Raw genomic sequence first — 49,033 nt, forward strand, 5'->3', positions numbered from 1 at the left:
ACGAGACGATGCAGATCGTCGCGGTCACGGATCCGGCCAACGTCGGGCTCGGCCGTCAGGCGATGGTCGGGATCAAGGTCCAAGGCGATCCGCGGGCGGTCTCCGACCAGCTCTCCGGAATGCCGGACATCCATTACGTCGTCCTCACCGCGGGAGGCTACGACCTGCTCGCCGAGGTCGCCTGCCGGGACGACGAACACCTCTTGAGTGTGCTGAACGACGACATCCGGCCCATCCCGGGTGTCGTCAGCACGGAGACCTTGGTCTACCTGAAACTCGCGAAACAGACCTACGCCTGGGGGAACCTGACCCGATGACAGCACGTCCCGCGCCATGAAAGGTCCCTTCCTTGCGAATTTCGCAAGGAAGGGACCTTTCATGGCACTCGCGGGAGGATCACACGCAGCGCAGGAACGCGTCGGGAGTCCGCCGCCCGGAATCGAGACCGCGGAGGACTTTCGGCAGCGTCCCGCCGTACAGGACCCCGAGCCGCTGCGTCGCCCGCGTCAGCGCGACGTACAGTTCCGCCTCACCGCTCGGTCCTTCCGCGAGGATCCGCTCCGGCTCCACCACCAGGACGGCGTCGTACTCCAGGCCTTTGGCCGCGGAGGGCGCGATCGCACCGGGCACTCCCGACGGCCCGATGACGACCGACGTCCCCTCGCGACCCGATTCCGCGCGGGTGAACTCGGCGACGGCGCCTTCGACGTCCATTTCGGACACTCGGCGCGCCCACGGGCGCACGCCGCACGAACGCACCGAGTGCGGCGGGACGGCGCCTCCCGCGAAACTCGCCAGCAGTGACGCCGCCACCGCCATGATCTCCGAGGGCGTCCGGTAGTTGACGGTCAGCTTCCGGTACACCCATCGATCGGCGACGTACCGGGAGAGCATCGAGTCCCACGACCGCGTGCCCGACGGCGACCGCCGTTGCGCGAGATCGCCGACGACGGTGAACGACCGGCTGGGACAGCGCCGCATCAGCACGCGCCAGTCCATTTCGGACAGTTCCTGTGCTTCGTCGACGACGACGTGGCCGTAGGTCCATTCCCGATCGGCGGCGGCGCGTTCGGCCAGATCCCGCTCGTCGCGCTCGGCGAACCGGTCCGCCAGCTCCTCGGCCATCAGCACGTCCGTCGGCCGCAGCGCGAACTCGTAGTCGTCGTGGTCCTCTTCCACCTCGACGATTTCCAGCACCCGCTCGGCGTATTCCTTCCGTGCCAGGCGCCGCCGTTCCTCCGCCCGGCGCTCGGCGGTGCGGTCGACGCCGAGCAGTTCGACGGCTTCGTCCAGCAACGGCACGTCGGACACCGTCCACGCGTCCGCGTCCTCGCGGAACAGCGCCGGATCCGCCCCGGCAGCACGCAACCGCTCCGGCGAGGCGTAGAGGTCGGCGAGCAGCCGCTGCGGCGTCAGCGACGGCCAGAGCCGATCGAGCACCGCGCGGAGCTCCTCGCTGGCTTCGAGGTCGCGCCGGGCGTTCTTCAGCATCTCCGGACGCGTGTGCTCGTCGTCGGACGGCAACCAGCCCGCGCCGAGCCGGTCGACCGCGCGCGTGGCGAGCTCCGCGACCACCTCCCGTTCGAAGACGGCCTTCGCCTCGTTGTGCAGAAGGCCGCTTTCCCTGGCGGCCTCGCGCGCGGCGGCCGCGAACTCGGCGTCCAGCGACACGGTGACGTCGTCGAGTTCGATGGGCTCCGCCGCGACGGGGAGTTCTTGCCGGTCCGCCACCGCCGCCGCGAGCACGTCCAGGATCGCCAGCGAGCCCTTCAGCCGCTGCACCACCGGCGGATCCTCGCGTTCGGTGCGCAGCCCGGCGACGAGGTCACCAGGCGTCGCGAAGACGACGCTGGTCTCGCCGAGCGACGGCAGGACACGGCCGATGTGGTCGAGAAAACCGCTGCTGGGCCCGACCACGAGTACCCCGCGCCGTTCCATGCGCTCCCGTTTCGTGTACAGCAGGTACGCCACCCGATGCAGCGCCACCGCCGTCTTCCCCGTGCCAGGGCCGCCTTCCACGACGACGACACCCGGGTGATCCAGCCGGATGATCTCGTCCTGCTCGGCCTGGATCGTCGCGACGATGTCCCGCATCCCTTCGCCGCGTGGCGCGTTGACCGCGGCCAGCAGCGCGGCGTCGCCGCGTTCCCCCGCCGATTCCGGACGGCCGAAGACCTCGTCGGTGAAGTCGATGACGTCCCGGCCGAGGGTGCGGAATTGACGGCGCCGCGCCATTCCTTCCGGGGACGCCCCCGTCGCGCAGTAAAACGCGCTGGACGCCGGCGCCCGCCAATCGAGCACCAAGGGTTCGTAGTCGTTCTCTTCGTCGAAAAGGCCGATCCGGCCGACGTACGAACGTTCTCCCGAAAGGGCGTCCAACCGGCCGAAACAAAGACCTTCGTCGGCGATCTTCAGCCTGGCCATCTCGCGCGCCTTGGCGCCGGCCGAGACCTCACGGTCGGAAAGCGCGAAGCCTTCTCCTCGTAGCGCACCGGCATACGCCTCCTTGACCCGCGCGCGTTCGGCGTCCAGCCGCCGGTAGAGCGACGCGACGTACTGCCGTTCGGATCGCAATTCCTCGTCGTACCCCTGATTTGACAAGTTCCCCTCACAGCGGTTAGACTGACAACATATTCGGCGCACTGATCAGATTTCTTGATTGGGCGCCGATTTTTTATTGTCCACCGCTTGTCAAGAGGGACCCGGCATTCCCCCGGAATCGATCGTGCGCGATAATAGGGACGAACATCCGCCATTACCGCGCACGATCCGGCTCAGCCGAGCATGAACTCGCGGGGGTCCAGCGCCCGCCCCACCACCCGGACGTCACCGAGCCAGCCGTGGAACGCCTGCTCGACGATCGAGTCGTAGGCGTAGGCGCCGATCAACCACGAGCCGCCGGGGTTCGCGATCCCTGCGGCCGGCGTCTTCGGATTCCGCAGCACCGGGCAGCCGTCGACGTAGAGCGTCGTCCGCCTGCCGTCGTTGACGGCCGCGACGTGGATCCATTCCTCCAGCGTCAGTTCGTGCCCCCAGCAGGTCGAGATCCCGTTCTGGTTCACCGGGAACACCGCCCACTGGAACGCGGCACCGTCCGAAAGGGACAGTGTCGCCGACGGCTCGCCGGGATCGTCGCCGGTCTTGCCCGCCTTGCCGCCGGAGCCCTGCCTGCCGAAGATCGCGGCCCAGGCGTGCTTTCCGTCCTTGAAATCCGCGGGCAGTTTGACGAACGCCTCGACGGTGTAGCCGCGCGCGAACGTCTCCGCGTTCATCGGCGCGGAGTCCGCCGTGCGCAGATATCCGCCGCGAGCCGGTTTCTTGCCGCCCTCGAACCGCAGGCTCGACCTCGACGGCTGCCGTCCGGAGAACTCACCGGAGAACCGCAGTGACTCGGGCGCGCTGCCGGGCAGGGTCACCCGGACCAGGTCGTTGCCGCGACCCGAAAGGTCTCGAACCCCGTCCACGGGCGCGCCCTCGCGGCCCTCGAACCGCCAATAGGCCACGGTCCCGCGGATCAGCTGCCGTTCGGCTGGCCGCGCGGGCGGGACCGGGACCGGCGCGAACCCGGCGAACCTCGACTCGAAGTCGATCTCCAGGCTGAAGTAGTCCGCCGGGCCGGTGCGTTCGATCTCCTGCCGTTGCAGCTCGTTCAGCCGCGGCGCCTGGTCCGCCAGCCACGGCGAGACGGTGCGGACGTCGATCACGTTGCGCGCGAGGTCGAAGCGGTAGAGCCGGATCATCGCGCTGCCGCCGTAGTAGCGGTCCTGGTAGTTCGTGATGTGCAGGTGGACGTCGTGGCCCGCCTTGTTCTGCTTCACCGTGCGGCCCGGCGGCCAGTAGTGCCCGTTGAGCGTCAGGAAGATCTGGTCGTTCCCGGCGATCAGCTCGTCCCAGACCTTCTGCCCGAACTCCGAGAACCGCGCCTGCCCGGCCTCGTCGGCCCATACCAATTCATGGATGGTCAGAATGGCCGGGAGCCGCGGATTCCGCGCGAGCACCGAGCGTGCCCACTCCAGCCCGCCCGCCGACGGCCGCCAGTCGAGCGCGAGCAGCAGCCACTCGCGTCCGCCCGCGCGGAAGACGTGGTGGCTGTTGTAGCCGTCCGGGCTCGCGCCGCGGAAGGTCCGCGAACCCCGCTGCCGGTGCGGCCCGAACGCGTCCAGGTACGGCGTACGGCCGCGCTGGTCGTCGGTCGAGGACTTGATGTCGTGGTTGCCCGCCAGCGTGCTGTACGGGAACCGGCGCCGGTCCAGGTGCTGGAACGAACGGCTGATCTGCTCGAACTCGCCGGGCTGCCCGTTTTCGGTGAGGTCGCCGAGATGCGCCAGGAAGACGATGTTCTCGTCGCCGCCGGTGACGTACCGCAGGGTGGCGTCCAACGGCGCGGGGTCACCGCGGTCGGCGTCGAAGAGGTACTGGGTGTCGGGCAGCACCGCGAGGGTGAAGCGGCCGTCTTCGAGGTCCGGGCCGTGATGGCCGAAGGTCGCCGAAGCGGTGGGAGCACCTAGCGCGGGTAACGCGGAGACCGCCGCACCGGCGCCGAGCAGGCCCGCGCCGCGCAGGAAGGTCCGTCTGGATGAGTCGTTCACGGCCGCAACCTACGGTCGCGGAGGCAACGCGTCCCGAACCGCGGGTGAACACTTGCCCCGCTCGGTAGCTTCGTCCCATGGGGAACGTCAAACGCTGGCCCGTGCTCGCCGGGGTCGGTGTGGTGGTGGCCGCGGCAGGCTGGTGGATCGTGGACGAGATGCCGTCGGTGGACGCCGCCGTCGCGCGGGACGCGCTGCCCGGAATCGACGAGCATCTGCGCGCGCTCGCCGGTTCCAGGGACGCGGGAATCCGCTGGGTGTGCACGCAGAAGGTGATCGAGACCAGGCCGGACGGCGACGTCGTCAAGATCGGCCTGGTAGCGAGCTGTGACGAGGTCACGAAAGAGGGTGACGGACTCGTCACGCACGGCGGATTCCGGCGGCAGCCGATGGTCTACCGCGTGGAGCGGACGCCCGGCGGGTACCGCGTGCTCGACCGGCGGGTCGCGGAGGACGGGGCGGGCTACTCGCCTTCGGTCAAGGAGATGTTCTCGTGGGTCGGCGCCCGCCGGGTGCTCGGCGGCGCGAGCCCGGAAGACCCGAAGTCCGTGTCCGCCGCCGCGTTCGGCCTGCCCGTAAGCACCCCGGTGCGGACCGGCCGCTGATCAGTCGCCGTTGCGGTCGATCTTCTTCGGCACCACGAGCCACATGACGACGAACAGCACCGCCGTCACCACGCCGAGGATCGTCATCGCGATCGGGCCGAAGACGACCTTGGCGATGAGCGCGACGGTCGTGGTGATGGCGGCCGCCAGACAGCCGAGCCCGACCAGGACCGAACGGTTGCCGACGGTGAGGATCCGCTCACGGTTCCCGGTGCGGAACAGCAGCCGGTGCCACGCGGCGGGCGCCGTCAGCAGCACCGTCGAACAGACCGTGAGCAGGACCGCCGTCAGGTGGACGGATTTCTCGAACCCGCTCGCACCGTGGAACTCGTCGGTGAACACCACCGTGAGCAGGAAACCGAAGAGGATCTGGACACCGGCCTGCGCGACCCGCAGCTCCTGAAGGAGCTCACTGACGTTGCGGGTCAGGCGTTCGTTCTTCGTTTCGCCGGTGTGCTCGACCATTCAGCGGCTCCAGGACCATCGGTTGACGCCTGACCTTTTCGTGCCAGCCGAGCGACGTCACTGACACGACCACCACGGCGAGGCCCAGCCACTGAGTACCCGACAAATCGGCGTTCAAGCACAATACGCCGATGACGGCGGCGGTGACGGGGAACGCCAGCTCGGCCAGCGTCGCCCTGGCCGCGGGCGTCGACCGCAGGCCCACGTAGTACAGGCTCAGCGCCAGCAGGCCGGGGACCAGCGCGAGCAGGGCGAGCCCGAGCGCGTTGTCCCAGCCGACCGCGAACTGGCCGCCCTGGTACGCCACGATTCCCGCCGAGACCGGGAGCCCGACGGTGAAGCGCAGCGTGGTGACCTCCTTCGGCGCGAGTTCGGTGGACAGCATTCGGCCGAGCACCGTGCCCGCCGCCCACAACGCGGCCGCCCCGACCGCCAGCAACGCCGCCTTCGCCGCGGAGACCTGGATGTTCAGCGGATCTTTGAAGGCCAGCAGCCAGGCGCCGAGCAGCGCCGGGATCGCGAACAGGGCGTACCCGGGGCGGACCCGCTCACGGAGCACGAAATACGCCGCCAGCACGGCGAACACCGGCTGGAGCTTCTGCAGCACCAACGGCGTCACGGGGTCGCCCAGTTTGAAGGCCGCGGTGAACATCGCCGTCGCGAGCGCGGAAGACCCGCCGCCGATGGCGAGCACGGCCAGCCATTCCCGCGGGCCGGTCCGGCGCAGCGCCCGGATGGCGCCGGGGATCAACGGGCTCAGCACGAGCACCACCAGCAAGTGCTCCCAGAAGACGACCGTGGCCGCCGGAAGCGCCTCGGCGAGCGGAAGGCGCAAAAGCCCGTCGGTACCCCAAAGCGCGGCTGCGACCGCGACCAGCCAGGTGCGATCCGGAGGGTTACTGCTCACGTGTCCTTCCATCCATGCCCCCGCCACCGCCCTCAACGGACGCGCTGGCGCGCGCATTCTGCTCATAGTTCGAGAATGATCGCCCGACCGAGTGACCACCCTGGCGTGTCCGATTCGTGCGGACTAGGCAAGGGGCATGCGCCCCGTCCCCGCACTCTCGCTTGTCCTGTCCGCGGCCGCACTGGCCCTGACCGCCGGCGCCGGACCGGCCACCGCCGTCCCCGGCTCCCGCGTCCACGTGATCACCGCCAAGAGCGGTCTCACGAGCTACAAACCCGAACTGGTGCCGCCCGGCGCCCGCGCGCACGTCTTCGGGTTGACGTCCAAGCACCTCGGCACCTCGACCGCGATCCTCGTGACCGGCCTGCTGCCGAACCGCGAATACGGCGCCCACGCGCACACGAAGCCGTGCGGTGCCACCGGTGATCTCGCCGGGCCGCACTACCAGAACGTCGAAGACCCGGTGAAGCCGTCCGTGGATCCGGCCTACGCCAACCCCCACAACGAGATCTGGCTCGACCTCACCACCGACGCCACCGGCCGCGGCGCCGCCGTGTCCAAAGTGGACTGGACTTTCACCGACCGGCGGGCGAACTCCATCGTGATCCACGAAACGCATACCCACACCCACCCGGGCCACGCCGGGACCGCGGGGGCCCGGCTGGCCTGCGTGACCGTCGGTTTCTAGAAGCCCCAGGTACGTTCGGGCCGGATCCTGATCCGGACGCGGTACTCCCGATCGAATTTCGGGACGTCGTAGTCGATCGCCGGGTAGTGCTTCTCGTACTTGTCGAGGAAGCCGGGCTGCTCCGACGCGAGACCGTCCGGCAGGATCTCGGCCTTGCCGCCGATCACCAGGATCGAGCCCCCGTGCTCGTCGCTGTTGAAGTGGAGGCTGACCTCGGGGTTGGCCTCGATGTGCCTGGTCTTCGCCGTGTCCGGCTGGCTGAAGACGATGAAGTCGTCACCGTCGAGGACGAACCACACCGGGCGGGGCGAAGGGCGTCCCTTCGGGCTGATGGTGGTCAGCCAGGCGACGTTCTCCTTCGCCCGCTCGGCGAGCCGTGGGTCGGGTTGGTAGGTCATGAACCGACCAACCACGACCCGGCGGCTTTTCTTCCTCGTCCGCTCAGCGGGACGCGACGAGTTTCGCGTACCGCGACCCGGCGCCGAGCAGGACCAGGCCGGCGATGAGGAAGGCGGCGACCCTGGCCAGGCCGTCCAGCGCGGCGAGGTCGAACAGCACCAGCTTCAGCACCGCCGCGCCGACCAGCACGAAGCCGATCACCCGCAGGTTGACCGCGGAGATGCCGCGGACCAGCAGCACCAGCGCGGCGACCGTCCAGGACACCGTGATCACCACGTGGCCGACCAGGAACCCCGAGCGGCCGGGAACGACCAGCATCGCGCCGCACAGCACCATCGCGCCCGCGCCGTAGAGCCCGCAGACCCCGGCGAAGAGCCACGGCACCACGTTCTCCGCCGCGGCCTTGAACAGCCCGAGCCGGTGCGCGACCCACGGAAGCGTGATCGAGACGGCCAGGATCGCGAGGGCCACCAGGAAGGCGGCGGCGAGGTCGGCGTCCGGACGGTTCCGGATCAGGAAGAAGAGCGTCGGCGGGACGTCGAAGACCAGCGCGATCATGCCGCCCATGACGGCGAAGCCGAGCCCGCCGAAGAGCGCCACGTGCTTCTTCGTCCACAGCGCGACCAGCGCCAGCAAGATCCCTTCGCCGATGAGGATCGCCGAACGGGCACTGCCGTCGAACAGCGTCATCGTGGTCTGAAGGGCCGCGACCAGGCCGGCGGCGCCCGCGAGGTCGCCCGTCCAGCCGTCGAGCCACTGCCCGGCCGCCCACACCGCGAGCAGCACCAGTGCGACGGACGCCGTGACGAGCACGGCCGGGGTCTTCGGCAGGAACAGGGCGGCGAGCAGCGAAGGCGCGGGGGCGAAGGCGAGCAGGACGAGCGCGGCGGCGTCCCCCGGCCGCTGGGCGGTGACGATCAGTGCCAGCGCGAGTCCCACGCCTCCCACGGCCAGCGCGGCGGCGGTGTTGGCCGTGCTGCCGCCGAGACCGGTGAACGCCGTGCTGAAGACCGACGCGACCAGCGGCGGGATCCCGGCCGCGACCGCGACCGACGGCCACGACTGGCGCAACTGCACCGGCGTCGAAGCGACCTGGACCACGAGCAGGAACGCGACCAGTTGCGGAGTGAAACCCTGCGTGATGATCGGCGCGCAGACCACACTGCCGAGCACGACCGCCGTCGCGAGCAGCGCCGACTTCCACCGCACGGCCAGCAGCAACCCGCCGACCGCGATCAGGAGCCCGAGCGTGAGACCGGCGTAGGCCGGGAGGTACTCGTACATCGTCGTCGCGGCGATGGCGTCGAGGTACAGCGCGCCGATGCCGGTGGCGGCGAGCGCGAAGGCGCCCGTGCGGCCCGTCGGCGTGCGGTGCAGGCGAAGCCCGATCCCGACCAGCGCCGCGCCCAGCACGGCGCCGCCGATCACCCGCGGCAACGGGCCGAACCAGCCGCGCTGGATCGCGAGCACGAGGAACAGCACGATGCCGAGCAACGTCACCGCGCCGCCGATCCAGGCCAGCAGCCTGCTGCCGGCGCCTTCCTTGCCCAGCTTCTCGGCGAGCGACACCTTCGGGGCGGGCTGATACGGGCGGTAGGGCTGCTGCGGCTGCTGATACTGCTGGCGGTACCGCTGCTGTTGCTGCCACTGCGCGTACTGGGCCTGCTGGTATTGCTGCTGGTAGTGGGCGTACTGCGGGTGCTGCTGGTAGTGGGGGTGGGGGTACGGCTGCTGCGGGATCTGCTGGGCCTGGGGCTGCGGCTGCTGGGCCTCGGGCTGCTCGGCTTGCGGCTGCTGGGCCTGCTGGGGCACCTGCTGCTGCGCGGGCTCGGCCTGCTGCGGCTGCTCGGCCTGCTCAGGCGCCTCTTCGTGCTTCGGCTCCGCCGCGGACTGGACGGTCCGCAGCTCCGTGCCGACCCGCGCGAGGCGGGCCCCAAGGTCGTCGATCTCCCCGGCGAGCCTGAGGAGCACATCCCCATCGGTGGTCATGACGATCAGCATGCGGCCTGAAGAGCCCCGAGGGATCCGTAGCACTACTCAATCGTGATGACGATGTGGTCGCGACCTGCAAGATCATCGCGATCTGGCCCACACCCGGAGTGCTCGTAGCCAGTCGGCATTCCTACTGGGGGACTTGCCCGCCTACGTGGATCCGCCGACGCGCCCGCCGCTGATCTGCCGCGTTGCGCTGCCGCAACGAGACGGCCTTTTTCATCCCATCTCAGGAGATGTCTAGGCCGCTCTTGACGCTTGCGTCTAGCCCTGCCTAGACATACGCTGTGAGACGACGAGAGGTCATAAAGAAGATCGCTGTCGCCGCCAGGCGGCAACGCGCGGCGTGGATCCTGGAAAGGGAAGGCGCCAACCACACCATCTACACCTTGAACGGTGTGGTGGTACCGATCCCGCGCCACACCGAACTGGGCGAGATCTTCGCCGTCGACATCTTCAAGGAATGCGAGGGCGTCCTCGGGAAAGGATGGTGGAGGAAGTGAAGACCTACCACGCCGAAGTCACTCGCGATGGAAGGTTCTGGCTCATCCGCGTCCGCGAGCTCGACCGCTCGACCCAGGCTCTCCGCTACAAGGACGTCGTGACGATGGCCAGCGAGCTCATCGAAATCATGGACGGTGTCGGAAACGACGAGTATGACCTGCACCTCGAGGTGCACCTGCCGAGTTCCGTGAAGGACCACCAAGCTCGCGCCGAAGTCCTGCGTGAAGAGGCCCAACGCAAGCAGGCCGAAGCGGCCGCGGAACACCGCGCAGCAGTTCAGGAACTGCTCGCCCTCGGAGTCTCACAACGCGAAGCGGGCGAAGTGCTCGGCATGTCGTTCCAACGAGTCAGCCAGTTGGCGAAGTCGTCCTGACGAACCCTGCTACTTGAACACTCGGCCACTGTGTGGCTTTTGGGACATCTGACGTCCCAAAATCCACACAGTCACGGCACGGCTCACCGACGGAACCGGGCGAAGGCGGATCGCTCCTCACGCCGCAGGCGAGCCTGTCCACCAGCCCACCTGCGAGTGACAGACACCACAGGCGACAATGGAGGACGTGACAGCCACCCTGAGCAAGCCCAGCCTGAAGATCGGCCCCTACGAGGTCGATCCGCCGGTCGTGCTCGCTCCCATGGCGGGCATCACGAACGTCGCGTTCCGGCAGCTGTGCCAGGAGTACGGCGCCGGCATCTACGTCTGCGAGATGATCACGGCCCGCGCGGTGGTCGAGCGCCACCCCGGCACGATGCACATGATGACCTTCGGCGAGAACGAAAAGCCCAGGTCCATGCAGCTTTACGGGGTCGACCCCAAGACGATGGCCGAGGCCGTCCGCATCATCACCGGCGAGGGGCTCGCCGACCACATCGACAGCAACTTCGGCTGCCCGGTGGCGAAGGTGACGCGCAAGGGCGGCGGCGCGGCGTTGCCGTTCAAGCGCAAGCTGTTCGCCGACATCGTGCGCGAGTCGGCGAAGGCCGCGGCCGAGGCAGGGGTGCCGTTCACGGTCAAGTTCCGGGTGGGTATCGACGACGACCACCTGACCTACCTCGACGCCGGGCGGATCGCCGAGGCGGAGGGCGCGGCGGCGGTCAGCCTGCACGCGCGCACCGCCGCGCAGCGCTACTCCGGGCAGGCCGACTGGACGAAGATCGCGGCGCTCAAGGAAGCGGTCACCAGTATCCCGGTGCTCGGCAACGGCGACATCTTCTCCGCCGAGGACGCGTTGCGCATGGTCGACGAGACCGGCTGCGACGGTGTCGTCGTCGGTCGCGGTTGCCTGGGCAGGCCGTGGCTGTTCGGCGAGCTGGAAGCCGCCTTCGCCGGCCGCCCGCAGCCGACGCCGCCGAACCTCGGCGAAGTCGCGAAGGTGCTGCGCCGCCACACGGAACTGCTCGTCGAGCACGACGGCCACGACAAGGCCATGCGCGACATCCGCAAGCACATGGCTTGGTACTTCATGGGTTTCCCGGTCGGCTCCGAACTTCGCCGCGGTTTCGCGATGCTGTCCAGCATGGACGAACTCGACGATCTCATCGCCAAGCTCGACCACGACGCCCCATTCCCCAGCGCCGCCACCGGGCCGCGCGGGCGGCAGGGTTCGCCTGGCAAGGTCACGCTGCCGCACGGCTGGCTCGACGACCCGGACGACGACTGCGTGCCCGAGGCCGAGGACATGCACTCGGGCGGCTGAATCGTCCGCCTCCGGACGCGGCCTCCCGATAAGCTGCCCTATGGCGCGCAAGCAGTCCACCGGAGCCGCGAAGGAAATCAACGACCAGTTCCTTGCCGAGTATTCATACCGGCCGCCGAAATGGTGGCATCGATACCCTCGGTTCACCTCGACGGAGCTGGCCGTCAGCCACCTCGTCCTCGGCGAAGAGAACCCGCTCTTGGACGATTCCGGAGAGTTCGCGGCGGCCTGGAAGAAGAAGAGCGGGCTCCGCACACATCAGGACTCGATTTCCCGATGGAGTGCTCACGGCTACCAGTACGGCACGGTGCTCTGGATCGGTGCGGTGACACTGGCCCTCGTCGGCACCGCACGTCCGAACTGGCTCGGCGGACTACCCGCGCAATTGCCGGCCTACTCGGTGTTCCTTTGCGGCCTGTTGACTTTCTGGGCGAAGAAGATGCGGCCGGAACGACGCTTCTATCGCTTCGTGACGAAGGCGGAAAAGGCCGCCAATATCCCTCTTCACGCCGCACTCAACACCTACCCGGTGCGCTGCATGAACTACTCGGGCAGAGCGGCAAGACTACTCTTTCTGCATATTCAGGGAGGGCGGCGGACCTGGGTGACACCGCCGACCGTGGCGGACCGCGCGCTGGAGTTCACGTACCCCTTGATCAACGTCGTACTGGACGGCGCTCCCTTGTCAGTTCCTCAAGCTCACCGCCTGTCTGGTCGCGCTCGGCCGGGAGGATCTGATCCCCCGCCTCCGCCGGCTGGCGGCGGCGCACGGCGGTGTGCCGATGCGCACCGAAGACGACGATGCCGAGATCCCCGAGCGTGACGTTCTCTTCCTCGACCCGATGCGTAACCACCACCGCTGGGCGGTCGTCAAGGACTTCTATTATCCGCTGTCGTCCTGGCTCAGTTTGGCCATCGCCGGAGCGGCTTTGCTCATCAGCCTGCGCCGGTGAGCACGCCACCGGGGTCGGTAGTCTCGGCGTCGTGATCGAGCAGCTGAGCATTCCCACCGCGGCCGGTTCCTTCGACGCCATCGCGGCAGGCCCCGAAGACGGCCGCCCCGTCCTGCTGCTGCACGGCTTTCCCGAGGCCGCGGTGGAATGGGAGCACCAGGTCGCGACGCTCGGCGTCCTCGGCTATCGCGCGGTGGCCCCGGATCAGCGCGGCTACTCCCCGGACGTCCGGCCGGAACAGGCGTCGGAGTACGGGATCGACGACCTCGTCGGCGACGTCATCGCGATCGCGGATCGCCTGGGATGGAACGAATTCGACCTTGTCGGACACGACTGGGGCGGCGCTGTCGCGTGGTGGACGGCCGACGCGCATCCCGGCAGGCTCCGCAGTCTCGCCGTGATTTCGACGCCGCATCCGGCGGCGCTGGCGGAAGCCATGAAGACCGACGAGGACCAGCATCTCCGGTCGGCGTACATGACCGAATGGCGGCAGACCCGCGTCACCGAACGGCGAATGCTCGAGAACAACGCCGACGCGCTGCGCCGCATCTTCGACTGGAAGGTGTCGCCGAGCAAGGTCGACGAGTACGTCCGGCGCCTGTCCGAACCGGGCGCGCTGACCGCCGCGCTCAACTGGTACCGAGCCGGCCGCCCCGGCGGCAAGATCGGCCCGATCGACGTGCCGACGCTCTACATCTGGAGCACCGAGGACGCCGCCTTCGGCTCGACGGCCGCGCTCGACACCGCGAACCGGGTCACCGGCCCGTACCGCTTCGAGATGATCCAGGACGTCTCCCACTGGGTGGTGGAAGAGGCACCCGAAGCCGTCACTTCTTTGCTCGTGGAGCACCTTTCCTCCCACTAACAGGGGTAACTCTGGTCGCGGTACCGGTTACAGTGAGCCTGCTGGTTCAGTGGGCCCGGTGAACAACATGACCGAAGTGGACACCGAACGCATCGTCTACGTCACCGAGGACGGCGAGCCGACCGGCGAGACCGCGCCCAAACTGGCCGCCCACCACGAGCACACCCGGCTGCACCTGGCGTTCTCCTGCTATCTGCTGCGCGGCAGCGACCAGGCCCTGCTGATCACCAGCCGCGCCGCCACCAAGAAGGTGTGGCCGCGGGTGTGGACCAACAGTGTGTGCGGGCATCCCGCACCGGGCGAACCGATCGAGGAGGCCGTCCGGCGCCGGGCCGCCTTCGAGCTCGGCTTGCCCCGGCTGAACGGGCTCAGGTGCGTCCTCCCGTCCTATCGCTACTCGACGCCGCCGTTCGAAGGCGTGGTCGAGAACGAGTTCTGCCCGGTCTTCGTCGCCTGGGTCGACGAAGATCCGGAACCGCATCCGGACGAGGTCGGCGACTGGCGCTGGCTGAGCTGGAATGATTACGCACTGTTGCTGAATGACGATGTGACTGACGTGAGTTACTGGGCGAAAGATCAGTTTCCGCAGCTCAAAGACGCGGAGCCGTTTTCGTCCTTACAGAACGGCACTCCGGTGCGTGACAATGGCGCCGAACCGTCGTCCTCTTGAGCGATATTCGCTTTGGCCCGTACTCATACCTCAAGAGATCCCTCCTATACGACGAAAACCAATTCGTGGCGGAGGTGAGCGTGGCAGCCGACGACGAGGCCGCGCTCCCATCGGGCGCGCCGACCACCGATCTGCTCACCCTGCACGAGTCGATCGCGCGAGTTCTCGCTACGCAGGGTGATTGGCGCCGCGCGTACCACCACCTCAAATCCGCTTTGGACCTCGCCAGGGCAGGCAGCCTGCGGGACACCCTGACGTCCAGTTACAACCGTCGCTACCTCGATCAGTGGCTGCACGGCCCGGCCGTCGACCACCGCGGCCCGCCCGGCGTCGCGATCGCCCTGGTCGACCTCGACCTGTTCAAGGACGTCAACGACACTTTCGGACATCTGGTCGGCGACCGCGTGCTCCGGGAAGTGGCCGACCTCCTGCAGCAGGGCCTCCCGCCGGAGGCGTTCTGCGCCCGCTACGGCGGCGAGGAGTTCGCGCTCGTCATTCCTGACGTCGACGCCGCCCGCGCCGTGCGCATCGCCGACACCGCCCGTATCCGGGTGGCCCGCCATCCGTGGCGCCGGATCCGCCCCGGCCTCTCCGTGACGATCAGCGTGGGACTCGCGCACGAAAGCCGCGCGGAACCGGATATCGCGGCGGAACCGGAACGGCAGTTGCGCAGCGCCGACGCTTTGTTGTATATGGCGAAACGGGCCGGGCGAAACAAAGTGGCCTATCAGGACGAAGAATCGTCACGGACGATTCCGCAGCCGATGAACGCGGCCGAGTCCGCCGGCGCCTAGCGCGACTCACCACACACTCGCCGGCCACCCACACAGTCACGCGTCGCACTCTGTGTAGTGGTTTCACACCTTTTAACGCAGCTTTAACCACGACCGCTCACCCGATCGCATGGACCGTTCGGCGCTTCTCGGTACCTTGAGTGAAGAAAATTCCGGGATGGTTGTCGTCACGAACCCGAGGTGTCCGTACGATAACGAAAGAGCTTCGACGAGTCGTGAAAGGAGACCGAGTGCCCGACGAGCACCACAACCCGGGGACCGGTCGCCACAGTCACACCGACAGAAGCGACGGCGAGCGCGGCCGCAGGGGTCGGCGCCGCTCGATGGACACCCACGGCGGCATCAGCGTTTCCGACGTCGTCGCACGTCACACCGGTGAACGCCCGGTCTTCGACCCCACCGCCGATGCGCCCGCTCCACGCCGCCTCCGGCAGAGCGAACCGGCGCCCGAGCCTCCGAGACCCGGTGCGCGCGCCGCCCGGTCGGAGCCGCCCGCGCCGCGTCGCCCGCGTCCGGCCGCTCCCGTCGAAAACCCGGCGCCCGCGCCTCGCGCGGCCAAACCCGCCACGCCACGGGCGCAGATGCCACCGCGGAACCCGCAACCTGCCGAGACCCCGCGTCCGCCTCGCGCGCGCCAGCCGCGCCGCACTTCACAGGCCGCGCCCAGCCCCGAAGCGCCGACGCAGCGCCGTCCGCCGCTGGTGAACCCGGGCGCGCAGCAGCAGCCCGCGGCACCGCCGTCCCCGCGTCGTCCCCGCCGCCCGGTGCAGCGGCCGGTACCGGTCCCGCCGAGGTCCGAGATGGACCGGCTCACGATGACCGACGAGCTCGAGGCGATCGACGACGCGACGATCATCAAGCGCAAGATCGACCACACGCTGGCCCGGTTCTCCGCCGCGCACGACGAACTCGAGGCCGAAGAGGCCAAGAAACGCGAGCGCCGCGAACGGTTCGCCGCCCGCCCCGCCGCGTTGCTGGAGCAGACCCGCACGGCGCTGCAGCGAGTGGTCACGACCACCGATTCCACGCCCGCGGAAGCCGCCGAGGAGCCTGCCCCGCAGACCCGTCTGCAGGAGAAGAAGGAACGCAAGACCAGGCAGACGGCCAAGGCGGGCCGGATCGCCGCCGCCGTGGTCGCCGCGCTCGTGTTCCTCTCCATCGGTTCGGCCTGGGGGGCCCAGACCTGGTTCGACGCGAAGTTCAACACCGTCGCTTCGCTCGACGAAGACTCGGCCGACATCCAGGACGCCGCGGGCCAGACCGGCGACGAGAACTTCCTGATGGTCGGCTCCGACTCCCGTGACGGCGCGGCCGCCGAAGACGGTGTCGGCGACGCCGACGGCACCCCGGGCGCCCGTTCGGACACGGTCATGATCGCGCACGTCCCCGCCGACCGGCAGCGTGTCGTCATGGTCTCCTTCCCGCGCGACCTGGAGATCAGCCGTCCCGAATGCAAGCGCTGGGACCCGGCGACGTCGTCGTACTCGGAAGAGTCCGCGCCGGCGCAGAAGATCGCGAAGCTGAACACCGCCTACGCGGTCGGCGGCCCGCAGTGCGTCACGAAGGTCATCCAGCAGATCACCGGCATGAAGATGAACCACTTCGTCGGGATCGACTTCAACGGCTTCAAATCCATGGTCGACGCCGTGCAGGGCGTCACCGTGTACAACGAGAAACCGGTCGACGACACCACACTCGGCATGATCATCCCGCAGGCGGGAGAGGTGCGGATCTCCGGCGACCAGGCGCTGAACTACGTCCGGGCGCGGCACGTCAAGGGCGACCCGACGTCGGACTACGGCCGGATCAAACGGCAGCAGGCCTTCCTCGGCGCGCTGCTGAAGACGGTGATGTCGAAGGACGTCATCCTGGATACCGGCAAGCTCAGCGGTTTCATCGACGCGTTCGCCAAGGCCACCTTCGGCGAGAACCTCGGCATCAAGCAGATGATGACGCTGGCGAAGTCGATGCGCGGGATGGACTCGGACAAGGTCAAGTTCCTCACCGTGCCCACCACCGAAGAGGCGAACAAGCGCGGTAACGAGGTGCTGGTCCAAAGCAGGGCGAAGGCCGTCTTCGACGCGCTGATCAACAACACCCCGCTGGAAGAGAAGGCGCCGGCGCCTCCCGCGGGCGAAACGGCGTCCGCTCCGACCAGCTCCGCCAAGTCCGGCGGCGCCAAGAAGAGCAGCAGCTCAGGCTGAGGATCATTCGTTAGTCCGGGTTCACGTCGGGTTCACTCTGGGATGCGGCTTTTGGCCCCTGTTCCCCGTAGGGTTGGGCCATGCGTGAGGCTTACCATGTCGAACTCGAACAGCTCGCCGAGAACCTAGCGAGCATGTCGCTCCAGGTCGCCGACGCGATGGAGCGGGCGACCCGGGCGTTGCTCGAGGTCGATCTCGGACTCGCCGAGCAGGTGATCAGCGACGACGCGAAGGTCGACGACGCGCGCGCCGAATGCGAGGAGCAGGCGTACGCGCTGCTGGCACTGCAGGCACCTGTCGCGACCGACCTGAGGACCGTCCTCGCCGCGATCCACGCGGCGGAGAGCCTGGAGCGGATGGGCGATCTGGCGCTGCACGTGGCCAAGGCCGCGCGCCGCCGTCACCCGGACCCCGTGCTGCCCGACGAGGTGAAGGCGGACTTCGCCAAGATGGGCGAGGTCGGCGTGAGCCTGGCCCGCCAGGTCGAGCAGGTCATCAAGTCCAAGGACGTCGAAGCCGCCCGCACGATCGAGTCGGACGACGACGAGGTCGACGAGATCCACAAGCACCTGTTCACGGTCATCATGGACCGGAACTGGGACCACGGTGTCGCCGCGGCCGTGGACGTCACCCTGCTGGGCCGCTTCTACGAGCGCTTCGCCGACCACGCCGTCTCGGTCGCGCGCCGGATGATCTTCGTGGTGACCGGCAAGATGCCCGGCTACGGACCCGACGAGCTGTAGTTTCTGTGCCGAAGGGGCCCTTCACCGCATCTCACGCGGTGAAGGGCCCCTTCGTCGTCTCACGGCCTCAACGCTCCCTGCGGCATGTCGCGAAAGCCACTTTCGGGACACCTGACGTCGCGAAAGTGGCTTTCGCGACACACGTCGGCGCCCACGAGCCGCCCGAGGCGCTACTGCCAGTGCGTCCGGTAGGCGAGCCAGCCCCGCATGGCGCCGGCGAGACGGCGCTGCGCCGCGCGGACGCCCGTCGTCGCGGGCGGTTCCGGCAGACGGGACGCTCGTTCGGCGTGCCCGGCCAGCGCGACACCGAACGCGGTGACCGCCCAGACCGGGACACCGGTCAGCACGGGGCGCCGCCGCAGCAGGCGGTCGACGTCGGCGGGTTCGTGCCCGGCGTCGAGCAGATACGGGACGAGCGCGACCAGATCGAGCCAGCCCGCGCCCCGCGCCGGGTAGCGCCAGTTGGTGACCAGCACCCTGCCCGGCCCGGTCCGCACCAGGCATTCGGGCTGGATGTCGTTGTGCAGCAACGTGTCCCCGGCCGACCAGGGATGCCAGGACGTCTCTAGCTGGACGAGCCGGTCGAGATTGCGGACGGCCCAGCCGTCGAGGTCGTCCGGCGGTTCCTTCGCGAGTTCGTGCCAGCCGCGCAGGAGCGGTCCGAGATCGTCGAGCGCGTCCGGGACGTCGGGCAGCGGACACGGCGTGAGCGTGCGTCCGAGCGCGCCGAAGGTGGCCAGTACCGCGGAGAGGTCCGGCGATCCCGGCCGCAGGTTCGGCCTGGTGCCGTCGAAGTCGGCGAACGCGAGTACCAGCCACTCTCCATCCACAAAGGACAGAAGCTTCGGGGTGGGCGCCTCCGGGGGGAGGCGTCGCGCGATGGAGGCCTCCGTCCGGTAGCCGCCCGCGCGCGGGCTGTCCGCCGGGATCGCCTTCAGGAAGACCCAGCGATGACCGCGGTCGAGTTCGAGCCGCGCGGCGACACCGCCGTCGAACTCCGGGGTCTGCCACAACGAGCGACGGACCACCGACCCGAGCTCACGCTCCACGGCGTCACGCGTCGCCGACGGCAGGTCATGCCAGCCGAGGCGTGCGGAAACCGGCAACGCCCTACCACCCCCAGCGATCTCTCCGAGAGGATCGACTCTACCGAAATCCACCCTTTCGGGTGACAACCGGTCAGGTCGGAACGGGCTTCACGTACCCGGCCCAGCGCTGGAACTCGCTGAACCCGACCCGCTCGTAGACACCGAGGGCACGGTGGGTGTTGTCCTGGTCGACGTTGAGCGAAGCCCGCTGGAAACCCTGGGCCTTCGCCTGCGTGAGCGCGTGCCCGAGCAGCGCGCCCGCGATCCCCCGCCCGCGAAGGCTCGCGTCGGTCGCGACGTGGCTGACGTACAGATCCTTCACGCCGGTGGCCGCCGTATCGGAGGCGAAGTGGGCGCTCAGCACCATCGCGACCACCTTGTCCCGCTCCGGACTCAGCAGCAGGAACGACAGATCCGGCTGGAAGTCCTTCGCGCCGACGATCAGATGCCGCCAAGCCTCCGGAGACTGCTCGGTGCTCCCCCAGTGGTCGGCGAAGGTCTCGTTACGGGACCGCAGCGTGAGGGCCTCGTACTTCTCCTCGTACGAGACGAGCGGGAACTCTTCGGGCAACGGTTTGACCGGCGGGATCGAAGCGAGGTCCGCCCGCATGTCGACGAACCACCGGGCGTGCTCGTACCCGGCGTCCACGAGTACCTCGGTAAGCCAGCGCTGTTTGGTGTTGGTCCCGGCGTGCAGCTCCAGCGGCACGTCCGGGTGGGACTTCGCGTGGAGCTTCTTGCCCGCCTCCTCGAACCAGCCGGTGAGGCGCGCGGCGATCGCGTCGTCGCGGTACGCGGGGTGGACGAGCGCCTCGACCCGCATCATGTGCACCGTATCCGCCGCGTCACGCTTGCGGAGCAGACCGTAGGCGACCAGGGTCTCGCCATCCCACGCGCTGGTGGACGCCGTCGGCAGGTCGACGGTCGGCGTACCGATCTCTTCGGCGAGATCCTCCGCGCTGTAGTGCTCCTCGATCGGCTCGACACGCTCCGCCTCGGCGAAGGTCTCGGCCAGTCGCGGCATGTCGTCCAAGGTCAGCGGGCGCCAGGTCAGGCTCATGCGGACGAGGCTAAGCCCGCGCCTCGGGGTGACGCACTTCATTTAGTTACGCTTCCGTGGTGCTCGTGCTCCTGCCCCCTTCCGAGACCAAGGCCGCCGGCGGCACCGGCGCGCCGCTGGATCTCGACGCGCTGTCGTTCCCGGAGCTGAACCCGACCCGGGCGAAACTGGCCGACGCGCTGACCGAGCTGGCCGCCGACGTCCCGGCCAGTGTCGCGGCGCTCGGCATCACGCCGCGGCAGGCCGACGAGGTCGCCCGCAACGCCGAGCTGTGGACCTCGCCCACGATGCCCGCGCTGCGCCGCTACACCGGGGTCCTCTACGACGCGCTCGACGTGAAGTCCTTCACCAAGGCGACGCTGGCGAAGGCGGAGAAGCGCCTCGCCGTCGCTTCGGCGCTGTTCGGCGTGGTCGCGGCGACCGACCCGATCCCCGCCTACCGGCTTTCGGGTGGCAACGCGCTGCCGTCGCTCGGCACCGTACGCAGCGTGTGGAAGCCGGTCCTCGAACCGGCGCTCCAGGCTGTCGAGGGGCTCGTCGTCGACCTGCGGTCCGGGACCTACTCGGCGCTGGCGAAGCTCCGCCAGGACGCGGTGACCGTGCGCGTCGTGACCGAGGACGCGAAGGGCAACCGGACCACGGTGAGCCACTTCAACAAGGCGTACAAGGGGAGGCTGGCCGCGGAGCTGGTGAAGTCGCGCAGCGAACCGTCCACTGTGGAGCAGCTGATGCGGGTCCTGACGAAGGCGGGCCTCGACGTCGAGCGCACCGGAGACCACAGTATCGAGCTGCTCACCGGCGACGCGGTGCATTAGTTCCGTACCCCTACGGGCTCCTTCCTCGGTTGTTCCGCCAGGTGCACATGCGGAAAGTGATTTCCAGCCACCTGGAAAGGAACCACCGTGAACAGAAGACAACGGCTACTGGGGATCACCACCGCCGCCCTCGGCTGCCTCTCGGTCCTCCTGCCCGCTCCGGCGGCCGCCGCGAACCTGCCCGCCGTCACCCCGACGGATCAAGCGGTCGTCCCCGGTGGACCGCACACGAACTCCATCGGCGGAACCCCCGCGTCGGTCAAGGACCACCCCTTCATCATCGCCGGCCTGCGCGAAGGTGGAACGCGTCCGCAGGGCCAGACGTGCACGGGTTCGGTCGTCGCGCCGCGCAAGATCCTGATCGCCGCGCACTGCAAGGACGCGGCGGGCGAGAAGTCCTTCCTCTACGGGCTGGACGACCTCAACTCCGGTGGCGGAACGCGGATCGGCGTCGTCAGCTACGTAAAGCACCCGAAATACGTCAACTTCGACCAGGGCTACGACGTCGCGGTGGTCACCACGGACGCCGACATCCCGGTGCCGGGCGGCCAGTACGCGAAGGTCGCGACGTCGGCCGACACGGACCTGAACCAGCCGGGCAAATCCGGGCTGGGGCTCGGTTACGGCAAGAAGGACCACAACGACGACACCCGCAACGTCGAACTGCACAAGTTCACCCTGCCGATCGTGCAGGGAAGCAACTGCAACGGCGTCGGCGCTGGCTTCAAAGACGCGACGATGATCTGCAGTGGTTACAGCGACGGCCGCGTCACGATCCTGCCGGGTGACAGCGGCGGGCCGCTCATCGTGGACGGCAAGATCGTCGGCGTCGCGTCCTGGAGCCGCAGCGATTTCAAGTGGTACAGCGTGTACGGCAGGCTCAACAACGAGATGGGCGACTGGGTCAAGCAGCAGATCGGCGAGCCGCAGAACCCGGAGACGTTCTCGCTCGGGGTGACGCCGTCGGCGCTCAAGGTCGAGCCGGGCAAGTACGTTTCGGCCACCGTGACCAGCAAGCCCGGCAAGAACGGCGCGGAAAAGGTCGAGCTCAGCGCTTCGGGACTTCCCGAGGGCGCGACGGCCACGTTCCAGCCCACGTCCATCACGTCGGGTGATTCGGCGAAGGTGACCATCGAGGTTCCCGCCGGGACGGCCGAAAAGAACTACGCCGTCACGATCTCGGGTAAGGGCACCACCGACACCGCGACCACGAACCTGACGCTGACCGTCGGCGACGGCGCGCCGCAACCCGGCGAGCTCAAGGTCGCCCTGAGCCCCACCAGCGGGACCGTCCAGCCCGGTTTCTTCAGCAACGTCACGGTTTCCGCCACCGGTGGCACGGGCGCGATCACGTTGTCGGCGTCCGGGCAGGGACTGCCGTTCGCACCGTTCTTCAACCCGAAGACGATCTCGAGTGGCGGCAGTTCGACCATGCAGGTGGTCGCGCCGTTCCAGCGCGGCACGTACCCGGTGACCGTCACCGCGACCGACTCGGCTGGCAAGACCGCCACGGCCACCTACACCCTGACCGTCCAGTAGCGAGTGTCATGAAAGGGTCGTTCAGGACATCGTTTGTCCTGAACGACCCTTTCATGACATTTCAGGACCGGGAAAGCACCGCCATCGCGGCATTGTGTCCAGGGATGCCGGAGACACCGCCGCCCCGCACGGCCCCGGCACCGCAGAGCAGCACCCGCTCGTGCGCCGTCTCGACACCCCAAAGCCCCACCTGAGCGGAATCCGCGGCATAAGGCCACGACAGATCTCGATGGAAGATGTGTCCCGCGGGCAGCCCCAATTCGGCTTCGAGGTCCAGCGGCGTCTTCGCCTCGACGCACAACCCGCCGTCCGGCGAACGCAGCACGCAGTCCTCGATCGGCTCGGCAAGCACACTGTCCAAAGAGGACAAGGTCGCCCGCAACGCCTCCTCGCGCGCGGCGTCGTTTCGTCCCTGGAACAGCCGCGCGGGCATGTGGAGCCCGAACAGCGTCAGCGTCTGCACCCCGGCGGACTGTTCGGCCGGGCCGAGGATCGACGGGTCGGTCAGCGAATGACAGTAGATCTCGCACGGCGGCAGCGACGGGATCCGGCCCGCCGACGCCTCGGCGTAGGCCGTCGCCAGCTGCTCGTAACTCTCGTTGACGTGGAACGTCCCGCCGAACGCCTCCCGCGGATCGACGCTCGCATCACGCAGCCGCGGCAACCGTGACAGCACCATGTTCACCTTGAGCTGCGCGCCTTCCGGTGCCTCCGGCGGCTCCTCCCCCAGCAGCCGCGCGAGCGTCCGCGGTGCGACATTGGACAGCACGTGCCCACCACGCGCGGCGAATTCGTCGTCACCGAGCCGGTAACGCACCGAGCCGCCCGGGTCGATCGACAACACTTCGGCGCCGGTCATCAGCCGGGCCCCGGCGGAAGACGCGGCCGACGCGAGCGCCCCGGTCACCGCGCCCATCCCGCCCACCGGCACGTCCCAGTCGCCGGTCTCGTTTCCGATCACGTGGTAGAGCAGGCACAGGTTCTGCCGGAAATCACCGGCTCCGGCGAAAGTGCCGATCAGCGCGTCGGTCAGCACGACACCGCGGACGGTGTCGTCGCCGAACATCCCGGTGATCGTTTCCGAGATCGGCCGTTCGAACAGCGCGTCCCATGCCTCCGGCTCGATGCCCGAGCGCAGCTCCTCCCTGGACACCAACGGTTCGGTCAGGGTGGGGAACGTCCTCTCCGCGACCTGGGCCGTCAGCGCGTAGAACCGCCGCCACGCCTCGAAGTCCTTTGTGGACCCGGTGAGCGCGGAGAACGACGCCGCCGTACGGCCGTCGTCGCCCGTGTCGACAAGGAGACCACGGGCACCGACGGGGGTGTACGAAGACATCCGCCGCCGCCGGAGTTCGAGACCGAGCCCCAGCTCGGCGATGATCTTGCGCGGCAGCAGGCTCACCAGGTACGAGTACCGCGACAGCCGCACGTCGACACCGGGAAAGGCACGGAAGGAGACCGCCGCCCCGCCGACCTCGTCGCGCCGTTCCAGCACCAGCACCGAGCGGCCGGCCCCGGCCAGGTAGGCCGCCGCCACCAGGCCGTTGTGCCCGCCACCGACGATCACGGCGTCATAGGACTCCATGCACCAGCCTCCCAGCGAAACGACGATGCGCCGCGGCCATCGTGACCGCGGCGCACCGCCGTTCGCAAGGACTCAGAAGGTGATGGAGAAACCTTCGATCGTCCCGCTGTCGAACCGGTGGACGTCACGGACCCGCAGTTTCCAGGTCCCGTTCGCCGGTTCGGACGAGGCGTTCACCGTGTACGACGTGTGCACGCCGGTCGCCTCGCCGATCCCTCCCGCCTGCTTGAGGCCGAACACCGCACCGCTCGGCCCGATCAGGTCTATCGCCAGGTCACCGGTGTAGGTGTGCGCGATGTCGACCTTGACGGGCAGCGTCGCCGACGCCTTGCCGTCGCAGCCTTCCTGCGTCACCGAACTGGTCACCGCGTCACCCGCGTCCGGAATGGACACCGGTGTCGTGTTGGACTTGACCCCGCACGTCGGCGTGGGGCCACCGCCGCCGATGAACGACACGTTCAGCAGTTTGTTGACCGTGCCGGACGGCAGTCCCTTGAGCACGCCGTCGGAGGCGTTGTTCACCAGCGCGTCCCGCGTCTGCCGCGCGGTGGCACCGGAATTCGCGGCGAGGTACAGCGCCGCCGCCCCGGCCACGTGCGGCGTGGCCATCGACGTCCCGCTCATGTTCGCCGAACCACCGTTGGACGTGGACAGCGACGTGATGTTGCTGCCAGGGGCGAAGATGTCCACGCACGAACTGTGGTTGGAGAACGAGGATTTGTTGTCACTGCTGTCCGAGGCGCCGACCGTGATCGCCTCGGGAACCCGAGCGGGGCTGACGTTGCAGGCGTTCTGGTTCTCGTTGCCCGCCGCCACCACGTAGACGAAGCCGGCCGCGATGGATTTCTTGATGACGTCGTCGCCGAGCCCGACCTGGTCCATCCGCAGGCTCAGATTCGCCACCGCCGGTTTGGTGCCGTTCGCGGTGATCCATTCGGCCGCGTCCACGATGGCGGAGTCGGGACCGTTGCCCGAACAGTCGTTGCCCAGCACCTTCAGCCCGACGACCTTGACCTTCTTCGCCACACCGTAGGTCTTGCTGCCGATGGTGCCCGCGGTGTGACTGCCGTGCCCGTTGCAGTCCTTCCCGTTGCCGCCCACGAAATCCTTGCCGATGGACGCGCGCCCCTCGTACTCCGGGTTTTCCGGGTTGATCCCGGTGTCGAGGTCGTACGCCGTGACGCCCTCGCCGGTGTTCGGGTACGTGAAACTCTTGTCCAGCGGCAGGTTCTTCTGGTCGACGCGGTCGAGCCCCCAGGTGGGGTTGGTCTGCGTGCCGACGGCACGCGCGGTGCCGTCCTGGTAGACCGCCTTGACCGCCGGGTCGGCCGCGAGCCGCCGGGCCTGTCGCTCGGACATGCCCTTGACCGAGAAGCCGCGCAGCACGTTCTTGTACGCCGATCAGACCTCGCCGCCGTAGCGGCCGGTCAGCGCGGCCGAAGACTGCTCGACCGCCAGGGTGCCGACCTCGTGGAGTTCCACGATGTACTGATCACCGTAGTGCTGTTTCGCCTGCACGACAACACCTTCCGCCTCCGCGGCGAGGGCGTTGCCCGCGGCGAGCGCGGCCAGCGCGGTGGCCGCGACGGCCACCACGCCGGCCCGCACGCCGCGCCGCATCAGAGACCCGCCACGTTCAGCAGCCTGTTGGTCGAACCGGTGCCCGGGCTCTTCACGACACCGCTGGTGGCGGCGTTGGCGAGACCGGAGGCGACGGCGGCGGGGGTGGCCGACGGGTTCGAGGTCAGGTAGATCGCGGCCGCGCCGGCGACATGCGGCGTCGCCATCGAGGTACCGCTCATCTGCTGGGTGCCGCCACCGTTGCGCAGCGACGTGATGCTGGTGCCGGGCGCGAAGATGTCGGTGCAGCTGCCGTAGTTCGAGAACGTCGACCGGCGGTCGTCGCTCTGGGTGGCGTTGACGGTGATGGCCTCACGCACCCGGGCCGGGCTGGTGCCGCAGGCGTCGGTGTTGGAATTGCCGGAGGCCACCGTGTTGGTGATGCCCGCGGAAACGGCGCGGCGCACGGCGGCGTCCACACCGGAGTCGGCCGGGCCACCGAGGCTCATGGTGAGCACCGACGGGCCCTTGGCGTTCCTCACCACCCAGTCGATCCCGCTGATGATCTGCGAGTACTGGCCGCTGCCCTGACAGTTCAGCACGCGGACCGCGACGATCTTGGCGCCCTTGGCCACACCGTAGGTGGCGCTGCCGACCGTGCCGGCGACATGCGTTCCGTGCCCCTGGCAGTCGCGGGCGTCGCTGTCGTTGTCGATGAAGTCGTACCCACTCGTCGCGCGGCCGCCGAATTCGGACTGGCGGTAGTCGACACCGGTGTCGAGGACGTAGACCGTCGCCCCGGCACCGTCGTTCGGGTAGGTGTACTTCCGGTCCAGCGGCAGGTTCTTCTGGTCGATCCGGTCCAGTCCCCACGTCGGGTTGGTCTGGGTGCCGGTCATGTGGGCGACCGCGTCCTGCTGGACGAAGTCGACGTTCGGGTCGGTGGCCAGGCGTTTCGCCTGCGCCTCGGTCATCTTCACCGAGAAACCGTTCAGCGCGGCGGTGTAGGTCGCCTTCACCTGGCCGCCGTACTTGGCCGCGAGGCCGGCGTCGCCGCTCTTGAGCGAGACGATGTACCCGTCCGTGACGGCTCCCGGCACACCGGCGCCGCGGATCTGCCCCTCAGCGGCCGCGGCCGGTCCGGCGAAGGCCACGGTGGCCGCCGCACAGGCCCCGGCGAGCACCGCGCCCGCGATCCGGTGACGTCGAAGTTCTCCACGCATCTCCTGAGCTCCGTTCACTCGAACAGGTGGTCCGCGCCGGCGGAAATCCAGGCCGGCGCCGTGACGTGCTGTCACGCATGAATCACTTTCGGGTGGCGGGACCTGCGCGAACAAGCGAGGCAACGGTCCGTAGGACTACGTATCTAATGGGGAAACTCCCCGTCCCTACGAAAGTTCTGTGACGGTCCGGGTGGGTTCCGTGATCACTGAGCAGGCGCTTAAGCTGCGTTCACTCGAACGGTGTGGTTCGTGAAGCGGGGGTGACCCGGCAATGGTGATCGGTGGCTGCCGACGCAGGACGAGTTCGCCCGTGCTCGTCGGCCGTGAGGCGGAACTACGCGAACTCCTCGACGGCGCGATGCGCTCGCCGTCGGTGCTCATGCTCGAAGGCGAAGCCGGCGTGGGCAAGACCCGGCTCGCCGCCGAACTGCTGGCCTGTGCCGAACTGGCCGGACGGCCGGTCCTCACCGGAATCTGCCAGCCGTTGCGCGAGCCGTTCCCGTACGGCGTGGTCTTCGACGCGCTCAAGGACATCCGCCCGGCGCGCGACCTCAACCCCGTGACCGGTGTCCTCGCGCCCTATCTGCCGGAACTCGCGGCCTTCCTGCCGGAGCCGCCGCCCCGGCTCGGTGATCCGAGGGCCGAACGGCACCGGCTCTTCCGCGCCGTCCGGGAACTGCTCGGCTCGCTGGGCCCGCACGTCCTCTTCGTCGAAGACCTCCATTGGGCCGACGACGGATCCCGTCGCCTGCTGCGGTTCCTGATGACCGACCCGCCCGCGGGCCTGACCCTCCTGCTCACCTACCGGCGCGAAGAGACACCCGGCGGCATCCCGCTCGGCAGCGCCTACCGCCCGGCGCCCGGCACCGCGCACGCGCTCGTCACACTCCGGCCGTTGGACCGCGACGGCGTCCACGCACTGGTTTCGGCGCTGCTCGGCGAAGCGAACGTGTCCGCCGAGTTCGCCGCGCGGCTGCACGAGCGGACCGCGGGGATCCCGTTCGTGGTCGAGGAGATCGTGCACGCGATCGGCGGCGTCGAAGGCGCGGTGCACGCCGACGGCATGACCGCGCGGCACCTGCTCGACACGGTCGAAGTCCCGGCGCTGCTGCGGGAAGCGACGGTCGAACATCTCGTCGCGCTGCCGCCCGCCGCCCGGCGGATCGCCGAGGCCGCCGCCGTCCTCGCCACACCGTCCACTTCGGACCTGCTGGCCGCCGCGGCAGCGCTCACCCCCGAGCGCGCCCGCCGCGCGCTCGTCCTCGCGCTCGAACGCAACGTCCTGGTGGAGGCCGGTGAGGGCACGTACGGCTTCCGGCACGCGTTCGCCCAGCAGGCCGCGTACCGCACCATCCCCGGCCCCGATCGCCAGGAACTGCACCGGCGGGCCGCGCGGCTGCTACGCGACCGCCTCCCGCAATCCCTGGTACGGCTGGCCGAACACTGCCGCAAGGCGGGTGACCGGGCGGGCGCGCTGAAGTACGGCGAGGCGGCCGCGGACCAGGCGTCGGCGGTCGGTGATCTCGCGACCGCGACGGATCTGCTCCGCACCCTGCTCGACGGACCGGGCCTCCAACCGTCCGATGTGGACAGACTCGCGGTCAAGTTCAGTTCGGTGGCGTGCAACGGCCTCGCGCAGACCGAGGTCGTCCCGGCGCTGGAGCGGCTGCTCACCGACGGCAGGCTGTCCGGACGACTGAGCGGCGAGGTCCGGCTGGGGCTCGGGCTCCTGCTGGTGCGCCAGGCGGGCGGGCTGGAGGCGGCGAGGACCGAGATCGAGATCGCCGTCAACGACCTCGCCGACCGGCCCGACCTGGCGGGCCGCGGGATGGGCGTCCTCGCGCAGCCGTGGGTCGGCGCGACCCCGCTGCGGGAGCACCGGCGCTGGATGGACCGGGTGGACGGGCTCATCGAGCGGGCCACCGACCGGCGGCTGAAGATCATCCTGATGGCCAACAACGTGGCGTCGCGGCTGCACATCGGGGACGCGCGCGGCTGGGACATGCTGGACCGGGTGCCCACCAGTGTCGGCTCCGCCGACGAACAGCGGCATCTGGCGCGGCTGCACTGCAACAGCGCCGACGCCTGCGCCTGGACGGGCCACCATCGGCGGGCGAGAAGCCTGCTGCACAGCGGGATGCAGCTGGCCGCCGACTGCGGGGCGCCGTACGTCGTCAGCACCGCCCGCGCGACGGCCGTCCACACCGACTGGCTCACCGGGAACTGGGACGGCCTCGCCGAACGGGCCTGCGCGCTGATCGACGAGTACCGCGACCTCCTGCCGGTGACCAGCGAACTGTGCCTGGTCCTCGGCCTGCTCGCCGCCGCCCGCGGCGAATGGGACGAGGCCGCCGCCCGGTTCGCCGGCACCGCGGCGGACCAGCCCGAGAACGCCTTCACCCCGGTCGCGATCGCCGCGCACGCCGGGATGGCGGGCATGCTGCTCGCGCAGGATCTCGGCGAGGCCGCCGTCACGCAGGCCGAGAAGGGACTGGAACTCTTGCGCGCCAAGGGGGTCTGGGCCTGGGGCGCCGATCTGCTGATGGCCGCCGTCGACGCGTACTGCGCCACCGGGCGGGACGCCGAAGCGCAGGCGCTGACCGACGAGTTCGAACGGGAGATCGGTGACCTCGACGCGCCGTCGACCCGGGCGGCGCTGGCCGCGAACCGCGGGCTGATCGCGGCGTCCCGTGGCGAACACGCGGAGGCGATCGAGGCCTTCGAGCGGGCTCGGACCCGGTTCGAGGCCCTCCCAGCGCCGTATCACGCGGCGTTGATCGCCGAACGCGCCACGCGCTGCCGCCTGGCCCGCGACGAGGACGTCGCCGAGACCTTCGCGGCGCTCGCGGAGACCTTCGACCACCTCGGCGCCACCCGCGACGCCGCGCGCTGCCGCCACGCCTTCCGGTCCACCGGCGCGGTCGCCCCGTCGCGGCGCGGCCGCCGCGGTTACGGCGACGAGCTGTCCCCGCGCGAGCGCGACGTCGCCCGCCTGCTGGCCGCCGGGCACACCAACCGGGAGATCGCCGAGGTGCTGTTCCTGTCGCGGCGCACGGTGGAGCAGCACGTCGCGAGTGTCCTGCGGAAGCTGAAGGTGCGGTCGCGGAGCGAGCTGGCGGGACTGCGGTCGGCGTAGGCGATCAGCTCACCGCCGAAGCGCCCGGTGCCTCTTGAGCAGGGCGGTGATCCGCGAGGGATCGGCGGAGCCGTTCAGCTCGGCGAGCAAGTCGTCGGGGCACAGCTCGTAGTGGTCGCCCCACCATCGCCGCGCCTTGGTGTCCCAGATCCGGTACCCGCCGGGCACACCCCTCGCCACATACCGCCGCTTCGCCACCAGTCCTCCCCGGATCGCCGTCCGCCACCAGGATCGCACCGGACGGCAACCGGGTTTCGGGACTCTCGAAATTAAATCGGTTGCGAGCACCCGAAGGTGTCCGCCATGATCGTGCGCGATCCGGCAGGGAGCCGGTGGATGCGACAGGGAGGTGCCTCGTGCTGATGACTGTCCGGGGCCTTGGCCGCCCCCATCCACTCGCCCCTCGCGGCTGAGCCACGACGCTCGCCCGGTGGGGCATCCCTGAAACAGGAGAAACCCACCAGTGCGCAAGCACGATCTCGAAGAGTCCTACGAACAACGTCCTCGTCGCACCCGTCGTGCCCGTTTCGACGACGAGCCCGAACCCGCCCGCGGCGGACGGCTCACCGAAGCCGAACGCGTCCGGCTCGCCCGGCTGCGTGAGGACGCCTACACCGAAACCGCCATCCCCGACGGCGCCGACCGCTGGAGCACGTGGGGAGAGGCGGAGCACGGGCCGCTGCCGCGCCCGGACTGGGTGATCACCGAACTCGCGGCGGTGGACACCGAACTCGGCGTACTCAAAACCGGCAAGGAGGCGGACGTCCACCTCGTCCGGCGCAATCTGCCCGGCACCGAGGGTGTCGTGCTCGCCGCCAAGCGGTATCGCAGTGGCGAGCACCGGTTGTTCCACCGCGACGCCGGTTACCTCGAAGGCAGGCGGATGCGGCGGTCGCGGGAGATGCGGGCCATGGAATCGCGCAGCAGCTTCGGCCGCAACCTCATCGCCGAACAATGGGCCGTGGCGGAATTCGGCGCGCTGAGCAGGCTTTGGTCGGTCGGTGCGCCCGTGCCGTACCCGGTGCAGCGCGACGGCACCGAGCTGTTGCTGGAATTCCTCGGCGACGGCGAGACGGCCGCGCCGCGGCTGGCACAGGTCCGGCCGGAGCCCGATCAGTTGCGGGAGCTGTGGTTCCAGACGTCGGCGATGCTGGAACTACTGGCGTCGCAGGGGCTCGCGCACGGCGACCTCTCGGCGTACAACCTGCTCGTCCACCGTGAGCGGATCATGGTGATCGATCTGCCGCAGGTGGTCGACATCGTGGCCAATCCCGGCGGGCTGGAGTTCCTCGCGCGGGACGTGCGGAACATCGCGACGTGGTTCCACTCGCGGGGGCTGCCGGAGCGGCTCACGGCGGTCCCTGAGCTGATCGAGGAGCTGAAGGAGATCGCCGGCCTCCGGTGACCGTCCACAGTGTCATGAAAGGGTCGTTCAGGACGTGACGTGTCAGGAACGACCCTTTCATGACACGCAGGGAGAAGCCGTCGTGGAGACCCTGCCCACAATCGGTCCCTCGGGTTGGGTGGCCGGATAACGGTCCGGTACAGTAGTGACAGACCGCAACCGGCGGCGTGGATGAGTTGGTGTCCGTCGCCTCCAAAGCCAACCGAATGGCTCGCGGTATCCGTATCAATCAATTGGCGCGCGGTGTCACGCAGACGCGGTGTGCCGGGTTCGTCCCTGTGAACGCCCATCTGTGCACACCATCTTGCCTTGCCTGCGTGCGGGCAGCCCGGGCCTCCTTGCGACGTGCCACGTCCGAGAGGCATTTGTGACAGTCACGTTCAACTCCGGCCACACTTCACCGTCGGCCCGGCAGCACCGCAAGCCGCGCACCCGCCCCGCGGGTGACTCGATGCTGCACAACGACGCCGTCGAGAGTGTCAAGGCCACCACCTGGGCGGAGCTCGGGCTTCCCGAGCCGCTGCTCCGGGCACTGGCCGACGCCGGTATCACCACCCCGTTCCCGATCCAGTCGGCGACGATCCCCGACGCGCTCGCCGGCCGCGACGTGCTGGGCCGCGCCCAGACCGGTTCCGGCAAGACCCTGGCCTTCGGCCTCGCGATGCTGACCCGGCTCAACGGCGGCCGCGCCCGTCCGAAGCACCCCCGCGCGCTGATCCTGGTCCCGACCCGCGAGCTGGCCATGCAGGTCGCCGACTCGTTGACCCCGCTGGCCAAGTCGCTCGGCCTGTGGTGCCGCACCGCCGTCGGCGGCATGGCCTTCACCCGTCAGGCCGACGCGCTTTCCCGCGGCGTCGACCTGCTGATCGCCACCCCCGGCCGGCTGTCGGACCACGTCCGCCAGGGCACCGCGTCGCTGTCGGACTGCACCTTCATCGCGCTCGACGAAGCCGACCAGATGGCCGACATGGGCTTCATGCCGCAGGTTCGCGAGATCCTCGACCTGACCCCGCGTGACGGCCAGCGCCTGCTGTTCTCCGCCACCCTCGACGGTGACGTCGACCGCCTGGTCCGCGCGTACCTGACCAACCCGGTCACGCACTCGGTCGCCCCGTCGACCGCCAGTGTCACCACCATGGATCACCACGTGCTCCAGGTGACGCACCAGGACAAGCAGGACGTCATCACCGAGATCGGCGCCCGCGAGGGCCGCACGATCATGTTCGTCCGCACCAAGCATCACGTGGACCGCCTCACCGAGCGCCTGCGCGAAAAGGGCGTCCACGCGGCCGCGCTGCACGGCGGCAAGACCCAGGGCCAGCGCAACCGGGTCCTCGCGGACTTCAAGGAAGGCTTCGCCCCGGTCCTCGTCGCCACGGACGTCGCCGCGCGCGGTATCCACGTCGACGACATCTCGCTGGTGCTGCACGTCGACCCGGCCGCCGACCACAAGGACTACCTGCACCGCGCCGGCCGCACCGCGCGCGCCGGGGCGTCCGGTGTCGTGGTCACGCTGGTCACCCACGACCAGCGCCGCATGGTGCGCCGGATGACCGACCGCGCCGGTGTCCGCGCCGAGCAGACCACGGTCCGCCCTGGCGACGCCGAACTCATCCGCATCACCGGTGCGCAGCAGCCCAGCGGCGAGCCGGTCGTCGAGCGCCGTCGTGAGTCCCCGCGTCGCGGCGGCGGCCGCGGCTACGGTGGCGACCGCGGTGGCTACCAGGGTTCCCGCGAGGGTCACGGTCACCGCGAAGGCGGCCGTCCCGGCGGCTTCCGCGGCCGCCCGCGTCGCGGCGAGTCGGGTGGCGGCAACGGCCGTCCGCAGCGTCCGGGCGGTCGCCCGCGTCGCAGCTACGACAGCTGAACTAACTGAAGCCGGTTTACCCGGCGGCTAGTGCCATGAAAGGTCCTTTCCTTGCAAAATTTGCAAGGAAAGGACCTTTCATGGCGTTCGCTGTGGGGACCACCACGCCCAGCGCCGAACGGCGGATGGGAGACTGCGGGACGTGACTTCTTCCGGCCCCGTTTCCCAGAACCTCCCGCCCGACCAGGTCTTCGACTGGCTCGACGTGGAGGCTGAGAAGCGGGCCGAGGCCGGGTTGGTGCGCAAGCTGCGCATCCGGCAGGCGCAGGAACCGGAGCTGGATCTCGCGGGTAACGACTACCTCGGGCTCGCCAGGGACAAGCGCGTCGCCGGTGCCGCCGCGGCGGCCGCTTTGCGCTGGGGCGCCGGGGCGACCGGTTCCCGGCTCGTCTCCGGCACCACCGAGGTCCACGCCGAACTCGAGCACGAACTCGCCCGCTTCTGCGGCACCCAGGCCGCGCTGGTCTTCTCGTCCGGCTTCACCGCCAACCTCGGCGCCGTCACGGCGTTGTCCGGTGCGGATTCCGCGATCGTCACGGACAAGTACATCCACGCCTCCCTGATCGAGGGCTGCCGTCTGTCCCGCTCGGACATCGCCGCCGTCGCGCACAGCGACCCGAGCGCCTTCAAACACGCGCTCGCGACCCGCCGCAAGCCGCGCGCGCTCGTCGTCACCGATTCCGTGTTCTCCGTCGACGGCGACATCGCGCCGCTGGAGCAGCTCGCCGGTGTCTGCCGGGAGCACGGCGCTTCACTGCTCGTCGACGACGCGCACGGCCTCGGCGTCCTCGGCGAGGGCGGCCGCGGCGCCGTCCACGCGGCGGGGCTCTCCGGCGCGCCGGACGTCGTCACCACGATCACGCTCTCGAAATCCCTTGGGGCGCAAGGCGGAGCGGTGCTCGGACCGCGTCGGGTGATCAAGCATCTCGTGGACACCGCGCGCAGTTTCATCTTCGACACCGGCCTCGCGCCCGCCAGTGCCGCCGCCGCGCTGGCCGCGCTCAGCGCGTTGAAGGCCGAGCCCGAGCTGGCCACCAAGGTGACCGAAGCCGCCGGAAACCTCGCGATGCAGCTGAAGTCGGCGGGTTTCCGGGTCAGTCTCCCGGACGCGGCGGTGATCTCGGTGCAGGCGCCGTCGCCGGAATCGGCCGTCGCCTGGGCGGCCGCGTGCGCCGATCAGGGTGTGCGGGTCGGGTGTTTCCGCCCGCCGTCCGTGCCCGACGGCATCTCCCGTCTGCGCCTGACCGCGCGGGCCGACCTCACCGAGGCCGACGTGGACCGCGCGGTCGGGGTGATCACGGCTGCGGCGCCTCCCGGCGCCACATCGTGATGTGCGGGATCCCGTCCTCCATGAACTCCTCGCCCTCGACCACGAAGCCGTACTTGGCGTAGAAATCCGTCGCGTACGTCTGCGCGTCGAGGACGCACGGCGCGTCCCCGATCCCCGCGAGCGCGGTCTCCATCAGCCGTCCCGCCAGTCCCTTGCCGCGTGAGCGGACGGCCGTGCACACCCTGCCGATGCGGAAGGTGCCACCGGCGTCCTGCAGTACCCGCAGATACGAGTCGACGGCGACGGAACCCCCGATCCAGAGGTGCCGGGTGCCGGGCAGGAGATCGCGTCCGTCGATCTCGTGATAGGCGCAGTCCTGCTCGACGACGAACACGTCCACGCGCAGACGGAGGATGCCGTGCAGCTGCGCGGCGGTGATCTCGTCACCGGCGACGGACAGCGGGAACGACGAGGTCTCGATGATCGGGGTGTCGGTGGTCACGCCCACTTGTTAGCACATCGGGCGTGAAGAAAGCACCGATCAGCCGATCAGGCCACGGTTCTTCTGCTGGGAGATCTCGTCCGCGAAGTGGGAGACACGGGTGTAAACGCCGGGTTTTCCCGCCTTCGCGCAGCCTTCGCCGAACGACACGATCCCGATCAGCGTGTCGCCGACCATGAGCGGTCCGCCCGAATCGCCCTGGCAGGCGTCGATGCCGCCTTCGGGGTAACCGGCACACACCATGTCGCTGGGGTCGTAGCCCGAGTACGCGCTGCGGCAGGTCTTGTCGCTGACCACCGGGACGACCGCGCTGCGCAGGTAGTCCGACCGCGCGCCACCCTCGGCGACCCGGCCCCAGCCGAGAACGGTCGCCTTCGTGCCTTCGCTGTACAGGTCGGCGTCGCCGCTGTCCGCGACCTTCGCGGGCCGGTACGGCAGCTGACCGCTGACCGTCATCACCGCGATGTCGTCACCCTTGCCGGGATCGCCGCTGTAGTCGGGGCTGACCCAGATCCGCGAAACCCGCAGTTCCATGCCGTCCCGGGAGCGCTTGTTGTCCCGCCCCGCCACCACGCGGACATCGGCGCGCTTGACCGCGACCGCGCAGTGCGCCGCCGTCGCGACCGTCGTGGAACTGACGATCACGGCGCCGCAGTACTGGTTGCCTCCACGATCGGCAAGATAGACCGCGTACGGGTGCTGCGAAACCGAAGCCTTGCCGCCGCCCACGATCCTCGGCTGGGCCGCCTGCTCCGGGCCGCCCACCGCACTGTCGTCCGCCGACGCGCTGTTGACCGCGACCGGCACCATCACGGCCGTCGCGAGTACCGCTCCGACCGCGAGCAGCAGCGTGCGTCGTGACTTCTTGGGCATGTTCTGTCCCTTCACCGGGGCGTACGTACGGTCAAACCCTGGGAAGTCATTCGACTCCAGCGCGTACACGAGCGATCGCGAATACCCTAATCGGAGAAAGCCCGATGTGGTGTCACTGAAACGGGTGGACCTGTGTTCACCGAACGCAGCTGTCACCCAGGGACCTCGTGCGGACCGGGAACAACCGCTCGCCGTGACAAGTTGGCTAGAGTCGGAACCACCTCGCTCCCCGCCGCAAAGGAAGACAGCGTGCCCCACTACGACCTGGTCATCGTCGGTACCGGATCGGGTAACTCGATCCTCGACCCGCGCTTCGCGGACTGGAACACGGCGATCGTGGAGAAGGGCACGTTCGGTGGAACCTGCCTGAACGTGGGCTGCATCCCGACGAAGATGTTCGTGCACGCCGCCAACGTCGCGGCCACGCCAGCGACGTCCTCGAAGTTCGGCGTCGACGAGGAGCTGACCGGGGTCCGCTGGCGCGACGTGCGCGACCGGGTCTTCGGCCGGATCGACCCGATCGCCGCCGGCGGTCGCGAGTACCGCGTCCAGCACGAGGACAACAAGAACGTCACCGTTTACGAGGGCGAAGGCCGCTTCACCGGGCACAAGGAGCTGCGGGTCTCCTACTCCGACGGCCGCCCCGCGGAAACGATCACCGCCGACAGGTTCGTACTCGCCGCCGGCGGCCGCCCGGTGATCCCGGACGTCCCCGGTCTCGCCGAAACCGGCTACCACACCTCCGACACGGTGATGCGGCTCGACGAGCTGCCGTCGAGCATCGTGATCCTGGGCGGCGGGTACATCGCGGCCGAGTTCGCGCACGTCTTCGCCTCGTTCGGGGTGACCGTGACCGTGGTCAACCGGTCCGGCGCGCTGCTGCGCTCCGAGGACGACGACGTCAGCGCCCGGTTCACCGAACTGGCCTCACAGCGGTTCGACGTCCGGCTCGACCGGAAGACCGTCCGCGCGCGCAAGACCGCGTCGGGCATCGCGCTGGATCTCGAAGGCCCCGAAGGCGCCGAGACCGTCGAGGCCGACGTGCTCCTGGTCGCCACCGGCCGCAAGCCGAACTCAGACCTCCTCGACGTCGCCGCCACCGGTGTGACCACGGGTGAGCGCGGGCACGTCGTGGTCGACGAGTACCAGCAGACCGTGGTCGACGGGATCTACGCGCTCGGTGACCTCTCGTCGGTGTTCGAGCTGAAGCACGTCGCCAACCACGAGCAGCGCGTCGTGCAGCACAACCTGCTGCACCCGGACGAGCGGATCGAGGCCGACCACCGGTTCGTCCCGCACGCGGTGTTCACCTCGCCGCAGGTCGCGTCGGTCGGGCTGACCGAACGCGAGGCGCGCGAGCGTGGCGTCTCGTACGTGACGTCGCACCAGGACTACGCCGGCATCGCCTACGGCTGGGCGATGGAGGACACCACCGGCTTCGCGAAGCTGCTCGCCGACCCGGCCACCGGGCAGTTGCTGGGCGCGCACATCATCGGCCCGCAGGCGTCTTCGGTGATCCAGCCGCTGATCCAGGCGATGAGCTTCGGGCTGGACGCGAAGAGCATGGCGCGCGGGCAGTACTGGATCCACCCGGCGATGCCGGAACTGGTCGAGAACGCGCTGCTGAACCTGCCGCTGGACTGAGTCCTGCCGCGGTTGCCGAAGAACGTGCCGGGCCACGGCGGCAGACCGTTCGTGGCCGCTCGGTGGCCATGTCGCGAAAGCCACTTTCAGGACATCACATGCCGCGAAAGTGGCTTTCGCGACACGTCTCGCCCTTTGCCTTACCCCGCATTTAGTCCTCTTAATGCGTTCTCAGACGACGCGGCCGCAGGCGCGGGCCCCGTTCCGCGCCGCGAGCGCGCTCACCGCGTCCCTCTCGGCGTCCGAGGCGCCCATCAAGACGGCCGAGCGGGCCCCATCCCCCGAGAACCGCTCGCCCGCCTCGACGTACCGGCGGATCGCCGCCAAGAACTCCTCCCGCGCGGATGCCGCCCCTCCTGGCACCGCGCGGACCCCCGTCGCCCCCTTGAGGACGTCCTTGGCGTCGTCCACCCGCGTCGCGACATAGTGCTGCCACTTGCGCAGCTCCGTCGCGGCGTCCCCCTTCGGATCCGGCCAGTAGCGCTCGATATCCGCGCCGCCGTCCCTCCACACCCGCACGCACACCCGGTCCACGGCGCGGTAGAACTCGTGCGGTGAGGCCACCGCCGCGGGCCGCTCCGGCGCCACGGCGACGCACACCGCGGCGAAACACGCCAGTGCCGCCCCGTACGCCAGTCCCTCCACCACGCCGACCCCCAGGACCGAGTTTTGAACAGGTTCAACTCGATCAGGCTATGGCTCCGCCCCCGGCTGGGTCAAGATGTTTTTTGAACGCGTTCAGACGAAGCGGCGGCGGCCGGCCAACGCACCGAAGGTCATCTGAGCGGCGAAGACGGCGAGCATCATGATCCAGGGAACGGTCCAGCCGTGGGTGAGATCGTGAAGCAGCCCGAAGAGGAAGGGCCCGACGGCGGCCATCAAGTAGCCGATACCCTGCGCCATCCCCGACAGCCGCGCGGTGTCCTCGCCGGTACGCGCCCGCAGCGCGATCACCGTCAGCGCCAGCGAGAAGACGCTCATGCCGAGCCCGATGAGGATGCACCAGAGCAGCGGCGAGGCGGCCGGAGCGATCATCATGCCTGCCATGCCGATGAAGCCGGGAACACCCAGCCCGACGATCCACGGGCTCTGGCTCTTGTGCCGCGCGGCCATCGGCGCCACCACGAGACTGATCGGGACGGCGATGAGCGAGATCAAGCCGAGCAGCAGCCCGGAATCACCCTTGCTCACCCCCGCGTCGATCATCACCTCCGGCAGCCAGCCCATCACGACGTAGGCCAAAAAGGCCTGAGTTCCGAAGAAAAGCGTGACCATCCACGCAAGGGGGCTACGCAGGAGCGATCGCCCGCTACCCTGCTTGCCTGCCTCGGCAACGGGCGCACGCCCCGCACCGCGGGCTGCGAGAATCCAGACGAGGAGTGCGAGCACCGCCAGTACCGACCAGGCGCCGAGACCTTGGCGCCAGCCGCCGAACGCGTTCTCCAAGGGAGGGGTGAGCGCGGACCCCAGGGCGCCCCCGCCCTGCAGAGCGGCGGTGTACACGCCGGTCATCATGCCGACACGTGCCGGGAAGGAGTCCTTGATGACGACTGGGATCAGTACGTTCGCCAGTGCGATGCCCGCCGTGGCCACCAGGGTTCCCCCGAGCACGACGTACGGTCCGTCGAGCACGCGCAGCACCAGGCCGACGGCCAGCACCGAAAGCGCGGAAGCGATGGCCGCGCCGATGCCGAACCGGCGGGCCAGCAGGGGCGCGGCGAGACCGGCGGCGGCGAAACAGAGCCCGGGGAGCGTGGTGAGCACGCCTGCCCAGGTCGCCGTGGCGCCGAGGTCGTCGCGCATCTCGCCGAGGATCGGGCCGACACTGGTGATGGCCGGGCGCAGATTGAGCGCCACCAGGATCACCGCGACACCGAGCAGCACGCCGCCGGTGATCACTCCCGGCCGCCACTCCGTTTCGATGGAGCCTTCGAGTTCGAGGCTTTCGTCGAACGGGGCAACGGATTCTCGGGAGTCGACACGCACGTCGGCTAGTATCACATACATAGGATGATTGGATGAAGGGACAACGCTGTGCCATTGGCCACCACGCGCCGTGCCGGCCTGGTCGATCAGGTCATCGAGCAGCTGCGTGACGCCGTCACGCAGGGAGAATGGCCCATCGGTCAGCGGATTCCGACCGAACCGGAGCTGGCAGGGCAGCTCGGCGTCGGGCGCAACACCGTCCGCGAGGCCGTGCGCGCGCTCGCGCACACGGGGCTGCTCGAGGTCCGGCAGGGCGACGGGACCTACGTGCGGGCGACGAGCGAGGTCTCGGGCGCCATCCGGCGGTTGTGCGGTTCGGAACTGCGCGAGGTGCTGCAGGTGCGGCGCATCCTCGAGGTCGAAGGCGCCCGGCTCGCGGCCGCGTCGCGGACCGACGAGGAGGTCGCCGAGCTGAAGGCTTTGCTCGACCGCCGCAACGCCGAGCTGCGCGAGGGCCATTGGGAGGATTTCGCCCGCCTCGACGCGGAATTCCACTTCGCCGTCGTCCAAAGTGGACACAACACGCTGCTGACCGAGATGTACCGCGGGCTCACCGAGGTGATCACGGCCAGCGTGGCCGCCACGTCGAACGTGACGCCGGGGCGCGAGTACCTGCCGGAGATAGGGCATGAAGGCCTCGCCGAGGCCATCGCCGATCGCGATGCCGACCGGGCCGCCACCGAGGCGTGCGGTTTCCTGGACGAGCTCCTGGCCCGTGTGGAGCAGGACGAGAGCTGAAGGGGACTTTCCCCGCATTAGACGCAGCGAAAGGGCCCTTCACCGCATCACATGCGGTGAAGGGCCCTTTCAGCCCACGTCAGGGCAGGGTGAGGATTTCGGCGCCGTCCTCGGTCACCACGAGGGTGTGCTCGAACTGCGCCGTCCACTTCTTGTCCTTGGTGGTGACGGTCCAGTCGTCGGCCCAGATGTCGTACTCGATGGTGCCGAGCGTGATCATCGGCTCGATCGTGAAGGTCATACCCTGCTCGATCACCGTGTCGACGGACGGCTCCTCGTAGTGCAGGACGGTCGGCGCGGTGTGGAACGCCGGGCCGACACCGTGGCCGGTGAAGTCACGCACGACGCCGTAACCGAACCGCTTCGCGTACGCCTCGATGACACGGCCGATCACGTTGAGCTGCCTGCCGGGGCGGACGGCCTTGATCGCGCGCATGGTCGCCTCACGCGTACGCTCGACCAGCAGCCGCGCCTCCTCGGAGACGTCACCCGCCAGGAACGTCGCGTTGGTGTCGCCGTGGACGCCGCCGATGAACGCGGTGACGTCGATGTTGCAGATGTCGCCGTCCTCGATCACCGTCGAGTCCGGGATGCCGTGGCAGATCACCTCGTTCAGCGAGGTGCAGCACGACTTCGGGAACGCGCGGTAGCCGAGCGTCGACGGGTACGCGTGGTTGTCCAGCAGGAACTCGTGGATCACCTTGTCGATGTCGTCGGTGGTCGCACCGGGTTTGACGGCCTTGCCGCCCTCCTCGAGCGCCTGCGCCGCGATCCGGCCCGCGACCCGCATCGCCTCGATGACCTCTGGCGTGCGGACCCCGTTGCCCGTGTCGCGTTTCGGCGCCGGCCGGTCGACGTACTCGGGACGGGCGATGCTGGCGGGGACGACTCGCCTCGGCGTCTGGACGCCGGGCTTCAAGGGGGAGCGAACGGACATGCGCCCAGCCTACGACCTGACCGCTAGCCGAGCCCCGTCAGGAAGCGCTGGGCGGCCTCGACCGCGGGCCTGGACGTTCCCGCGTCGGTCGTCAGCACCGCGAACGCCAGGTCGCCGGTGTAGCCGACGAACCAGCCGTGCGAACGCGTGCCGTCGCCGAACTGGGCCGTCCCGGTCTTGCCCCGGACGTCCGCCAAGGGTTTGAGCAGCGTCGCCGTACCGTCGGTGACGACCTCGCGCATCATCCCGCGCAGCGCGTCGAGCACCTCCGGCTTGATCGGTTTGCCGAGCCCGGACGACGTCGTGGCCATCCCCCGCACCAGCGTCGGCACCGGGACCTTCCCGGACTGGACCGTCGCGGTGGCGACCGCCAGCCCGAACGGGCTCGTCACGACGGTCCCCTGCCCGAACCCGTTCTCCGCGCGCTGCGCGACGGTGTTCGCGGGCGGGACCGAACCGGTGATCGTGGTCAGGCCCGGGATCACGAAGTCGGCGCCGACGCCGAGGTCGCGCGCGGCGTCGGTCAGCGCGGCGGGCGGCAGATCGGTCGCGAGTTTCGCGAACGTCGTGTTGCAGGATTTGGCGAACGCCGTGGACAGCGGGACGACACCGAGCGCGAACTTGCCCTCGTTCGGCACCGTCCGGTTTTCGAACGTGGCCGTACCGGGGCAGTCGACGGGGCTGTCCGCCCGCACCGAACCCGCGGTCAGCCCGGCGACGGCGGTGGCCATCTTGAACGTGGAGCCCGGCGGGAACCGGCCGGTGAGCGAGATCGCGCCCTGCGAGTCGGCCGGGGCGTTCTGCGCCACCGCCAGCAGTTCGCCGGTCGACGGCTGGATCGCGACCAGCGCGGAGGCCGTCGGGACAGGGGCGAGCGCCCGCTCCGCAGAACCCTGCGCCTTCACGCTGAGCGTGCTGACGACCGCGGGCGCGGGCTTGGGATTCTCGGAATGCAGGTCGATGATCTCGCCACCGCCCGTGTCGAGCGTGACGACGCGCCAGCCCGCCGACCCCTCCACCTGGTCCTCGACGAGCGTCCGGACCGCGGGCAGCACCTGCTTGCCGAAGTTCTTGTCGTCGGGCAGCAGCCTTTCCTGCTGGCTGAACCGGACGCCGGGCAGGTCGTAGATCTCGGGCTTCACCTCTTGGTAGCTGTTCGCCCGCAGGCTAACCACCGGGTAGCCGGAGCCGGGTTTGAGCGTCTTCACCCCGTCGCGGATCGACTGGCCGGTCACCGACGGCTCGAACCGGTTGAGCGCCGCGCCGAGTTTGTCGGTGACGGCCATCAGATCGCCCGCCTTCGCCGGGTCGAGCACCACGCTGACGACCGTCTGCGGGCGCAGCAACGGCATCCCGTCGCGGTCCAGCACCGGCGCCAGATCCGGCGGATCGGCCTTCAGCGCGATGCTCTGCTGCGCGGCCAGCTGCGGATGGAGCGCCGTCGGCAACCAGCGCACCTTCCAGCCGTCCTGCGTGGAATGGACCTGCGCGTCGGCCTTGTACGTCCAGGTCCGGCCGCGCGGCAGCTTCCAGGTGAGCTGATAGGTCGCCGTCCCGTTGTCCGCCCCGGACGAATGCCGGACCTGCTTGTCCACGACGGCGATCGACTCGGGCGAAAGCGCTTTCCGAGCCATGTCCAGCGACGCGCGCGCGGCCTCCGGCGAATCGGTGAAGGAGGCCGCGGCGGCGACGTCACCGGAGGAGAGCCCGCCGAGGAAGCCCGAGATGGCGTCCTCGGGACCCGAATCGGCGAAGAGGCCGCACCCGGCGGCCGAGAGACCCACCACCCCCGCGAGCACGACGACGGCGATACGACGACCTGCTGGCATGCTTCGAATCCTGCCAGCCCCGGCCCGATGCGGCCGGACGCGACACGGCCTAGAAGAGAACCGTCGCGTACTGCCCGACCTGCTGGAAGCCGATCTTGCGATAGGCGGCGAGCGCCGGGCCGTTGTAGGCGTTGACATAGAGGCTCGCCGTGCGGCCCATCCCGCGGACGAGCCTGGTCACCACGGACGCCGTCCCGGCCGTGCCGACCCCGCCGCCGCGGCGTTCGGGATGCACCCAGACGCCCTGGATCTGGCCGACCGTCGAGGACATCGCGCCGATTTCGGCCTTGAAGACGACCTCGCCGTCCTCGAACCGCGCGAACGCCCGGCCGCCGGCGATCAGCTCCGCGACGCGGGCGCGATACCCGGCGCCACCGTCACCGTTGCGCGGATCGACGCCGACCTCTTCGATGAACATGGCGATCGCGGCAGGGAGATACCGGTCGAGTTCCTCCGGGCGTACCGCGCGGACCAGCGGATCGGCGGCGACGGACGGGATCCCGTCGAGCGCCAGTAGCGGCTGGTCGTGCCGGACTTCGCGGGCGGGGCCCCATTCCGGCTCCAGTTCGTCCCAGAGCCCCAGCACCTGCGGGGCAGGGCCGACCAGTGACGAACAGGTGCGCTGACGCCGGAGGGCGCGATCGGCGAAGGAACGCAAAGCGGAGGCGTTGCCGCGCAAGGGGATCAAGTTCGGCCCGGAGAAGCACAAGCCTTGGAGTCTGCCCGCGCGTACGGGGCGGGAATCCGCGGCCCAGAGCTCACCACCGAGCCGCCAGGGGTCGAGACCCGCCGTCTCCACCCTGGCACTCACCATGCAGCTGCCGACCGGGTCTGTGGCGAGCGCGGCACGGACCGCGGGATAGTCCCGATCATCGAGCAGCCGTGCACCTGCAAGCCGCAACACCACTCCAGGGTGCCAGATCGGCGGCGTAAACGGAACGCAAGCTTCACGACACGCTGAGAGAACTTCGGCAGGTCGGGGCCACCAAGTGCAATGAAAGGTCCTTTCCTCGCAAATTTTGCGAGGAAAGGACCTTTCATTGCGTGGTCTCGACCAGTCAGCTGACGGTGACGGTGGGCTCCCCCTCGCCGATCGTCTGGCCCGACTCCTCGGCGATCCGCATCGCCTCTTCGATCAGCGTCTCGACGATCGCGTGCTCGGGCACGGTCTTGATGACCTCGCCCTTCACGAAGATCTGGCCCTTGCCGTTACCCGAAGCAACACCGAGATCGGCCTCGCGCGCTTCGCCGGGCCCGTTGACGACGCAGCCCATGACCGCGACGCGCAGCGGGACCTCCATGCCCTCCAGCCCGGCGGTGACCTGCTCGGCGAGCGTGTAGACGTCGACCTGCGCGCGGCCGCACGAGGGGCAGGAGACGATCTCGAGCTTGCGCTCCTTGAGGTTCAGCGACTGCAGGATCTGGATCCCGACCTTGACCTCTTCCACCGGCGGCGCGGACAGCGAGACGCGGATGGTGTCGCCGATGCCCTGGCGCAGCAGCGCGCCGAAGGCCACGGCCGACTTGATGGTGCCCTGGAACGCCGGGCCCGCCTCGGTGACGCCGAGGTGCAGCGGGTAGTCGCACTGTTCGGCGAGGATCTCGTACGCGCGCACCATGACCACCGGGTCGTTGTGCTTCACGGAGATCTTGACGTCGTGGAAGTCGTGCTCGGCGAACAGCGACGCCTCCCACAACGCCGACTCGGCCAGCGCCTCCGGGGTGGCCTTGCCGTACTTGTCCATGATCCGCTTGTCCAGCGAACCCGCGTTGACGCCGATCCGGATCGGGGTGCCGTGATCCTTCGCTGCCCGCGCGATCTCCTTGACCTGGTCGTCGAACTTGCGGATGTTGCCCGGATTCACCCGGACCGCCGCGCAGCCCGCCTCGATCGCGGCGAAGACGTACTTCGGCTGGAAGTGGATGTCGGCGATCACCGGGATCTGCGACTTCTTCGCGATCGCGGGCAGCGCCTCGGCGTCATCCGCCGACGGGCACGCGACGCGGACGATGTCACAGCCCGCAGCGGTCAGCTCGGCGATCTGCTGCAGGGTCGCGTTGACGTCGGAGGTGAGCGTGGTGGTCATCGACTGCACCGAGATCGGGTGCTCGCTGCCGACGCCGACCGGCCCGACCTGCAGCTGTCGGGTCTTGCGACGCTCGGAGAGGACGGGAGGAGGAAGCGCTGGCATACCAAGAGCGACAGTCACGCCCTCAAGCGTACCTACCCCGATCGGCGGACATCCACGACGTCAGCCGTCACGGTGAGCAGCATTACCTGGGCAGCGCAACGATGCTGACAGCGCGCTCTTCCGCCGTCCTCCCGCGTCACTGGAACAGCTTGACCGGGTTCACGATGTCGGCGGTGACGGTGAGGAGGGTCACCGCGCCGCCGATGAGGACGAGCACCATCGTGACCGCGGACAGCTTCGTGTAGTCGACCGGACCACCCGCCGCCTTGCCGCGCAGTTTCCGGAACCAGTCCCGCACGCGCTCGTACCAGACGACCGCGATATGCCCGCCGTCGAGCGGGAGCAGCGGCAGCAGGTTGAACACACCGATGAAGAAGTTCAGGCTCGCCAGCAGGAGCACGAAGATCTCCCACAGACCGCGCTCGGCGGCCTCGCCACCGATCCGGCTGGCGCCGACCACACTGACCGGGGTGTTCGGGTCACGCTCGCCGCCGAAGATCGAATCCACCACCGCGGGGATCCGCGACGGGAACTCGATCAGCCGTTTGGCGGTCTCGGAGAACATCGTGCCGGTGAAGCTGACCGTCGCCCCGACCGCGTCGACCGGGCCGTAGGTCAGCATCGGCGGCGCGGTGTTCTGGATCGGCGAGGCGCCGATCATGCCGACGTCCTTGACCGTGGTGTTGTTGGAACCGTCGGCGACCAGCCTCTGCACGCGCGGCACGTCGACGGTCAGGTTCAGCCGCTGCCCGTTCCGTTCGATCACGAAGGGCGTCGGGCCACTGGCGACCTGGACGGCGGCCAGCATCTCGCGCCAGGTCTTGATCGGCTTGCCCGCGACGGAGACGACCTTGTCGCCCGACTGGAGCCCGGCGGTCTTCGCGGGGGTCGGGGCGCCGGGCGGGCAGGCCGTGTCGTTCAGCTGTTCCACGGTGGTGGCCGCGCGGGCGCACGACGTGGCGCTGATCACGGCTTCGGTGGGAGCGGCCTGCGCGGCCGGGTTCGGCAGGCCCATGGTGACCGCCATCAAGTAGAGAATGACGAACCCGAGGATGAAGTGCATCGCCGAACCCGCCGACATGACGACGGTGCGCTTCCAGGTCTTGAAGCGCCACATCGCGCGCTTCGACTCTTCCGGGGTCACCTCGTCGAGCGCGGTCATGCCCGCGATGTCGCAGAACCCGCCGAGCGGGATCCACTTCATGCCGTATTCGGTCTCACCGCGCCGGAAGGAGAAGATCGTCGGCCCGAAGCCGATGAAGTAGCGCCGGACCTTCATGCCGAAGGCCTTGGCCGCCCACATGTGGCCGGCCTCGTGCAGCGCGACGGACAGGCAGATGCCCAGCGCGAACAGCACGATCCCGAGAATGAAGACCACGCGCTACTTCCCCTTACCGATCAGCGCACCGGCACGCGCGCGAGCCCAGCGCTCGGCAGCAAGTACGTCATCCACGTCGCGAGGTTCGCGACGCCATTCGTCGGCGGCTTCCACCACCTGGGCAATAGTGTCCACAATCGAGGTGAAGCCGGTGTTCTGTGCCAGGAAAGCGGCCACCAGTTCCTCGTTCGCCGCGTTGTACACCGCCGGGATGCAGCCCCCGACCGTCCCGGCGTGCCTCGCCAGCTCGACGGCGGGGAACGCCTCGTTGTCCAGCGGCTCGAAGGTCCAGCTCGCGGGCTTGTCCCAGACGCACGCGGCCGCGGCGCCGGGGACGCGGTCCGGCCAGTGCAGGGCCAGCGCGATCGGCAGCCGCATGTCGGGCGGGCTGGCCTGGGCGATCGTCGAGCCGTCGACGAAGGTCACCATCGAGTGGATGATCGATTGCGGGTGGACGACCACGTCGATGCGGTCGGTCTCGATGTCGAACAGGAGCTTCGCCTCGATCAGCTCCAGCCCCTTGTTGACCAAGGTGGACGAGTTGATCGTGATGAGCGGGCCCATCGACCAGGTGGGATGCGCCATCGCCTGGTCGACCGTGACGTCCGCCAGCTCCTCGCGCTTGCGCCCGCGGAAGGGGCCACCCGAGGCGGTGAGCACCAGCCGGGCGACCTCGGACTCACGGCCGGCGCGCAGGGCCTGCGCGATCGCGGAGTGCTCGGAGTCGACGGGCACCAGCTGGCCGGGCTTGGCCGCGGCCAGGACCAGAGGGCCGCCCGCGATCAGCGACTCCTTGTTGGCCAGCGCGAGCGTGGCGCCGGTGGCGAGCGCGTGCAGGGTCGGCGGGAGGCCCTGAGACCCGGGGAGCGCGTTGAGCACGACGTCGACCGGGGTGGCGTCGATCATCTCGACGACCGCGTCGGCCCCGGCGAAGATGCGCGGGAGCTTGAAGTCGCCGCGATTGTAGCCGCGCTTCTGCGCCTCGGCGTACAGCGCGAGCTGCAGGTCTTCCACGGCCGTCGGCCTGCTGATCGCCACGGCGTCGACCTGGTGCGCCAGGGCCTGCGCGGCCAGCGCGGCGGGGTCGGAGCCGCCCGCGGCGATCCCGGCGACCCGGAACAGCTCCGGGTTACGGGCCGCGACGTCGAGGGCCTGGGCGCCGACCGATCCGGTCGAACCGAGCACGAGCACACTTCGCGAGGTAGTCATCGGGGCTCATTGTCGCTTGGGGCCCGTCGGGCGCGTGCAGCCAGGTGTGGGATCATTCGCGGGCAAGCGAACCATCGGGTTTTGAGGAGTTGATCGTGGCGAGCAAGGCGGTCGAAAAGCGCGGCCGGGTGGGCGTCGACACCGTTGACCCCCGCGACGAGCCGTCGGCCGAGTGGGGCTGGCACGGTTCCTTCCCGAAGGCGACGCGGATCGCGGGCTGGCTGACCGCGATCATCCTGCTGGTGATGCTGTACGGCAACCACCACGGCTGGACCGAGAACCTGTGGCTGATCGGCCTGTCCCTGCTGCTCGTGTTCGGCCTCGTGCTGGACATCCGCAAGCAGCGCACGGCCTGGCGCAAGTAGCTTCTTCACGGCTCATCGGCCCCCGCTCTCCTTCGAGGACGGGGGCCATTCGCCGTTCTGGGCCCACAGCTCGTTGACGATCTTGACCGCGTCGCCCGCCTCGACCCCGTAGCGGTGCCGGTACTTCGCCGCCGGCCGCTGGACCGCCGCGGCGACGTCCCCGATGGCGACGTTGTTCCAGGAGTCGTTCGGGTAGAACTGCCGCATCACGGCGAGGAACCTGCCGGTCGCCCAGACCGGGTCGGTCCGCTGCTCGAAACTCCCCCAGCTCGCGCGCTGCTGGAAGAGCCCGACCGAGTCACCGAGGCCGCCGTCGAGGTTGGCGATACTCGACTCGACGATCACCGTGGCGATCGCGATGGCCGCCGCGCGATCGTTGAGCCCCTGTCTCTGGACGGTCTCGACGATCACTCTGGCGCACGAGGTGTTGTACGGGTTCATGTAGCCGCGCATCTTGGTGGCGAGTTGCTGGTTGAGGCTTTTGGCGGCGTCTCCGTCGTCGGTCGACGCGCCCGTCTGGACACAGGGCAGCGCGACGTGTTCGACCTGGTCGGGCCGGATCTCGGTGGGCGGGAGGAGGACGAGGGAGAAGGCGAGGTACGCGGCGGTGAACATGGGGCTCCAGGTGATCTTGAGTGGCGGTTCGTGTTCTAACCCGAATCGCCACTCACGACCACCTGGACCGATCACTCACCGCCACCCCTCACCCGGCCGATGTACATGAAGGCCCCCTTCCTTGCGCCTGGCGCAAGGAAGG

At 69.3% G+C, this 49,033-nt stretch carries 44 protein-coding genes and 1 pseudogene (1 of these 45 only partly in view); 22 read left to right on the forward strand and 23 right to left on the reverse strand.

Going from position 1 to position 49,033, the window contains the following annotated elements:
• On the forward strand, positions 1 to 317 hold the 3' portion of the coding sequence (locus tag ACFVM3_RS12500; RefSeq protein ID WP_016337981.1) for an Lrp/AsnC family transcriptional regulator. Its footprint begins 178 nt before the window's first position; 317 of the gene's 495 nt are visible here — the last part of the coding sequence; its start codon lies beyond the left edge, outside the window; its stop codon occupies positions 315 to 317.
• Between the two features lie 79 nt (positions 318 to 396).
• Here the strand turns inward: ACFVM3_RS12500 and helR are convergent, their stop codons facing one another.
• Both helR and ACFVM3_RS12510 read right to left on the reverse strand, forming a co-directional pair.
• Positions 397 to 2,601, reverse strand: coding sequence for an RNA polymerase recycling motor ATPase HelR (helR, locus tag ACFVM3_RS12505; RefSeq protein WP_378438129.1), 2,205 nt, complete (start codon positions 2,599 to 2,601; stop codon positions 397 to 399).
• 173 nt (positions 2,602 to 2,774) lie between these two features.
• Positions 2,775 to 4,589, reverse strand: a complete 1,815-nt coding sequence (locus tag ACFVM3_RS12510) for a LamG-like jellyroll fold domain-containing protein (protein WP_378438131.1) — start codon at positions 4,587 to 4,589, stop codon at positions 2,775 to 2,777.
• Between the two features lie 77 nt (positions 4,590 to 4,666).
• On the opposite strand from ACFVM3_RS12510, the gene ACFVM3_RS12515 reads away from it, so the two are divergent.
• Positions 4,667 to 5,194 (forward strand): hypothetical protein, encoded by a 528-nt coding sequence (locus ACFVM3_RS12515; RefSeq protein WP_378438133.1) that lies wholly within the window; start codon positions 4,667 to 4,669, stop codon positions 5,192 to 5,194.
• Here ACFVM3_RS12515 and ACFVM3_RS12520 read toward each other — a convergent pair whose 3' ends face one another.
• Complete coding sequence (locus ACFVM3_RS12520; RefSeq protein WP_378438135.1) at positions 5,195 to 5,659, reverse strand: DUF6328 family protein; 465 nt, start codon at positions 5,657 to 5,659, stop codon at positions 5,195 to 5,197.
• A complete protein-coding gene (locus ACFVM3_RS12525; protein ID WP_378438137.1) occupies positions 5,604 to 6,578 on the reverse strand; it encodes a DMT family transporter in 975 nt (324 codons plus the stop codon). Before ACFVM3_RS12525 ends, ACFVM3_RS12520 begins: the two co-directional genes overlap by 56 nt.
• Before the next feature lie 124 nt (positions 6,579 to 6,702).
• Here ACFVM3_RS12525 and ACFVM3_RS12530 point away from each other — a divergent pair, with 124 nt between their 5' ends.
• Positions 6,703 to 7,254, forward strand: coding sequence for a superoxide dismutase (locus ACFVM3_RS12530; protein WP_378438138.1), 552 nt, complete (start codon positions 6,703 to 6,705; stop codon positions 7,252 to 7,254).
• Here the strand turns inward: ACFVM3_RS12530 and ACFVM3_RS12535 are convergent.
• Together ACFVM3_RS12535 and ACFVM3_RS12540 are read right to left on the reverse strand one after the other, a co-directional pair.
• On the reverse strand, positions 7,251 to 7,652 hold the full coding sequence (locus tag ACFVM3_RS12535; RefSeq protein WP_378438140.1) for a TIGR03667 family PPOX class F420-dependent oxidoreductase: 402 nt from the start codon (positions 7,650 to 7,652) through the stop codon (positions 7,251 to 7,253). The two genes, ACFVM3_RS12530 and ACFVM3_RS12535, sit on opposite strands and share 4 nt — an antisense overlap.
• 43 nt (positions 7,653 to 7,695) lie before the next feature.
• Positions 7,696 to 9,654, reverse strand: a complete 1,959-nt coding sequence (locus ACFVM3_RS12540; protein ID WP_378438142.1) for a DUF2339 domain-containing protein — start codon at positions 9,652 to 9,654, stop codon at positions 7,696 to 7,698.
• Positions 9,655 to 9,932: 278 nt separating this feature from the next.
• On the opposite strand from ACFVM3_RS12540, the gene ACFVM3_RS12545 reads away from it, so the two are divergent.
• From ACFVM3_RS12545 to phoU, 10 genes are all read left to right on the forward strand, one after another.
• Complete coding sequence (locus ACFVM3_RS12545) at positions 9,933 to 10,148, forward strand: hypothetical protein (RefSeq protein ID WP_378438144.1); 216 nt, start codon at positions 9,933 to 9,935, stop codon at positions 10,146 to 10,148.
• The gene (locus ACFVM3_RS12550) at positions 10,145 to 10,522 is read left to right on the forward strand and encodes a hypothetical protein (RefSeq protein ID WP_378438145.1); all 378 of its coding nucleotides are present in this window, start codon (positions 10,145 to 10,147) and stop codon (positions 10,520 to 10,522) included. The genes ACFVM3_RS12545 and ACFVM3_RS12550 overlap by 4 nt, the downstream gene beginning before the upstream one ends.
• A 178-nt stretch (positions 10,523 to 10,700) precedes the next feature.
• Positions 10,701 to 11,846 carry a tRNA dihydrouridine synthase DusB gene (gene dusB, locus ACFVM3_RS12555; RefSeq protein ID WP_034314478.1) on the forward strand — a complete coding sequence of 382 codons (1,146 nt, stop codon included), beginning with the start codon at positions 10,701 to 10,703 and terminating at the stop codon, positions 11,844 to 11,846.
• A gap of 40 nt (positions 11,847 to 11,886) precedes the next feature.
• Positions 11,887 to 12,669, forward strand: a complete 783-nt coding sequence (locus ACFVM3_RS12560; RefSeq protein ID WP_378438147.1) for a hypothetical protein — start codon at positions 11,887 to 11,889, stop codon at positions 12,667 to 12,669.
• Positions 12,629 to 12,799: a hypothetical protein gene (locus tag ACFVM3_RS12565; RefSeq protein WP_378438149.1), complete on the forward strand. Its 171-nt coding sequence runs from the start codon at positions 12,629 to 12,631 to the stop codon at positions 12,797 to 12,799. The genes ACFVM3_RS12560 and ACFVM3_RS12565 overlap by 41 nt, the downstream gene beginning before the upstream one ends.
• Before the next feature lie 31 nt (positions 12,800 to 12,830).
• The gene (locus ACFVM3_RS12570; RefSeq protein ID WP_378438150.1) at positions 12,831 to 13,664 is read left to right on the forward strand and encodes an alpha/beta fold hydrolase; all 834 of its coding nucleotides are present in this window, start codon (positions 12,831 to 12,833) and stop codon (positions 13,662 to 13,664) included.
• A 67-nt stretch (positions 13,665 to 13,731) separates the two neighbouring features.
• A complete protein-coding gene (idi, locus tag ACFVM3_RS12575) occupies positions 13,732 to 14,334 on the forward strand; it encodes an isopentenyl-diphosphate Delta-isomerase (RefSeq protein ID WP_378438152.1) in 603 nt (200 codons plus the stop codon).
• 65 nt (positions 14,335 to 14,399) lie between these two features.
• Entirely contained in the window at positions 14,400 to 15,128 is a 729-nt protein-coding gene (locus ACFVM3_RS12580) for a GGDEF domain-containing protein (protein ID WP_378438154.1), read from the forward strand.
• Positions 15,129 to 15,928: 800 nt separating this feature from the next.
• Complete coding sequence (locus ACFVM3_RS12585; protein ID WP_378438203.1) at positions 15,929 to 17,332, forward strand: LCP family protein; 1,404 nt, start codon at positions 15,929 to 15,931, stop codon at positions 17,330 to 17,332.
• A gap of 80 nt (positions 17,333 to 17,412) precedes the next feature.
• On the forward strand, positions 17,413 to 18,075 hold the full coding sequence (phoU, locus tag ACFVM3_RS12590; RefSeq protein WP_125679662.1) for a phosphate signaling complex protein PhoU: 663 nt from the start codon (positions 17,413 to 17,415) through the stop codon (positions 18,073 to 18,075).
• A gap of 170 nt (positions 18,076 to 18,245) precedes the next feature.
• On the opposite strand, the gene ACFVM3_RS12595 is transcribed toward phoU, so the two are convergent.
• Entirely contained in the window at positions 18,246 to 19,181 is a 936-nt protein-coding gene (locus ACFVM3_RS12595) for an aminoglycoside phosphotransferase (protein WP_378438156.1), read from the reverse strand.
• A 73-nt stretch (positions 19,182 to 19,254) separates the two neighbouring features.
• Positions 19,255 to 20,223 (reverse strand): GNAT family N-acetyltransferase, encoded by a 969-nt coding sequence (locus tag ACFVM3_RS12600; RefSeq protein WP_378438158.1) that lies wholly within the window; start codon positions 20,221 to 20,223, stop codon positions 19,255 to 19,257.
• Positions 20,224 to 20,282: 59 nt separating this feature from the next.
• Here ACFVM3_RS12600 and yaaA point away from each other — a divergent pair, with 59 nt between their 5' ends.
• Together yaaA and ACFVM3_RS12610 are read left to right on the forward strand one after the other, a co-directional pair.
• The gene (gene yaaA / locus ACFVM3_RS12605; RefSeq protein WP_378438160.1) at positions 20,283 to 21,038 is read left to right on the forward strand and encodes a peroxide stress protein YaaA; all 756 of its coding nucleotides are present in this window, start codon (positions 20,283 to 20,285) and stop codon (positions 21,036 to 21,038) included.
• Between the two features lie 87 nt (positions 21,039 to 21,125).
• Complete coding sequence (locus ACFVM3_RS12610) at positions 21,126 to 22,577, forward strand: trypsin-like serine protease (RefSeq protein ID WP_378438162.1); 1,452 nt, start codon at positions 21,126 to 21,128, stop codon at positions 22,575 to 22,577.
• A 61-nt stretch (positions 22,578 to 22,638) separates the two neighbouring features.
• On the opposite strand, the gene ACFVM3_RS12615 is transcribed toward ACFVM3_RS12610, so the two are convergent.
• From ACFVM3_RS12615 to ACFVM3_RS12625, 3 genes and pseudogenes are all read right to left on the reverse strand, one after another.
• Positions 22,639 to 24,162 carry a phytoene desaturase family protein gene (locus ACFVM3_RS12615; protein ID WP_378438164.1) on the reverse strand — a complete coding sequence of 508 codons (1,524 nt, stop codon included), beginning with the start codon at positions 24,160 to 24,162 and terminating at the stop codon, positions 22,639 to 22,641.
• Between the two features lie 72 nt (positions 24,163 to 24,234).
• Positions 24,235 to 25,782 (reverse strand): annotated as a pseudogene (locus tag ACFVM3_RS12620) (S8 family serine peptidase).
• Positions 25,782 to 26,945: a S8 family peptidase gene (locus ACFVM3_RS12625; RefSeq protein ID WP_378438166.1), complete on the reverse strand. Its 1,164-nt coding sequence runs from the start codon at positions 26,943 to 26,945 to the stop codon at positions 25,782 to 25,784. Before ACFVM3_RS12625 ends, ACFVM3_RS12620 begins: the two are co-directional and overlap by 1 nt.
• A 310-nt stretch (positions 26,946 to 27,255) precedes the next feature.
• Here ACFVM3_RS12625 and ACFVM3_RS12630 point away from each other — a divergent pair, with 310 nt between their 5' ends.
• A complete protein-coding gene (locus ACFVM3_RS12630; RefSeq protein ID WP_378438168.1) occupies positions 27,256 to 30,081 on the forward strand; it encodes an ATP-binding protein in 2,826 nt (941 codons plus the stop codon).
• Positions 30,082 to 30,090: 9 nt separating this feature from the next.
• Here the strand turns inward: ACFVM3_RS12630 and ACFVM3_RS12635 are convergent, their stop codons facing one another.
• Positions 30,091 to 30,279, reverse strand: coding sequence for a hypothetical protein (locus ACFVM3_RS12635; protein ID WP_378438170.1), 189 nt, complete (start codon positions 30,277 to 30,279; stop codon positions 30,091 to 30,093).
• A 265-nt stretch (positions 30,280 to 30,544) separates the two neighbouring features.
• Between ACFVM3_RS12635 and ACFVM3_RS12640 the strand changes: the two genes are divergently transcribed.
• The 3 genes from ACFVM3_RS12640 (at position 30,545) to ACFVM3_RS12650 (ending at position 34,683) form a co-directional block, all read left to right on the forward strand.
• Positions 30,545 to 31,486 (forward strand): serine protein kinase RIO, encoded by a 942-nt coding sequence (locus ACFVM3_RS12640; protein ID WP_378438172.1) that lies wholly within the window; start codon positions 30,545 to 30,547, stop codon positions 31,484 to 31,486.
• Positions 31,487 to 31,853: 367 nt separating this feature from the next.
• Complete coding sequence (locus ACFVM3_RS12645) at positions 31,854 to 33,353, forward strand: DEAD/DEAH box helicase (RefSeq protein WP_378438174.1); 1,500 nt, start codon at positions 31,854 to 31,856, stop codon at positions 33,351 to 33,353.
• 142 nt (positions 33,354 to 33,495) lie between these two features.
• Positions 33,496 to 34,683 (forward strand): 8-amino-7-oxononanoate synthase, encoded by a 1,188-nt coding sequence (locus ACFVM3_RS12650; protein WP_378438175.1) that lies wholly within the window; start codon positions 33,496 to 33,498, stop codon positions 34,681 to 34,683.
• Here ACFVM3_RS12650 and ACFVM3_RS12655 read toward each other — a convergent pair.
• Together ACFVM3_RS12655 and ACFVM3_RS12660 are read right to left on the reverse strand one after the other, a co-directional pair.
• A complete protein-coding gene (locus ACFVM3_RS12655; protein ID WP_378438177.1) occupies positions 34,649 to 35,131 on the reverse strand; it encodes a GNAT family N-acetyltransferase in 483 nt (160 codons plus the stop codon). The two genes, ACFVM3_RS12650 and ACFVM3_RS12655, sit on opposite strands and share 35 nt — an antisense overlap.
• 33 nt (positions 35,132 to 35,164) lie before the next feature.
• Positions 35,165 to 35,998, reverse strand: a complete 834-nt coding sequence (locus ACFVM3_RS12660) for a S1 family peptidase (protein WP_378438178.1) — start codon at positions 35,996 to 35,998, stop codon at positions 35,165 to 35,167.
• A gap of 249 nt (positions 35,999 to 36,247) precedes the next feature.
• Here ACFVM3_RS12660 and ACFVM3_RS12665 point away from each other — a divergent pair, with 249 nt between their 5' ends.
• Positions 36,248 to 37,642: a mycothione reductase gene (locus tag ACFVM3_RS12665; RefSeq protein ID WP_378438180.1), complete on the forward strand. Its 1,395-nt coding sequence runs from the start codon at positions 36,248 to 36,250 to the stop codon at positions 37,640 to 37,642.
• Positions 37,643 to 37,813: 171 nt separating this feature from the next.
• On the opposite strand, the gene ACFVM3_RS12670 is transcribed toward ACFVM3_RS12665, so the two are convergent.
• Both ACFVM3_RS12670 and ACFVM3_RS12675 read right to left on the reverse strand, forming a co-directional pair.
• On the reverse strand, positions 37,814 to 38,290 hold the full coding sequence (locus ACFVM3_RS12670; protein ID WP_378438182.1) for a hypothetical protein: 477 nt from the start codon (positions 38,288 to 38,290) through the stop codon (positions 37,814 to 37,816).
• A gap of 90 nt (positions 38,291 to 38,380) precedes the next feature.
• A complete protein-coding gene (locus tag ACFVM3_RS12675; protein WP_378438183.1) occupies positions 38,381 to 39,628 on the reverse strand; it encodes a CynX/NimT family MFS transporter in 1,248 nt (415 codons plus the stop codon).
• Between the two features lie 48 nt (positions 39,629 to 39,676).
• Here ACFVM3_RS12675 and ACFVM3_RS12680 point away from each other — a divergent pair, with 48 nt between their 5' ends.
• Positions 39,677 to 40,366, forward strand: a complete 690-nt coding sequence (locus ACFVM3_RS12680; RefSeq protein WP_125673140.1) for a FadR/GntR family transcriptional regulator — start codon at positions 39,677 to 39,679, stop codon at positions 40,364 to 40,366.
• Between the two features lie 79 nt (positions 40,367 to 40,445).
• Here ACFVM3_RS12680 and map read toward each other — a convergent pair whose 3' ends face one another.
• From map to dxr, 6 genes are all read right to left on the reverse strand, one after another.
• On the reverse strand, positions 40,446 to 41,303 hold the full coding sequence (map, locus tag ACFVM3_RS12685) for a type I methionyl aminopeptidase (RefSeq protein WP_378438185.1): 858 nt from the start codon (positions 41,301 to 41,303) through the stop codon (positions 40,446 to 40,448).
• A 23-nt stretch (positions 41,304 to 41,326) separates the two neighbouring features.
• Positions 41,327 to 43,132 (reverse strand): penicillin-binding transpeptidase domain-containing protein, encoded by a 1,806-nt coding sequence (locus tag ACFVM3_RS12690; RefSeq protein ID WP_378438187.1) that lies wholly within the window; start codon positions 43,130 to 43,132, stop codon positions 41,327 to 41,329.
• Positions 43,133 to 43,181: 49 nt separating this feature from the next.
• Positions 43,182 to 44,036, reverse strand: a complete 855-nt coding sequence (locus ACFVM3_RS12695; protein ID WP_378438189.1) for a GNAT family N-acetyltransferase — start codon at positions 44,034 to 44,036, stop codon at positions 43,182 to 43,184.
• A 154-nt stretch (positions 44,037 to 44,190) separates the two neighbouring features.
• Positions 44,191 to 45,342, reverse strand: coding sequence for a flavodoxin-dependent (E)-4-hydroxy-3-methylbut-2-enyl-diphosphate synthase (gene ispG / locus ACFVM3_RS12700; RefSeq protein WP_378438191.1), 1,152 nt, complete (start codon positions 45,340 to 45,342; stop codon positions 44,191 to 44,193).
• A 118-nt stretch (positions 45,343 to 45,460) separates the two neighbouring features.
• Entirely contained in the window at positions 45,461 to 46,702 is a 1,242-nt protein-coding gene (locus tag ACFVM3_RS12705; protein WP_378438193.1) for a M50 family metallopeptidase, read from the reverse strand.
• 3 nt (positions 46,703 to 46,705) lie between these two features.
• A complete protein-coding gene (dxr, locus tag ACFVM3_RS12710) occupies positions 46,706 to 47,911 on the reverse strand; it encodes a 1-deoxy-D-xylulose-5-phosphate reductoisomerase (RefSeq protein ID WP_378438195.1) in 1,206 nt (401 codons plus the stop codon).
• A 95-nt stretch (positions 47,912 to 48,006) separates the two neighbouring features.
• On the opposite strand from dxr, the gene ACFVM3_RS12715 reads away from it, so the two are divergent.
• Positions 48,007 to 48,276 (forward strand): DUF2631 domain-containing protein, encoded by a 270-nt coding sequence (locus ACFVM3_RS12715; RefSeq protein ID WP_126736056.1) that lies wholly within the window; start codon positions 48,007 to 48,009, stop codon positions 48,274 to 48,276.
• Positions 48,277 to 48,288: 12 nt separating this feature from the next.
• On the opposite strand, the gene ACFVM3_RS12720 is transcribed toward ACFVM3_RS12715, so the two are convergent.
• Entirely contained in the window at positions 48,289 to 48,891 is a 603-nt protein-coding gene (locus tag ACFVM3_RS12720; RefSeq protein WP_378438197.1) for a hypothetical protein, read from the reverse strand.
• Positions 48,892 to 49,033 lie beyond the last annotated feature (142 nt).

This window comes from Amycolatopsis sp. NPDC057786, assembly GCF_042797905.1.
Taxonomy (GTDB): Bacteria; Actinomycetota; Actinomycetes; order Mycobacteriales; family Pseudonocardiaceae; genus Amycolatopsis.

Bases quoted from the DNA above. Each gene is read 5' to 3' on its own strand.
- ACFVM3_RS12515 (WP_378438133.1), top strand. From the start codon at position 4,667: ATGGGGAACGTCAAACGCTGGCCCGTGCTCGCCGGGGTCGGTGTGGTG.
- ACFVM3_RS12520 (WP_378438135.1), bottom strand. From the start codon at position 5,659: ATGGTCGAGCACACCGGCGAAACGAAGAACGAACGCCTGACCCGCAAC.
- ACFVM3_RS12525 (WP_378438137.1), bottom strand. From the start codon at position 6,578: ATGGAAGGACACGTGAGCAGTAACCCTCCGGATCGCACCTGGCTGGTC.
- ACFVM3_RS12530 (WP_378438138.1), top strand. From the start codon at position 6,703: ATGCGCCCCGTCCCCGCACTCTCGCTTGTCCTGTCCGCGGCCGCACTG.
- ACFVM3_RS12535 (WP_378438140.1), bottom strand. From the start codon at position 7,652: ATGACCTACCAACCCGACCCACGGCTCGCCGAGCGGGCGAAGGAGAAC.
- ACFVM3_RS12540 (WP_378438142.1), bottom strand. From the start codon at position 9,654: ATGCTGATCGTCATGACCACCGATGGGGATGTGCTCCTCAGGCTCGCC.
- dusB (WP_034314478.1), top strand. From the start codon at position 10,701: ATGGAGGACGTGACAGCCACCCTGAGCAAGCCCAGCCTGAAGATCGGC.
- ACFVM3_RS12560 (WP_378438147.1), top strand. From the start codon at position 11,887: ATGGCGCGCAAGCAGTCCACCGGAGCCGCGAAGGAAATCAACGACCAG.
- ACFVM3_RS12565 (WP_378438149.1), top strand. From the start codon at position 12,629: ATGCGCACCGAAGACGACGATGCCGAGATCCCCGAGCGTGACGTTCTC.
- idi (WP_378438152.1), top strand. From the start codon at position 13,732: ATGACCGAAGTGGACACCGAACGCATCGTCTACGTCACCGAGGACGGC.
- ACFVM3_RS12585 (WP_378438203.1), top strand. From the start codon at position 15,929: ATGGACCGGCTCACGATGACCGACGAGCTCGAGGCGATCGACGACGCG.
- phoU (WP_125679662.1), top strand. From the start codon at position 17,413: ATGCGTGAGGCTTACCATGTCGAACTCGAACAGCTCGCCGAGAACCTA.
- ACFVM3_RS12600 (WP_378438158.1), bottom strand. From the start codon at position 20,223: ATGAGCCTGACCTGGCGCCCGCTGACCTTGGACGACATGCCGCGACTG.
- ACFVM3_RS12615 (WP_378438164.1), bottom strand. From the start codon at position 24,162: ATGGAGTCCTATGACGCCGTGATCGTCGGTGGCGGGCACAACGGCCTG.
- ACFVM3_RS12625 (WP_378438166.1), bottom strand. From the start codon at position 26,945: ATGCGTGGAGAACTTCGACGTCACCGGATCGCGGGCGCGGTGCTCGCC.
- ACFVM3_RS12660 (WP_378438178.1), bottom strand. From the start codon at position 35,998: ATGCCCAAGAAGTCACGACGCACGCTGCTGCTCGCGGTCGGAGCGGTA.
- map (WP_378438185.1), bottom strand. From the start codon at position 41,303: ATGTCCGTTCGCTCCCCCTTGAAGCCCGGCGTCCAGACGCCGAGGCGA.
- ACFVM3_RS12690 (WP_378438187.1), bottom strand. From the start codon at position 43,132: ATGCCAGCAGGTCGTCGTATCGCCGTCGTCGTGCTCGCGGGGGTGGTG.
- dxr (WP_378438195.1), bottom strand. From the start codon at position 47,911: ATGACTACCTCGCGAAGTGTGCTCGTGCTCGGTTCGACCGGATCGGTC.
- ACFVM3_RS12720 (WP_378438197.1), bottom strand. From the start codon at position 48,891: ATGTTCACCGCCGCGTACCTCGCCTTCTCCCTCGTCCTCCTCCCGCCC.